Source organism: uncultured Alistipes sp., assembly GCF_910580175.1.
In the GTDB taxonomy this organism is placed as follows: Bacteria; Bacteroidota; Bacteroidia; order Bacteroidales; family Rikenellaceae; genus Alistipes.
This window is the reverse complement of sequence record NZ_CAJTXD010000002.1, coordinates 173,014-230,684: the sequence shown is the minus strand read 5'-3', so window position 1 is coordinate 230,684 and position 57,671 is coordinate 173,014. Positions and strand designations below refer to the sequence as shown.

The window sequence follows — 57,671 nt, the reverse complement described above, 5'->3', positions numbered from 1 at the left end:
TGCGATCGTCGTGGTGGAGAACCCCGTGCCGGACGAGCAGCTGGACAACCTGAAGAAGATTTTCAACAAGCCCGACATCGAAATCAAATCGGGCTATCTGAACAACTTGGAGCTGCGCTGCAACAACGAGCTGGCGCGCCACAAGCTCCTCGACCTGCTGGGCGACTTCGCCCTGCTGGGCGTGCGCATCAAGGGCCGCGTCTGGGCCACCCGCCCGGGCCACTTCGCCAACACGGAGTTCATGAAGCAGCTCAAGCGCTCGATCCGCAAGGCCGGAGAGAAGCCCCGCTACACCTACGACTGCCGCAAGCCGGCGCTCTACGATATCAACGACATCCGCAAGATGCTGCCCCACCGCCCGCCGTTCCTGCTCGTCGACCGCATCTTCCACTGCGACGCCACGTCGGTGGCCGGCATCAAGAACGTGACGATGAACGAGCCGTTCTTCGTGGGCCACTTCCCCGAAGAACCGGTCATGCCGGGCGTGCTGATCGTCGAGGCGATGGCCCAGTGCAGCGGCATCATGGTGCTGAGCGGCATCGAAGATCCGGAGAACTACTCGACCTACTTCATGAAGATCGACGGCGTGAAATTCAAGCGCAAGGTCGTACCGGGCGACACGCTGCAATTCGAAATCCACCTGCTGGAACCCATCCGCCGCGGCGTGGCGCTGGTCGAAGCCAAGGCGTTCGTGGGCGAAACGCTCGCCTGCGAGGCCGTGCTGATGGCCCAGGTCGTAAAAAACAAGCAGTAAGATGATTAGTCCCCTTGCTTATATCCACCCCGACGCCAAACTCGGCGAAGGGATTACAGTGGAACCGTTCGCCTGCATCGCCGGCGACGTCGAAATCGGCGACGGCTGCTGGATCGGCCCCGGGGCTGTGATCCACGACGGCGCCCGCATCGGCAAGCGCTGCAAGATACACACCGCGGCTTCGATCTCCTGCCTGCCGCAGGACTTGAAGTTCGACGGCGAAGTAACGACCTGCCGGATCGGCGACGACAACGACATCCGCGAATATGTCACGATCAGCCGCGGCACCAAGTCGACGGGCACGACCGTCGTCGGCGACGGCAACCTGCTGATGGCCTACGTGCATGTGGGCCACGACTGCGTGGTAGGTAGCCACTGCGTGATCGCCAACCGCGTGTCGCTTGCGGGCGAAGTGCACGTGGACGACTGGGTGGTCATCGGCGGACATGCCGCCATCCACCAGTGGACACGCATCGGCGCGCACGCCATGATCCAAGGCGGGTCGCTCCTGGGGCAAGACTTGCCGCCCTATGTGATCGTGCGCAACGACACGCTGCGGTTCGCCGGCATCAACAAGATCGGGCTTTCGCGCCGCGGCTTCACGTCCGAGCGCATCGCCGAGATCCACGATGCCTGCCGCATTCTGTTCCAGAGCGGTCTGAACTACATGAACGGCTGCGACGAGGTGGAACGCCAGGTGCCCCCGAGCGCCGAGCGCGACTATCTGGTCGAATTCATCCGTTCGTCGAAGCGCGGCATCATCAAGCCGTATGCCGGCAAAGAGTAGAAGACGCAGCGAAGAATCGGAGAGGCAGCGAAGAGACCGGAGGCGCGCAACAAAAGAAACCGGAGGCACACCGCATCTTTGAAGACAAAAAAATCCGGCAGCTGTTGGTTTGTCGGATTTTTTTCGTATATTTGTCCTGTCGAAAGACACGACGCACGATAAGGGGACGCAACGTCCCCTTATCTCATAGTTATACCTACATTTTCAAGCAAGCATGATCGACACTGAAAAAATCATAGCGATCGCCGAGCGCAAACTGGAAGGTTCGGAGATGTTCGTGGTGGGCTGCCACTGCTCGCCGGGCAACGAAATCGAACTGCTGATCGACAGCGACACATCGGTGTCGATCGACGCCTGCGTGGAGTTGAGCCGCGCCGTCGAAGCGGAGTTCGACCGCGATGCCGAGGATTTCTCGCTCACGGTGGCTTCGGCCGGCATCGGCTCGGAGCTGAAGTGCCTGCGCCAATACCGCAAGCTGCTCGGCCGGCCGGTGGAGGTGCTGTTGCAAAACGGCATCAAGATCGTCGCCCGGCTCGACGAGGCCGATGAGACGCACCTTACTCTTTCCTACGAAGAGAAGCAGACCGTCGAGGGCAAGAAACGCAAGCAACTTGTACGCGTGACGCGCACCTACCCCTTCGCCGAAATCAAATCGACGCGGGAATATCTGGATTTCAAGTAAAAAATCAATAATAAAATAATTCCATGGACAATCTGAATCTCATCAGCAACTTTGCAGAGTTCAAGGAGCTGAAGAACATCGACAAACCGACGATGATCGGCGTGCTGGAGGATGTTTTCCGCCACGCCTTGCAGAAACAGTACGAGACGGACGAGAACTTCGACGTCATCATCAACCCCGAAAAGGGCGACCTGGAGATCTGGCGGAACCGTACCGTGGTCGAGGACGGCGCCGTAGAGAACCCCAACATGCAGATCGCCGTATCGGAAGTCAAGGCCATCGACCCGACTTACGAGGTAGGCGACGAGTATGCCGACGAGTTGAAACTCGCGTCGTTCGGCCGCCGCACGGTGCTGTCGCTGCGTCAGAACCTCGCTTCGCGCATCCTCGATCTGGAAAAAGCCAACCTCTACGAGAAATACTCGGAGAAGGTCGGCGAAATCATTACCGGCGAGGTCTACCAGGTGTGGAAGAAGGAAGTGTTGATCCTCGACGACGACGAAAACGAACTGATCCTGCCCAAGAGCGAGCAGATTCCCAACGATTTCTACCGCAAGGGCGACACGATCAAAGCCATCGTCAAGTCGGTGGAGATGAACAACAACCAGCCGCGCATCATCCTTTCGCGTACGGCCAACCAGTTCCTCGAACGACTCTTCGAGCAGGAGGTGCCCGAGATTTTCGACGGTCTGATTACCATCAAGAAGATCGTCCGCATCCCGGGCGAGCGCGCCAAAGTCGCTGTGGAGTCCTACGACGACCGCATCGACCCGGTGGGCGCCTGCGTGGGCATGAAGGGTTCGCGCATCTACTCGATCGTCAAGGAGTTGCGCAACGAGAACATCGACGTAGTGAACTACACGGCCAACACGCAGCTGATGATCCAGCGTGCGCTCAACCCGGCCAAAATCTCCTCCATCACGCTTGATGAGGAGAAGCAGACCGCAGCCGTCTACCTCAAGCCCGACCAGGTGTCGCTGGCCATCGGCAAGGGCGGTCTGAACATCCGGCTTTCGAAGATGCTGACCGGCTACGACATCGATGTCTACCGCGAAGTCGAGGAAGAGGACGTGGCGCTGACCGAATTCGCCGACGAAATCGACGCCTGGATCATCGAAGCGCTCAAGAACGTAGGCTGCGACACGGCCAAGAGCGTGCTGGAACTGCCCGTCGAGGAGATCGCCGCACGTGCCGACCTCGAACTCGAGCAGGCGCAGAAGGTCGTGGAAATATTGAAGGCCGAGTTCGAATAAACCGTTTATGCTAAAAAAGGAGAACACACGATATGGGGAACGAAAGAAAATTAAGGCTCATTCAAGTGGCCAAGGAATTCAACGTGGGATTGAACACCATCACGGATTTCTTGCACAAGAAGGGCATCAAGAGCGACGGATCGCCCAATGCGCAGGTCGACGCGGAGACCTACGCCGTCCTGGAAAAAGAGTTCGGATCGAACCGCAGCGCTGCCGGCGCCCGCGATTCGATCCGCGAACGCATCGCACAGAAACAGACGACCATTACCCTCGAAGGCACCAAGAAACAGGAGCGCGAGGAGGAGAAGGAGGTCGTCATCAAGAGTAACGTCATCAACGTGCGCGACGAGATTCCGCAGCCGAAGATTCTCGGCAAAATCGACCTCTCGTCCAAACCCAAGGCGGCGCCCGCGCCTGCGCCCAAGGAGACGACGCCCGCTCCGGCACCGGCAGCCGAACCGGTCAAGGCCGAAAAGCCGGCTCCGGCTCCACAGCCCGAACCGGAAAAAGCGCCGAAGCCTGCCGCACCGGCCCCTGCTCCGCAGAGCGAGAAGCTGCCGGAACCCCCGGCTGCCGACCACCCGGCCGAAAAACCCGCGGCGCCCGAAGTGGCAGAAGTTGCAGAGTCGAAAACGGAGGCTCCGAAAGACGATATCTTCCGCCCGGCGACCGTGACCCTCCAGGGGCCGCAAGTGCTCGGCACGATGGACGTCTCGGGCTTCGTGCCCGGCGGCAAGCACAAGCGCAAGCGGCTGTCGAAAGAGAAAATCGACGTCACGAAAGCCCAGAAAGGCGCCGGACAAGGCAGCCAAGGCGGTCAGAACCGCGGCGGAGCGCAGGGCGCCGGACAGAACGGACAGGGCGGACAGAATCGCGGCGGCATGCAAGGCCCCAAAGGGATGCAGAACCAGCCCCGTCCGGGCGAAGGCCGCCGCAACAAGAACAAGAAGAACGCCCAACCTGTCATTCGCCCCGAAGTGAGCGACGAGGAGGTATCGAAGCAGATCAAGGACACCCTGGCGCGTCTGACGGCCAAGGGAGCCAAGAACACCGGTGCCAAGCACCGCCGCGACAAGCGCGAAGCGGCCGCCGAGCGCATGAACGAGGAGATGGAGCGTTCCGTCATGGAGCGTTCGACGCTCAAAGTTACCGAGTTCGTTACCGTCAGCGAATTGGCCACCATGATGAACGTCGCCCCCACCGAGGTCATCACGGCCTGCATGAACCTGGGTCTGATGGTGTCGATCAACCAGCGTCTCGACGCCGAAGCGCTGGCCGTCGTGGCTGAAGAATTCGGCTTCAAAGTCGAATTCGTATCGGTCGAAATCCAGGAAGCCATCGCCGACGACGAAGCCGACGACGAACAGAACCTGGTGCCGCGTCCGCCGATCGTCACGGTCATGGGCCACGTCGACCACGGTAAGACGTCGCTGCTGGATAACATCCGCAAAACCAACGTCATCGAGGGCGAGGCCGGCGGCATCACGCAGCACATCGGTGCTTACAGCGTGGAACTCAACGGCCAGAAAATCACATTCCTCGACACTCCGGGCCACGAAGCCTTCACGGCCATGCGTGCGCGCGGTGCGAAGATTACCGACGTGGCCATCATCATTGTGGCGGCCGACGACCACGTGATGCCCCAGACCGTCGAAGCAATCAACCATGCGCAGGCCGCCGGCGTGCCGATGGTCTTCGCCATCAACAAAATCGACAAACCCAACGCCAACCCCGACCACATCAAGGAACAGCTTTCGCAGATGAACTACCTGGTCGAGTCGTGGGGCGGCAAATATCAGGATCAGGAGATTTCGGCCAAGAAAGGTCTCAACCTGGATAAACTGCTCGAAAAGGTGCTGCTCGAAGCCGAAATGCTCGAACTGAAAGCCAACCCCGACAAGAAAGCGACGGGTACGGTAATCGAATCGACGCTCGACAAGGGCCGCGGCTATGTCTCGACGATCCTGGTACAGAGCGGCACGCTGCACATCGGCGACGTGGTGCTCTCGGGTACCTACACGGGCCGTGTGAAAGCGATGTTCAACGAGGACGGCAAGAAAGTGACCCTCGCAGGCCCCTCGACACCGGTGCAGGTGCTGGGTCTGAACGGCGCGCCGCAAGCCGGCGACACGTTCAACGTGATGGACGACGACCGCTCGGCCCGCGAAATCGCCAACAAGCGCGAACAGTTGCAACGCATGCAGGGCATCATGACCCAGAAGCACGTGACGCTCGACGAAATCGGCCGCCGCATCGCCATCGGCTCGTTCAAGGAACTGAACATCATCGTCAAGGGCGACGTCGACGGTTCGGTCGAGGCCATGTCGGGATCGCTCATCAAGCTCTCCAAGGAGACGGTGCAGGTCAACGTCATCCATGCCGCCGTGGGTCAGATTTCCGAGTCCGACGTGCTGCTGGCCGCCGCTTCGAACGCCATCATCGTCGGCTTCCAGGTGCGCCCCTCGGCCGCCGCACGCCGCGTGGCCGAGAAGGAGGAGATCGAAATCCGCCTCTACTCGATCATCTACGACGCCGTGAACGACATCAAGGATGCCATCGAGGGCATGCTTGAACCCGTGATGAAAGAAGAGATCGTCGCCTCGGTCGAGGTGCTGGAGATCTTCAAGATTTCGAAAGTCGGCACCGTGGCCGGATGTATGGTGCGCGAAGGCAAGCTCCAGCGCTCGACGCCGATCCGCGTGATCCGCGACGGCATCGTGATCTACACCGGCAAACTCGGCTCTCTGAAACGCTTCAAGGACGACGTGAAGGAAGTTACCGTAGGTCAGGACTGCGGTCTGAACATCGAGTCGTTCAACGACATCCGCGTGGGCGACATCGTGGAGGGCTACGAACAGGTCGAAGTGAAACGCAAATAGTATGAACCAACCCTTATAAAAGCATGAAGAACCCCATTCATTTTATCACGCCCGAAGAGGCGGTCAAAGTGATCAAATCGGGCGATCACGTCCATCTGAGTTCCGTGGCTTCGGCTCCGCAGTGCTTGATCAATGCCATGTGCGCGCGCGGCGAGGCCGGCGAGCTGAAGAACGTGCATGTACACCACCTCCACACCGAAGGGCCGGCACCCTATGCCGATCCCAAATTCGAGGGCATCTTCCAGCTCGACTCGTTCTTCGTGGGCGCCAACGTGCGCAAGGTAACGCAGAGCGGCGATGCCGACTACATTCCGATCTTCTTGAGCGAGACCCAGAAACTCTACCGCTGCGGTGCCGTGCCGTGCAACGTGGCGATGATCCAGGTCTGCCCGCCCGACAAACACGGCTACGTGTCGCTCGGCACCTCGGTCGACGCCACGCTCGCGGCCGTGGAATGCGCCGACCATGTGATCGCCGTAGTGAACAAGAACGTGCCCCGTGCTTTCGGCCAGGCCATGATCCCCATGTCCAAGATCGACATGTTCGTCGAGGACGACTCGCCGCTCATCGAAGCCCATTTCGCCACGCCTAACGAAGTGGAGACCGCCATCGGCAAGCACTGCGCAGCCCTGATCGAGGACGGCGCGACGCTCCAGATGGGCATCGGCGCCATCCCCAACGCCGTACTGAGCCAGCTGGGCGGCCACAAGAACCTCGGCATCCACACCGAAATGTTCGCCGACGGCGTCCTGCCGCTCGTAGAAAAGGGTGTGGTCAACGGCGAGGCCAAGAAAACCGACCCTGGCAAGATGGTTTCGACATTCCTGATGGGTTCCAAGGCCGTCTACGACTTCATCGACGACAACCCGGGCGTGCTGATGATGGATGTCGGCTACACCAACGACCCCTACATCATTTCGCAGAACGACCGCTTCGTGGCCATCAACTCGGCCTTGCAGATCGACCTCACAGGCCAAGTATGCGCCGACTCGCTGGGCACCAAATTCTGGTCGGGCGTCGGCGGTCAGATCGACTTCGTCTACGGCGCTTCGCTCTCGAAGGGCGGCAAAGCCATCATCGCCATGCCGTCGATCACGAACAAGGGCGTTTCGAAGATCTGCCCCACGCTGCTGGACGGCGCCGGCGTCGTGACGACACGCAACCACATCCACTGGTTCGTTACCGAATTCGGTGCCGTCGACCTCTACGGCAAGACCATGCAGGAGCGCGCCCGGCTGCTGATTTCAATCGCCCACCCCTCGGCGCAGGAGGAGTTGGACCGTGCGGCTTTCGAACGCTGGGGTTCGCACCACCACTACATCAAAAGCTACATGCAGAAGTAAAACATCTGCATGTCCGGCTTCGTTTCTGCCGCCTCCGGAACAATCCGGAGGCGGCTGTTTTATACCCCGCTCCAACTACTCTGTTTCGGCCCGCTCCGCCACCTGCCCCTTGACAAAAACAACATAACCCAAGCCACCTATATAAATATAAGTCCGGCGTCTCCCTGCTCGGGAAACGCCGGACTCGTATGCGTAATAAGATGCCTTATTCCTCCATCAAGATTTCCAGAATCTTGATCGCAGCTTTGGCAATCGGAGTGCCGGGGCCGAAAATGGCAGCAGCACCGTCGCGGTAGAGTTCGTCATAGTCTTGTGCCGGAATCACACCGCCCACGATGACGATGATGTCCTCGCGGCCGAGCTTCTTCAGTTCGGCGATGATCTGCGGCACGAGCGTCAGGTGACCGGCGGCCAGCGACGAGACGCCGACCACATGCACGTCGTTCTCGACTGCCTGGCGCGCAGCCTCCTCGGGAGTCTGGAACAACGGCCCCATGTCCACATCGAAACCGATGTCGGCATAACCCGTAGCTACCACCTTGGCGCCGCGGTCGTGGCCATCCTGGCCCAGTTTGGCGATCATGATGCGGGGCTGCCGGCCCTCTTTCTTGGCAAATTCGGCGCACAGCGTCTTGGCGCGCTCGAACGACTCGTCTTTTTTCACTTCCGAACTATAAACTCCTGAAATCGAACGAATAACAGCCTTATAACGACCAACGACCACCTCGCAAGCGTCGGAGATTTCGCCCAAAGTAGCACGTACCTTGGCCGCCTCGACAGCCAGCTCCAGCAGGTTGCCCTGCTTGGTCTTCACACACTCGGTAATCGCAGCCAAGGCTTTCTTCACGGCCGCCTCGTCGCGGTTGGCGCGCAACTCCTGCAAACGCTTTACCTGGCTCTCGCGCACAGCCGTGTTGTCTACGGCCAGAATGTCGATCGGCGCCTCCTTCTCCAGGCGATATTCGTTCACACCGATGATCTTCTGCTCGCCCGAGTCGATGCGGGCCTGCGTGCGGGCCGACGACTCCTCGATGCGCATCTTCGGAATGCCGGTCTCGATGGCTTTGGCCATGCCGCCCAGCTTCTCGATCTCCTGGATGTGCTCCCAGGCCTTGTGTGCGATTTCGTTGGTGAGCGTCTCCACGTAGTAGGAACCGGCCCACGGATCGACCTCACGGCAGACGGAGGTCTCCTCCTGGATGTAGATCTGCGTATTGCGGGCGATACGGGCCGAGAAGTCGGTCGGCAGAGCGATCGCCTCGTCGAGCGCATTGGTGTGGAGCGACTGGGTGTGCCCCAGCGCGGCGCCCATGGCCTCGATGGCCGTACGGGCCACGTTGTTGAACGGATCCTGCTCCGTGAGCGACCAGCCCGACGTCTGCGAGTGGGTACGCAGAGCCAGCGACTTGGGATTCTTGGGATCGAACTGCTTGACGATCTTGGCCCACAACATGCGCGCGGCACGCATCTTGGCGATCTCCATGAAGTGGTTCATGCCGATGGCCCAGAAGAACGACAGACGCGGAGCGAAAGCGTCGATCGACATGCCGGCGTTGACGCCCGCACGCAGATACTCCAGACCGTCGGCCAGCGTATAGGCCAACTCGATGTCGGCCGTAGCACCCGCCTCCTGCATGTGATAGCCCGAGATCGAAATCGAATTGAACTTGGGCATGTTCTTCGACGTATACTCGAAGATATCGGCGATGATGCGCATCGAGAACTCGGGGGGATAGATATAGGTGTTGCGCACCATGAACTCCTTGAGGATGTCGTTCTGGATCGTACCCGAGAGCTGGTCGAGCGTGCAGCCCTGCTCCAGTCCGGTCACGATGTAGAACGCCAGCACGGGCAGCACGGCGCCGTTCATGGTCATCGACACCGACATGCGGTCGAGCGGAATGCCATTGAACAACACTTTCATGTCCTCGACCGAACAGATCGACACGCCGGCCTTGCCCACGTCGCCCACCACGCGCGGATGATCGGCATCGTAGCCGCGGTGCGTGGCGAGGTCGAACGCCACCGACAGACCTTTCTGACCGGCAGCCAAATTGCGGCGATAGAACGCGTTGGACTCCTCGGCGGTCGAGAAACCGGCGTACTGACGAATCGTCCACGGACGCATCACGTACATCGTCGAATAGGGGCCGCGCAGGAACGGGGCGATGCCTGCCGCATAGTTCAGGTGCTCCATGCCCTCCAGATCGGCGGCCGTATAGCTGCCCTTGACCGGAATGCGCTCGGAAGTGATCCAGGGTTCCACCTGGCCGCATTTTTTCGAGGCGCAGCAAGAGGTCTGCGCGCCTGCGTCGTATTTCAGTTCCGAAAATTTAGCTCTCATAGTCAGATTCCCATTTCTTTAAGGTAGAACTTCAGTGTTTCGAGCACGTTGGACTTCACGTTGATGAAGTTCGTGATGCCTTGCGCTTCCAGCTCAGGCGTCGAGGCCGGGGCACCGGCCACCACCAGAATGGCCTTGCCGCCCAACAGTTCCTTGACCTTCGGTGCGACTTCGGCGTAGTCGTCGTCCGACGCGCAGACCACGACGATTTCGGCTTTCGACTCCAATGCTGCGGCCACGCCCTCCTCGATCGACTTGAAGAACGTGTTGTCCTGCACGCGGATGCCGGCGCAGGCAAAGAAGTTGCACGAGAACTGCGCGCGGGCACGGGCCATGGCCAGGTTGCCGCACGTGAGCATGAACGCCTTGGGCTGCTTGCCCGACCGGTCGACATGCAGGCGCATCTCCTCGAACGCCATGGCACCGCGATAGGGAACGAGCACATTGCCCTCGGCTTCCTTGCGGGCGACGATGTCGGCCGAGATCTCGGCCGGCGCCACCTCCGTGAAGTTGGGGAACTGATTGGCACCCAGCAGAATCTGGCGCCGCGTAGCGATGTTCTTGTCCTTGTTGGCGGCCGAAGCCTTGACCATCCCGACGATGACGCCAGCCTTGTAGGCCTCGGTGTAGCCGCCCTTCTCCTCGATCTCGAGGAAGAGCTTCCAGGCCTCGGCAGCGATCGACTGCGTGAGGTTCTCGATGTAGTACGAACCGCCCGCGGGATCGACCACCTGGTCGAAATGCGACTCGTGCTTGAGCAGCAGCTCGACGTTGCGAGCGATGCGCTTGGCAAACTCCGTGGGAGCCTCGAACGCCCGGTCGAACGGCGTGACTTCCAGCGAATGCACCCCGCCGATGGCAGCCGACATGGCCTCGGTCGTACCGCGCAGCATGTTGACATAGGGGTCGTAGACCGACTGGTTCCAGCGCGAAGTCTCAGCATGGATCATCATCTTGCCAGTGCAGTTCTTTTCAGGATTATAACCCTTGACGATGTTGGCCCACAACATGCGTGCGGCGCGCAACTTGGCGATTTCGAGGAAGTAGTTGGACGAAACGCTGAACGAGAAGCGCAGCTTGCGTGCGGCCTCGTCGATCGTCAGCCCGGCATCCATCAGACGCACGAGGTAGTCGTGCCCGGCCGAGAGAGCGAAAGCCAGCTCCTCGACGATGGTGGAACCCGAGTTGCCGAAAATCTGCGCCGAGACGCTCACAATGCGGATATGCTTGTACTCCTTGGTTTTGCGGATCAACTCGACGATGCGGGCGAAGCACTCCTTGCCGTCGGGCGAGCAGAAGTCGCCCTTGGACGAAAGGCCCTTGACCAACGGGTCGATGCAAAACATGACGTGCGCATCCTCCTTGGCCAAGCCCTCCTTTTCGATTTTCGCCAGCACGAGGTCGGCGACATGGCCCATCTTCTCGCCGCAGAACACGAGGTCGACGGCCGGCAGGTGGATGTCGCGCAACAACATGTCGAGGTCGGCAGCCGAGAACTCGGCCTTGGCCACGTGGAAGCCGAGCGAATCGACGCCCGAACCGAGCAGTTGCAGCGCCTCGGCATTGGCCGCCGCAGGATCGGCGACGGTTACCGTCTGGTGGATGCGCCAACGGTTGTGCGCATGCGTACCGCGCACGTAGGGGAATTCGCCTGCCTGCGAACCCAAAAACCGCAGCCCTTCGAGGTTTTCAGCGCGGTAGTAAGGACGGACGTTGAATCCCTCGCCCGTACGCCACACCAGCTTGCGTTCGTAGTCAGCACCTTTCAGGTCAGCCGTAATCACCTCTTCCCACTGCGCGGTAGGCACCGCAGGAAATTCGGCGAACAGCTTTTCTTGTTTGGTATTTGCCATAACTATTTATAGATTAGTAAAAGTTCCCTTCAAACAGCACGTAAAGGTATAAAATAATTGGCAAATGCGAGAATAAATTGTTAGAAAAATAACAACCGAAGAAATCGCAGGTCCGAATTATCGGACGCCGCACCCCGAAAAGATTCGACCTGCTGCCGGACGACTGTCGGGCGAAAGAAAAAGCACCCGAAAAACCAGCAAAAAAGTATGCTTGTCTGCCAAAACACACCAACCGCGAAATTCCCCGGTATGTCGCGGTTTTTCGAGCCGTGCAAGCCACGCCCCGACGGAGACCGCAAGTGCAACCCGCAGGCAGCGCAGCCGAACAAAAAGAGGGAGATTACTGCGGATAAGCATAAAAAAAGACTCCGGAAACCGGAGTCTCAAAAAGTAAAGCAACCGTGAAAATCGGAGCGGAAAACGATATCCAAAAGCAGCAGATCGCGAACTTCCGTTAAAAGTATTTTCCGCGCAGATCCTTGATCTGGGCCATATCCTGGATCACGGGGAGTACGAACTGTTGTGCCATGCTCTCGGCCATAGCCTGCGCCCGCACCTTCTCGGCTTCGGGCGTCTGTGCGTCGCCATGCTGAACCTCGTCGACCTGGAAGACATAGACTCCGGTCAAGCCCTTGACGGGAGCCGAAACGCAGCCCGGCTGCCCGCAAGCAGCGATCGCACCGATCAAACGCGGCTCCATGCCCACACCGTCGATATAATAGGAATTGAATCCGACCTTCTCGAAATCAGCGACTTCCGTGCCGAGACTCGCGGCCTGCTCGTCGAGCGAGGCGCCGGAAAGCTCCTTGGCAATGAAGTCGAACTTCTTGTCGCGGAGCAACTGCGCACGGATGCGGGTGGCCACCTCCTGAACGGGGGTATATTCTTCGTTGTCGATCTTGGTCAAGACGGCGACTACATAATCCTTACCCACGGTAAAAATCTCGGAAACATCGCCCGGCTTGGCTCCATAAGCCCAACGGGCGACATCGCGCGAATCCTCCAAACCGCCGATCGTACGCTCGCCCTGGGTCAGAACGGCGACACGCGGCGTCAACGCAGCGGCCGAAGCGGCATCGTTGAAAGCCTGGATCGAAGACTTGGCATTGACCGAGAACGAAAGGGCCTGGTTATGCAGATCGCGAACCGTAGCGGCCGAAGCCTCGACGGGATAAGTGATCGACGCGATCTGCACATGCTTGACGGGCCGGCCGGCACGGTAAACCTGCAAAAGCTGAACGGCATCGCCGGACAAGACCTTTACCACATCGCCCTGCTTGGCCTTGGCGAGCGCCTCGGCGAACTCGCCGGTAAAGGCGGAGAAAGGCAGCACGCCGACCTCGCCGCCGTTGGCGGCCGTCTGGTCATGAAGCGAATATCGGGCGGCGAGTTTGGAGAAGTCGGCGCCCTGGCGGATAACGCCCAACAAGCTGTCGGCCAACTCCTCCTGGGTATAAGGCAAGACGATATGGCGGATGCCGAGCGAATCGGGCGCCATCTTGGAATCGAGCACGCGGGCCATCGTCCACTCGTTGTTCTTCAACACGGGGCCGTAGGTTTTGCCAGCCATCAGAGCAACGGCCTCCTCGTCGGTAAGCTGGGCGGCCGAAACATAATTCTCGGCAATATGACCGCGACGGTCGGCACGCACGAAAGTCCGCAACGGTTCGGCCACGGCGAACTTGGCTCCCACCTCCTCGACGTTCTTCTCCAAAGCCAACAGATCGTCGTCGGTAGGCTCGACCTCGAAGACAACATAGGACAACGACCGCGAAGGAGACTGCCGGTAGGCATTCTTATGGCTCTTATAATAAGCCTTGATCTCGCTGCCGGAAACCTTGACGAGCGAATCGGGCACCTGCGCATACTTCTTGCCGATCCATTTGCCGGAGAAGGTGTCGTTGGCAGCCTTCGTACCGAGGGCCACCTCCAGCGAATTGACATAGACGCCGCCGCGCACGAGACCGAGGTACTTCTGAAGCGCACGTTCCAAGCGCGCCTGGTCGTTCAGCTCCTCCCACACGGCAGCGGCCTGCGGATCACTCTCGGCCCGGGCCAGGAATTCGCTCACGGCCTCCACACTATACAAACCGGTACGGGGATCGGCGAACGCATTGTAGAAGACAGGCGACATCGCCTCGCCGCGGATCATGGCCTGACGCTCGGCATCGGAGACCTGCAAACCGGTTTTGGCGAAACCGGGCCGGAGCACATGATCGGCCACGAGCGACTGCCATGCCGCGTTGGCGAGCATGGCGGCCTGCTGCTCGTCGCTCTCCTGAGCGCCCGACTGCGCCTTGACCTGCTCGTAACGGTCGTAATATTCGGAATAGTTGATCTTCGTGCCGTCGATGACGCCGACTTTCGGGTCGTTGCCCGAGAAGCCCATTTCAGTCTTCAACGAGAGGATGAATGCCAAGAGGGCGAGGGCAATGATGATCGAAAGCACGATGCCGAACTTGGTACGTAAGGTGTTTAAACTTGCCATATGGAATGTAAAATTATTGTTGTTTGCAGAAAAATGAAGTCCCAAAAACACTGCACGCCGGACGCGGCACCGGAGAATCCCCGATCTGGCCGGAATGTTCCTACAAAGATAATGAATTTATTCTGAAAAGCGCTGTCCCTCTACAATTTTTTAACCCTTGCCAACTCGATCCTCGACCGTGTGGTGCGGAGCATGCGCAGCTGCAAGTCGCCGATGACGATCGTCTCGCCGGCAGTGGGAATGCCCTCGTAATGGAAGATGATGAACCCGGCCAGGGTGTCGTACTCCTTGCTCTCCTCGATGCCGAGGGCATATTTTTCGTTAAGATACTTGACTTCGAGCCGGCACGAAAGGACATATTCGCCGGGGCCGACCTGCTTCTCGGTCAGATCGGGAACGTCGTGCTCGTCCTCGATCTCGCCGAAAATCTGCTCCAACACGTCTTCGAGCGAAATGACGCCCGCCGTGCCGCCGAACTCGTCGATGACGACAGCGATGTTCGACCGATGCTTGATGAAATTCTGCAACAGCAGCTGCAAAGGCATGGTCTCGGGGACGAAATTGACCTGCATGATAACCTGCCCGATATGCTCGGGCCGCGTAAAGAGACTCTTAGAATTGACGTATCCGACGATATTGTCGATGTTGCCGCGCCAGACGAAAATCCGTGAATATTTCGTATCGGCGAAACGGGCCGTGAGCTGCTCGATGGAGGTGTCGTCGGCATCGACCGCCTCGATATCGACTCGCGGCACCATGCAGTCGCGCACGCGCAAGTCGGCGAAATCCAACGCATTCTGGAAAAGTTTCAGCTCGTGGTCGGGATCCGGCCCCTGCTCGGAAGAACCGGTGTCGAGCAACGCGGCCAGGTCGTCGCGGCTGAACGAAGGCTGCACGCTCTGTTCTACGACGGATTTGCCGAACAGCCGCAAAATACCGTGGGAAACGAGCGTCGTCAACCGGGCAACGGGATACAGCAAAAGGTAGAACACGTAAATCACGGGCGCAAAAGCGCGGTAGTAAAAATTGGGGTTGTTGCGGAAAACGGATTTGGGCAAGAACTCGGCGACGAAGATGATGATGAGCGTGGAAACGCCGGTCTCGATGGCCACCGACCCTTGACGGGCGACATGCTCCCACCCCAAGGCGAAGAAGAGCGTCCGCAGCAACACGGACATGTAAAGCGAATAGATGACCAACGCGATGTTGTTGCCGACAAGGATCGTCGTGATGTACTGTCCGGGATGCCGGGCGAAAATCTCGGCGATGCGATCGAACAGCCGGCTCTGCTTGCGGTCGATCTCCAGCTTGAGCCGGTTCTTGCTGGTAAAGGCGATCTCCATGCCCGAAAAGAAAGCGGACAGCAACAACATGGAGAGGATCAATACGATAGAAGTGAACATGGCTGAAAACTATACGCAATTCAAGAGATCGTATTATTCGAGCAGTGTCGTTCCGGCATGCTGCCCCTCGGAAGACTCCCGGTCGATATGCCCCTCGGGAATCCGCTCCTGGGAAAGGCCGGCAGCCGGAATGGGCAGCAACTTTTCGACCTTTTCAACGGGCCGCAGCCGGGCATCGAGAGAAACGGAAGAGGTCTCACGAGGGGCCTGCGACGCCCCTCCAGCGCTCCCGGACAAAGCTCCGGGCGCCGGCCCTTTGCGTGCGGCAGCCGTCTTGCCTGCCGGAGCGTCGACATCGACAACATGAGATGGCGCGAGACGACCGGGCGAACCAACAACGCCGGAATTCCCGACCCCGGATGCAGCGGCAGAAGCCGCAGACTGCGGAGCGGCGGGCCGACCATCCGAACGGCTGTCCGGCGCCCCCGACGAAACAGAATCCGACGGTGCGACGTCCACCTCCATACGCCCCTTCATGCGACGGAAACGCCAATCCTTGAACTCCTCGTCGGACTCGAAACCCTCGCCGATGAAGACGTCGTTGCCGCCGCTCTGGACGATCTTGGAGTCGACGTTGGAATAGATCTTTTTCGTACGCTCATTCCAGAACAACTGCTGGGTATACAACTTTTTACCATCGGACTTTTCGACGACGACATCCCCTTTGGCCTCCCACAACCGGCGTTTCTCGTAGTAGATGGCATAGTTGGCGGTCAGCACGCCGTCGACCGACGACAACGAATCGTCTTGGTAGGTCGTGATCTTGACCCCCTTGCGGAACTCGCGGTAAGGCTCGCGGGCCTGGGAATAGCCCTCCATCAAGGGAGTGACAAAGTGATACGAACGCCGCCCGTTCTGCGAATTGACGATCGAAAGGTTCTCGCTGTACTCGGTCATGAGCGTCTCCTCGGCCGCAGCAGCGTCCTTATCGGCATCCCCGCAGGAAAACAGCAAGATAGCACTCCCCAAAACGGGAAGTGCTACCGAAAGGTATCTGGTCGTGCGGACGAACATCTCCTGCAAGCGGCCGAAGCGATTAACGGAACCGCACGGTGGTGGCTACGCCGGCAGCCGTACCGCAGGAAACCGTATAACGTGCGCCCTCCTGCAACTCGTTGAAGAAGCACTCCTCGGAAGTCGGGAAGCGGTTGCGGAACGACGAAAGCGACGTCTTGGCGGGGGCTATATACTCGGAGTCGGAGGGAAGCAGCTCGATAGCCCGGGCCATCGTGTCGTAAGCTGCCCAGAAAGCGGCCTGCCCGGCGAATCCGCCGCACTGGCCGGCCGAGACGCCATAGCACTGCGCCAACACGAAATAAGGCACGCCGTCTTCAGGATTGAGGTCGCGAGCCGAACGGGCAGCCGCAGCGGCACCCGGAATGTGGTTGGCGACCAACTCGACCAAGGCGATGCGGACATAGAGCTTCTGCTGCTCGACGGGATCGGTCTCGGTGGCCAGCGCCTCATTGAGGTACTTGGTAGCCTTGGCGTAATCGCCCTTGTTCTGGAACGCCTGCGCCAGGAACATGGCGGTCTCGGAAGAGGGCTTGACCTCGTAATATTTCTCGGCGATGGCAAAATAGAAATCGCCGTCGCACTTGGCACGCGACATCAAGGCCACGGCCTGGGCGAGCAAAGCCTCGTCGTCGGGCGCATTCTCCAACTTGGTGCGGAACAACTTTTCGAGGTTCGCGCAGCTTGCGGCGCCCGAGAGACCGAACGCAGCATCGAACTGCGACTTGTACTCGCCGGCATTCTCGCCGAAGAGGGGCGAGAGCCGGTCGTACTCGGCGATGATCTCGTCGGGCATTACCTCGTCGGTATTCTTGTAGTCCTCGCAGAGGTTGCTGAAGTAAACGGTTACCGTCTCGGGATCGGTGTCGGCACCTCCGGCAGCGATGGCATCGCGGAAAGCGCTGCGGATGCCGGCACGGTCGTTGGGCAGGTAAGTGAGATACTCGCGGGCCTTGCGATCGAGGATATAGGCGGTGCCGCGCTTGGGGTGGCTGCCGAAATACTGGTTGCGCAAATCATACATCCACAACAACGAATCGACGTAGGCTTTCTTCTCGGCCAGACTCTTGGCGCGGTTGATCTTGTTCTTGTAGACGACGGCGCCGCGGACGTAGATGTTCTCCGAAGCATCGGGGCATGCCTCGATCAACTCGCGGAGATGCTGGGCAGCGGCGTTGTAATCCTTGTTGTCGCAAGCTTCCTTGAGGAAGTTGCTGTTGAGGATGTTCTTCTCGCGTGCTTCGGGCGTATCGCCCCATTTGGCATACTGCGGACCGCTGAAGTCTTGCTGGGCCGATACGGAAACGGCGCAGAACGCAGCAGCGGCAACGAGGATGAATCTAACGTTTTTCATTGTTCAGAAAATTTATATGTCGTAAAATTTATCGGTTAATCATACTTGGGCCGGACGAACCAATATTCTCCGTTCTCCGAACCGGCGAACAGCGCGAAGCCCACGGCGAACTTGAAATACTGCTGCCGCACCAGTCCGACCCGCTCGGCGACGTTGAACCCGCGGTTGCCGTACTCGAAACCGACGTCGACCGAAGAAGCGCCGAGAAAACGCACCGGGATGCCGAAGCCCACGGTAACGGCATACTGGTGGAGCCGGCGGCCGCCGAACGTCTGGCTGTAATCGCCGTAGCGGAAGCCGGCGCGATAAGACCAGCGCTTCATGAAACGCCGCACATCGTAACGGTTGGGCACGAACTCTACGCCGACCTTGAACGTGCTGGTGTTGGCATAGGCGACGTCGAAGCGTCCGCCTCCGGCGCCGGCACCGGTCGAGACCGCGTCCTGATTGGCTCCGCCCCAATTCTGATAGACATAATCGAAGCCGAACGTCCATTTGGGCGTCTGGTAGTAAACGCCGGCGACGAGCTGCCGGGGCAGCACCAGCTTGAGATCGGCTTCCTCATCGATGACGGTCGTGCCGGAAAGATCCGAAGTGTAGACCTGCGTGCGATGGCGGGGCCGCAGATCGCCGCCCACATCGAACGTGGCGCCGAACGTGAGGACACGGCGGGAATTCATGATGGCGTCCCACTGCACGCCGACCTGTCCCTTGAAACTGGAAATGCTGTATTCGCTCTGCCCGACGATGGAATTGAACGCACCCTCGCCGGTAATCGACGAGAACGTCGCTGTATAGGAACGGTCGATCTTACCCCAATAATACTGCGCGGCCAGACCGATGGAAAAGTGCTTGGCGACCTCCCACCCGACGCCGAGCTTGACCTCGGTAACGTCGCCCTCGCCCTGATAGGTATACTGCACAGGGCCGACATTGCCCCAAACGGGATCGCCGGGATCGAACTCCCTGAAGAACTTGGTGCGGTAACCGACGGAACTATAAGGAGCGAGACTCACGCCCAGCCCCAACTTGCGGGCCAGAGGAAACTGCACGGCAATGTCGTGGAAATTGAACGTATTGTAAGCCGACTTCTTGGCCACGCCGTTGTCCGACTGGGAATTGTAGTAATTTTGTCCTTCCAGGCCGAAACTGAACAAGAAACTTTTCTGCGGCACGGCACTGTAAGCGGCGGGGTTGAGCGTGTTGACCATGCCGGGATTGCGCATGGCGACACCCACGCCGCCCATCGAACGCATGGGCAGCGTACCGGGCGTGTTGACCTCGCCGATGCCGTACATGGTGTAGGGCGAAAAGGCGTTGATGCTGCTGGTCTGCGCTGCAAGGCCGGCGGGCAGAAGAAGCGACAACGCTGCGACGACCGCTTTATGGAAGGTGTTCTTCAATGACATTGAACTCTAAAATTCGATCCAGTCCGCAAAAGACGGGATTCCGATTTGCAAATATCGTATTTTTAATTCTTTTCGCAAAGTATTTCGCATCCCCGCCGGTAAAAATTACGCACGGATCGTCGATTTTCTGCCGCATGCGCGCGATGTACCCCTCGATCTCGAAGACGATCGACTGCACGACGCCGGACTGGATGGCCCGGACGGTGGTGCGTCCGAACAGCTCCGGCTCCGCCCCGGGCGCCTCGCACAAGGGCAAGGCCGCCGTATGCTCGTGCAAGGCCCGGAAACGGGAGCGCAGTCCGGGCGAGATGCACCCGCCGCAGAAATGCCCGTCGGCAGAGACGAAATCGACCGTCACGGCCGTACCGAAGTCGACGATCAGCACGTTGCGGCCGGGCAGAATCGCCGCAGCACCCACGGCAGCGGCGAGCCGGTCGCGCCCCAGGGTATCGGGCGTGAGGTAATCGTTGACCAGAGGCACGGGCGTCCGGGGCGTGAACTCCAGGCAACGGCCGATCCGCCGCCGAAGCGCAGCGACGACCCCGGCGACCTCTCCGCGGGTGGACGAGACGATGGACTTCGAAATCGGATAGGCCCGGCACAGCTCATCGACGATCGTTACGGAAAACGTTTCGCCGCACCGCTCGGCGACGCATTCGCCTTCAGCCATAACGGCGCACTTGACCAACGTATTGCCTATGTCGACGATCAGATTCACAACTCGCGCAAAGTTTTGTAGGCCGCTTCCACATCTTTGATGTTTCTAACGGTCATGGCCAGGCGATTATTGTGCTGCTTGAGCACGAAACGCTCGGGATGCTGCGTAACGGACTTGAGCAGCTCCATGAACGTGTCGCTTTTGTAATAGGGCGAGTTCTCCTCGCCGACGAAATGGACGATCATCAACCCGTTCTTGACCTTGACGCGCTCCATGCCCAGACGGATGGCCTCCCAACGCAGCCGCACCACGTCGAGCAGCTCGCAGGCAGCACGCGGCAGGGGGCCGAAGCGATCGACGAGCCGGTCGGCGAACGCCTGCAATGCCTCCTCGTCCTGGGTGGAGTCCAGCTCGCGGTAGAGTTTGAGCCGCTCGGCCTGCTGGGCCACGTAAGTGTCGGGCAGGGCAGCCTCGACCTCGATGTCGATATGCGCATCGTCGATGAAACGCATCCGTCCGACCACCTCCTGCTCCGGGGCGGAAAGTCCGGCAACCTGCAACCCCTCGGCCCGCAGCTCGGCGATGGCCTCCTGCATGATCTTCTGGTAGGTCTCGAAGCCGATGTCGGCGATGAATCCGCTCTGCTCGGCGCCCAACAGGTTGCCGGCGCCGCGGATGTCGAGGTCTTGCATGGCGATGTTGAAACCCGACCCCAGATCGGAGAACTCCTCGATGGCCCTCAACCGCCGCCGGGCGTCGGACGAGAGCAGCTCCTCGGGCGGCGAGAGGAGGTAGCAGAACGCCTTGCGGTCGGAGCGTCCGACCCGGCCGCGAAGCTGGTGGAGGTCGCTCAACCCGAAATTCTGGGCGTTGTCGATGATGATGGTATTGGCATTGGGGATGTCGATGCCGTTCTCGACGATGGTAGTCGAAAGCAAGATGTCGAACTCGCCGTAGATGAAGTCCATGATAAGTTTTTCGAGCTGCTCGGCGGGCATCTTGCCGTGGCCGACGCCGACGCGGGCCTTGGGGCAGACGCGGGCGATCAGCCCCTGGATCGAGAGCAGGTCTTCGACACGGTTGTGGACGAAATAGACCTGCCCGCCGCGCGCCAGCTCGGCCTGGATGGCGTCACGGACGATCTCCTCGGAGAAGACGTGCGACTCGGTAACGATAGGCTGCCGGTTGGGCGGCGGCGTGGAGATGACCGACAAGTCGCGCGACCCCATCAGAGAAAACTGGAGCGTACGCGGAATAGGTGTGGCAGTGAGGGTAAGCGTGTCGACCGAGACGCTCATCTGCGTGAGCTTCTCCTTGGCGGCGACGCCGAACTTCTGCTCCTCGTCGATGATGAGCAGCCCCAGGTCGCGGAAGACAATCTGCTTGCCCAACATCTTGTGCGTGCCGATAAGGATGTCGATGCGCCCGGCGGCCAGCTCCTCGCGGATGCGGGCGACTTCGCGGGCCGTCTTGGTGCGGTTGAGATACTCGACCCGCACAGGGAAGTCGCGCAACCGTTCGGAAAACGACCGGTAATGCTGCAAGGCGAGGATCGTCGTCGGAACGAGCACGGCGACCTGCTTGCCGTCGGATGCCGCTTTGAACGCGGCACGGATGGCGACCTCGGTCTTGCCGAAACCCACGTCGCCGCAGACGAGCCGATCCATAGGCTGGTCGGACTCCATGTCTTTCTTGACGGCCGCGATGGCGGAGTGCTGGTCGGGCGTATCCTCCCAACGGAACGAGGCCTCCAACTCGTGCTGCAAATAGCTGTCGGGCGAGAAAGCGAAGCCCTTGGACGCCTTACGCTTGGCATAGAGGGCGATCAGCTCGCGCGAAATATCCTTGACAGCCTTTTTGGCGGCGTTCTTGAGTTTCTGCCAAGCACCGTTGCCGAGCTTGTAGATCTTGGGCGGTTCGCCGTCGCCGGCCTTGTAACGCGAAATGCGGTGAAGCGAATGGACGTTGACGAAAAGCACGTCGCCATCCTTATAAACCAATTTGATGGCCTCATGCTGCTTGCCGCCCTCGTCGACCTTGACCAGTCCGTCGAACCGCCCGACGCCATGGTCGATATGGACAACGTAGTCGCCGGGCCGCAGGCTGTTCAGCTCGGCGACGGTCATCTGCTCGTCGCGCTTGATCTCGCCGTTGATGCGGTAGCGCTGGTAGCGGTCGAAAATCTGGTGGTCGGTATAGAGGCAGAGCTTCAGCTCGTTGTCGACGAATCCCTCGTGCAACGTAATGGCCAGAGAACGTACGACGGCCTGTCCGCGTCCGATCTGGTGGAAGATGTTTTCGAGCCGCTCGACCTGAATGCGGTTCTCGGAGAGAATATAGGTTTCGTATCCCCGCAGGGCGTTGCGGATCATGTCGTCGGCGAGCAACTCGAAATTCTTGTTGAACTTGGGCTGGGGCGACGTGGAGAAACGCACCTCGGCGGAAGCGGGACGCTCGGGCAGGCTGTTGCGCAGAAAGAGCAGCCGGCTCTGCACCAGGTCGCCCAGCAACCCGTTGCGGCTGGTCAGCAGGCGGTCGATCTCCTCGGGATGCTCCATGTCGCCGAGCGCCTTGCGGCGCACGTCGTTGACCTTGCGCAGCACGAAATCGGGATCGAAAAACCAGAAAGACGCCTCGCTGCCGACGAACCCGGCCAACGAAACCCGCGACTGTCCGGCCTCGGCGCCGTGGAGATCGGGAACGATGGCCACATGGGACAACTTCTCGGACGAGAGCTGGCTGGAGATCTCGAAACGCCGGATGGAGTCCACTTCGTCGCCGAAGAAATCGATGCGGAACGGCTTGCATTCAGAGAAAGAAAAGACATCGACGATACCGCCGCGCAGAGAATACTGCCCCGGCTCGAAGACGAAATCGACACGCTCGAACCCGGCATCGACCAACGCCTGCTGCAACACCTCGATGGAAATCTTGTCGCCGACACGCACGTCGATGGTATCTTGCTGCAAGGTCTGCCCATCGGCGACCCGCTCGGCGAGCGCCTCAGGATAGGTGCAGACAACCAAATAATCCTGCCCGTCGAAACTGCGCAAGGCATTCAAAGCCGCCGTGCGCAGCACGACGCCCTGGGCATCCTCCGAACCGTAGGCAACCGACCTTTTCCAAGAGGAGGGGAAGAAGAAGACGCGCCGCTCGTCGAGCAAGGCATAAAAATCGTTCAACAGATAAGCCGCAGCATCCCGATCCTCGGCCACGAAGACATGCACACCGCCGACCCGGGCGACAGCCGCAGCGGCATAGAACGGAAGCGCCCCGCCGACCAACTCCTGGAGATGGACGGCGGCGCCCCGGTCGCTCAACCGCCGACACAGCGTCCCGAGCGCCTGCGACCCTGCGGCGAACTGCGCTATTTGCTCGCGGGAAGAGACCATGAATGAAAAATGGAGAGCGGAAGACCGGCATCACGACTCCGACACCCTGCCTTACCGCTCTTGATTGGGAAACTATTTCTTTATCAAATCGTTGTCCTTCTTGTCGTGGTAATGCACCTCGACGATGCCGATGCTCTGATCCTCGGCGATATCGATCTGCACCTTGTATTTCCACTGCCACTGCCGGCGCAGCGACCAGAACCCTTTCTTGAGGAAAGCAGCAACGTAGGGACTGACGACCAACTTGATGTATTTCTGCCCCCGATCCTCCGTCAAGAACGAAATCTGGTTCTCGATCTTCTTGTCCAACACGACCGTAGGCTCGATCTTGCCCGAACCGTTGCAGGTGGGGCAGACGTCGGAGACGCTCTCGACGGCTACGGGCCGCACCCGCTGGCGCGTGATCTGCATCAACCCGAACTTGGTAAGCGGCAGCACCGTATGCTTGGCCTTGTCGGTAGACATGAGCTTGACCATTTCGTCGAAAAGCAGCTGGCGGTTCTGGGCCTTGTGCAGGTCGATGAAGTCGATGATGACGATGCCGCCCAAGTCGCGCAGGCGCAGCTGCCGGGCGATCTCCTTGGCCGCGGCAAGATTGACATCCAAGGCGGTCTGCTCCTGGTTGTCCTCGGCCTTGGTGCGGTTGCCGGAGTTGACGTCGATGACGTTCATGGCCTCGGTGCGCTCGATGATGAGGTAAGCGCCCCGCTTGAGCGACACATACTTGGCGAAAAGCGACTTGATCTGCTTCGAGATGTCGAAGTTGTCGAAGATGGGCACGTTGCCGCGGTAAAACTTGACGATCTTCTCCTTCTCGGGATCGATCTGCCGGATGTAGTTGCGGATGTCGTTGAACATGGCCTGGTCGTCGACGGCGATCTGCGAGAACGATCCGTTGAGCGAATCGCGGATAATGGTGTTGGCCCGGCTCATCTCGCTCATGAGCTGCGCGGGCGCGGTATGCTTGCGGATGGCCGCAACGGTCTTGCGCCACCGCTCGATCTGGGTGCGGATGTCCTGCTCGATGTCCTCGTCCTTGGCCTCCACGGCTGCCGTGCGGATAATGACGCCGAAATTATTGGGCAACACGGCGGTAGCGATCCGCTTCAAACGCTTCTTCTCCTCGGCCGAACGGATCTTCTGCGAAAGGAACACCTTCGAGGAAAAAGGCACCAGCACGACGTTGCGCCCGGCCAGGGAGATGTCGGAAGTCAGACGCGGCCCCTTGGTGGAGATGGCCTCCTTGGCGACCTGCACCATGATCTGCTGTCCGACCTGGAGATAGTCGCCGATCTTGCCGGACTTCTCCACAGATGGCTCCAGCTTCATGCTTTCGAGCCGCAGCCCCCGCTTGCCGGGAACGCACGAAGCGGTCAGTTTCTGCAACGAGGGGAAGTGCGTCCCGAGGTCGAGGTAATGGATGAAGGCGTCTTTCTCATGCCCGATGTTGACGAATGCGGCGTTAAGCCCCGGCATGATCTTGCGCACCTTGCCTAAATAGATGTCGCCGACCGCGAAGCCGGTCTGACACTGTTCCTTGGACAACTCGACCAACACCTTATCCTCGCACAGCGCAATGGAAATCTCGGTCGGGTTGACGTTGACGATCAACTCTCTGTTCATTTATCTTGTGCGCGTCCCGCAGGACGCGATATGCTGAAATTAGTAATGATATTCCGCGCTTTACGAATCTGGAGCGGCGGAACGCTCCAATGGCGAAGACCCCTTCCGCGACGCTCCCGGGCCGGGGTCGGAGGCGGCATCGACACCGCCGATTTTTAAATAGGTAAAGCTAAAAGAACCCGAGGCCCCTTTAGCTTTATCTATCCCAATAGATGCACACCCTACTTTTTCTTGTGGCGGTTCTTGCGCAGACGCTTTTTACGCTTGTGGGTAGCCATCTTGTGACGCTTATGCTTCTTTCCGTTTGGCATAGTCCTAAAATTTTAGAGGTTCTTGATTTATCGTAACTATTTCACTTTCGCTGCGAAGCTCTTGGCCGGCTTGAAAGCGGGAATGTTGTGCGCAGGGATGGTAATGGTGGTGTTCTTCGAGATGTTGCGGGCCACCTTCTTGGCGCGCTTCTTCACGATGAAGCTGCCGAAACCGCGAAGATACACGTTGTTGTGGCCGGTCAGCGACGACTTGATGCTCTCCATGAAAGCCTCGACGATGGCCTGCACCTGGACTTTCTCGACTCCGGTGCTTTTAGCGATTTCGCTTACGATATCTGCTTTAGTCATATCTATATAACATTAAAAATTAAGTTCTTTTGAAAAAATCGAGTTTGCAAATATACGCTTTATTTGCATAACCGCCAACAAACCGCAAAAAATTTTCTCGATTTTCCGCCGCAGCCCTTACCGGCCACTGTCACAATACGATAAACAAATATCGGGCAAAAGTTGAAAAACCGCGGATAATTTATGAAAAACCATCATTTTTTCCGCCGTTCGCCCCGCGAGCCAAGTTCCGGCGGGGAGCGACAGCCCGCTCATCTGACACGCATCGCCTCCAGCGCCTGGCCGACACGCCGCACGGTGGGGAAGGCGCTGCGGAGGTTGTCGGCAAATGTTTCAGCATCGCACCAGACGACGCGCTCGATCCCCTCCTCGGTCTGGGGCGCAAGGGTGTCGCAGCCGGATGACCGGAGCAAAAACCAATGCGTCCGCTTCAGCTCCCAGCGCTGCGTCTTCGGGAACCAATAGGCATGCCAGGTCGCACACAGCGGAGCCACGACCTCGGCCGCGACGCCGGTCTCTTCGGCGATTTCACGCGCGGCGCAGCATGCGATGCTCTCGCCCGGCTCGACATGCCCCTTGGGCAAATCCCAACGTCCGTTGCGGCGAATCATGAGCCGCCGCCCCTGCGGATCGGCGACCACGCCGCCGGCAGCCTGCACCACCGCGAAATCCTGAGCGAAACGGGCGAACGCAGCATCAGGATCGGGCACGACGACCGCAACAGAATTGCGGGTTTCGAGAAAATTCACTATCTTGTCACGACTTATGTCCCCGCAATCAACGGGCGCGAAACAAAACGCCTCCCCGCAGGGAGTCTCCCGAACGAAGACGACCGACTTATCGGCGAACCAGACAACGATACGATGTTCCATAACGAAAAAACCTGCGCCCGGAACATAATGGCAGCCCGGGCATACGACATGCAAAAATAGACAATAAATCAATAAATAGGAAACCTCAACCGGAATGAAAAAAATCATCCTCCTTATGGCTCTGACAGTTGCAGGACTGAACGGGTGCACGGAACGCCCCGCCCCCTTGACGATCGACAACTCCCTTACGGAAACGGAAATCGCCGCCGGGCGTCTGACCCCCGAAGTGATGTGGAAGATGCGGCGCGCCGGCTCGTCGTCGCTCTCGCCCGACGGCACGCGGCTGCTCTATGCCGTGACTGAATACAACATGGCCGAGAACCGCGGCATCACGACGCTGTGGATCGAAGATATGACCACTGGCGAATGCCGGGCGCTGACCGACTACGCATCCAACAACGCCGCACCCCAATGGTCGGCCGACGGCGCGAGCGTGTGGTTCCTCTCCGACCGCAGCGGCTCGATGCAGGTGTGGCGCATGAAGGCCGACGGCTCGCAGCCCGAGCAGATTACCGGCAGCGGCAACGGCGAAGGCATCCCCGAGGTCGAAGGCTTCGGCGTGAGCCCCGACGGCAAACATATCTGGTGGGTGCAGACCGTCCGCGTGGCGGCACGCAAATCGTCGGACGTCCATGCCGACCTGCCCCGTTCGAAAGCCCGCATCTACGACGATCTGATGGCCCGCCACTGGGACTACTGGGACGAAGGCGACCACCGCCACATCTTCGTCGCCGAGCTGGGCGACGGTCTCGTGACGGGCGGCACCGACATCATCGGCGCCGATGCGGCGTGGGACGCTCCGCTGGCCCCCTACTTCGACATGGCCGAGATAGCGTGGAACCACGCCGGCACGATGCTGGCCTACACCTGCAAGCCGCTCACGGGAACGGCCTACGCCGTGTCGACCGATTCGGACATCTTCGTCTACGACCTCGCCACGGGCAAAACCGTCAACATCTGCAAACCGCTCACGGGGCGCAAATCGGAATGCGCGGGCGAGGTGCGCGAACTGCCGGACGAGATGCCCGGCTACGACAAATATCCGGTCTGGTCGCCCGACGACCTGCACATCGCTTTCCGTTCGATGCGCCGCGCGGGCAACGAGTCGGATAAGGAACGCCTCTTCGTCTACGACTGCCGCACGGCCGAAATGCACGACCTCACAGCTTCGTTCGACTACAACGCCGCCAACGTGGTGTGGGAGGACAACCGCACGCTCCGCTTCATCGCGCCGATCGAAGCGACGCATCAGATCTGCCGCGTGCAGCTGCCCGAGGCGGGCGCCGCGTGCGGTACGTCCGAGGTCGAAGTGCTGACGCGCGGCGACCACGACATCAACGCCTTTACCATGGCCGGCGGCCGCACCGTGGCCGAAGTCTGCACCATCTCGATGGCCACCGAGTTCTTCGACGTGGCCGCCGACGGTACGCTGAACCGCATTTCGGAGATCAACAAGCCCGTCTACGACGCCGTGAAGATGGGCGAGGTGCAGAAACGCTGGGTGCGCACCACCGACGGCAAGCGCATGCTTACGTGGGTGATCCTGCCGCCCGACTTCGACCCGACGCAGAAGTACCCCGTGCTGCTCTACTGCCAGGGCGGCCCGCAGAGCGTGGTGTCGCAGTTCTGGAGCTACCGCTGGAACTTCCAGCTCATGGCGGCGCAGGGCTACATCGTCGTGGCGCCCAACCGCCGCGGTCTCCCCTCGTTCGGGCAGGAGTGGCTCGACCAGATTTCGGGCGACTACTCGGGCCAGAACATCCGCGACTACCTCGCTGCCATCGACGACGTGGCGCGCGAACCGTGGGCCGACCGGACGCGCATGGGCTGCGTGGGCGCCTCGTACGGCGGCTACTCGGTCTACTTCCTGGCCGGATGCCACGAAAAACGCTTCAAAGCCTTCATCTCCCACTGCGGGATCTTCGACTTCGACTCGATGTACGGCCAGACCGAAGAGCTGTGGTTCGTCAACAACGACTACGGAGGCCCCTACTGGGATGCGCACAACGCCGTGGCGCAGCGCTCCTACGCCAACTCGCCCCACAAATTCGCAGCGAAGTGGGACACCCCGATGCTCATCATCACGGGCGAAAAGGACTTCCGCATCCCCTACACCCAGTCGCTCGAAGCCTTCACGGCGGCCCGCGTGCGCGGCATTCCGGCGCGGCTCGTTGAGTTCGAGGACGAGGCGCATCAGGTGTTCAAACCGCAGAACTCGCTGGTGTGGAACCGCGAATTCTTCGGCTGGCTGGACAAGTATGTGAAACAAGAAAAATAATCCCTGCAAAAGGTTCATATCCAGCATCGGCCCGACAGCCAGGGCGCTCCGCAGCGTATCCGCTCCGGCGACAGAACACTCGGATGGCTCCGGAAACGCCGGATTCGTGATGAAAAACCCGGCGTTCGTTGAATTTATTTTCGTTCAGGGAAATTGTTGCGTACTTTTACAGCGATTTCGAACAACACTGACGATGATACGAATCAAACGGTTGTCCATATTGTCCATGTTCGCGGCGCTGGCCGCGACGGGTGCGGCATGCCATAAGGAAGCGGCCCGACCGACGGACGGCACCGACACGCGCCGCCGAATGGAAGTGAGGATCGATGCGCCGGCGACGCGCACGGCACTGGGCGACGACGGTGCCGCCTGCTGGGTCAAGGGCGACCGGCTGGCGCTGTGGGCCTACGGCGCCGATGCACCGGCATTCGAACAGGTGCCGTTCCGGTTCTGGTATCGCAAGGAATCGCCCGACAAAGGCATGTTCGTCGGCATGGTCGATCCGATGGCCGCAGGCACCTATACATATTATGGCGCCTACCCGCTGCCCGAAACGGCCGCCGGCACGAAAGTGACCTACACGATCCCGTCCGTGCAGAACGGCGCGTGGAACGGTCAGCTCGACATCATGCTGGCCGCAACGCAAGGGGCCGAACTCCAGGAGGAGATACTCAACGAAGTAACGTTGCGCTTCCACCACAAGGTGCATGTGCTGAAAATTACCGTTCCGCAGGGCCGCAACCGGCTGGGCAGCCCCATCGAACGGCTGCACATCGAATTCCCGCATCCTGTAACGGGACGCATGACCTGGGACTTGACCGCTCCGGAAGCCGCGCCCGAAATGGCGGCGACCTCCGACGCGGTAACGCTGGAGTTCGCCGAACCGATCGACGAGGGCGACACGTTCTGGGTCTACCTCGCCCCGGCCGATCTGCGGGGGGGAGAAGTGCGCTTCACAGCGACCGACGGCACGGAATTCTCGTGGCCGCTGACGACCGCCGGCTTCGACGACTGCCGGGCCGGCGTCATCACGCCCGTGAACCTGACTATCGCCGAAGCGCGTCCGCAAGCAGACTTCCGCATCACGATCGACCCCTCGCACCTGGGCGAGACGGTAACGCAGATCGACTCGCTGACGATGCCGGCCGGCTACGAATTCCCGGCTCTGGGGAGGTGCCGCACACTGAAAACATTCGTCAAGAACAGCGACGGAACATTCACGGCCCGCATCTTCAACGACCAAACTTTCGCCAACGGCATGCAAGTGGGTCTCGGCACCGCTTCGGAAAACACCGAAGGGGTCTACGGCAAACGCTGCGACGTGCGCGACGTCACGGCAGCCGGCTGCACGATCGCAGCGCCCTACCTGTTCTTCGAAGATTTCAGCGAAACGATTCCAGTAAGCAATTACGCCGACGAGAACGGAGGCTCTGCCCAGGAGATGACCGACGCCGGCCTGCCGGGCTGGACCGGCAGCCGCTGGAAAACCGACCAGCAGTCGCTGGAATTCAGAACCTACATCGGGTCGAGCACCATAGTAGGACGCCAAGACAACAAATACGGTCGCGTCGATACGCCGCCGCTGCCATTGCGAAGCGGCAGAACCGTCACACTCTCCGTATCCTACGACATCGGCTCGACGAACAACTCGAAATGCACGTTCGGGTGGACAACGCAGAGCGGCCCGATAGCAGGCGGACGCGGATACGACAACCGCACTCCGCCGGAAAACGAAGTGGAATCCTTTGCTCCGGATGCATCGGGCTCGCCGACGAACATGCCCACGCACAAAGACTACACGATACGGAACTGCGTATCGGGAATCCGTTTGAGCTGGTTCGGAACCTACAACTCGGGGCTGGTAACCGCAAAAACATTCTATTTCTACATGGACAACGTCCGCGTAACGATCGTACAATAAACGACAGGCAACCCATGAAAAGATTCGCAATACTGGCCCTGACGGCCCTGACGGTCGGCGCCTGCTCGAAAAAAGCGGAGTACGACGCTCCGGCCGCAGGTTACGGCACGCTGGCGCTGACGGCCGAGTGTTCGACCACGGTCGAGACCACCGCTCGCGCCCGCACCTCGTCGGGCGCAGATCATACGGGACAGGTACCCCTGCCCGAAGGAGCTTACACGATCCCCAAGGCCAAAGAGCTGGGACTGCGGATCGAAAGCGCCGACCCGACCTACGATTTCTTGCAGAGCTGGGCCGCAGCCGCTCTCTACGACCCGCACAACGACTGGCTGTGGGCCACAGACTATATAGTAACGCTCTTCTCGGGCGACGAATATGTCGGCATCGACGCGATACCCGAGGGGATCGACCTCCCCTACTTCGAAGGCTCCGCACGCCTGCGCGTACTGGCGGGCATCGAGCCTACGAACGTGAGAATCAAGGCCCGGGTCATGAACACGATCGTGCGGATTGCATTTACCGACCGGTTCAAGGGGTATTTCGCCAACGGCGCGACTTTCAAACTGACGACCGCCGCAGGCAACGAATTTACGGTCGGCTACACGGCCGAAGACCCTGCGACATCCGAAATCTACCACTACATCCGCCCGGCGGCTTTCACGATCTCGGGCGAGGCGACCAAGCAACGTCCCTCGGCCTCGATGGAGGCGCAGACCGTGAAGTTCGCCGACACGATAAACGCCGCACCGGAAGCCTCCACGCTCTATACCTACACATTCGATCTCTCGGACGCGGGCAGCACCGACGCAGTGGTCATCACGCTGAACGATGTCCCGATCCGCACGGAAACCATCGACGAAGAACTCAACGACGACGCCAAACCCGATCCCATATCGCAACGGCTCCGCTAACAACACCCGATCATGAAAACAAACCTGCAAAGATACTTCCCGGTACTTCTCGGCATGGCCTTGCTGCTCCATGCCTGCGTGAATGAGACCTCGGGATTCGAAGGAGGAAACGGCGGCAACGTCGACCTGCGCAATGTGGGCTATCTCTCCCTGGCAAACCTGGAGGCGACGATCGAACAACGCGTGGAAGAGATCGGCCCCGTGAAAACCCGCGGGGCGAATACCGACCTCGGGACTTACCGCGTCCGGATTCTGGATGCGCAAGGCAACCCCGTGGAAGTGCTCGATCGCAACGGCGCGGCAACGACCGACTTCGCCTATGCCGACCGGGCGGAGACGATCGAACTGCCGGTGGGCAGCTACACGCTCTCGGTACGCTCCGGCGATACGCCCGACGTGGCATGGGAGGGCGACCCGAATACGCCGACCTATGGCGCCGACCAGGATTTCGCCATTCTGAAAGGCCTGCCGACCGAACTTCATGACATGGTTTGCCGCCAGCTTTCGATCCGTGCGACGGTCTCCTACAAGGACACGCTGCTGGCGACCATGAGCGACGACACATCGTCCGAGCTGATGCTGGACGACGACCGGTCGCTGCTCTTCGAAGGCAAATATCCGGAACGCGCAGGCTACCTGAAACCGAAGGAAGGGAAGAACAACACCCTGACGCTCTATCTGACGACCGTCTTCGACGGCAAGCAGATTACCCGCCAGCCGATCCATGTGGCCACGAACGCCAAGGCGGGCGAGTGGCGCAACATCGAAGTGAACCTCCAGCACGCCGAGGACGGCACGATCATCATCAGCGCCGAAGTGGAAACATGGATTTTCGGCAAGCCGGTCGAAATCGACGTGGTTACCCTGGCGACGATCTGCGAGGAGAAGATTCCGGACGAAAACGACCCCGACGCGCCGAAACTGGTGTGGCCGGCACACTCGTTCGATGTGCCTTTTATGCTGAATGCCGACAAGTTCGACGCCAACGGCTACTTCAACGAGCCGTGCGACTTTACCGTGACGACGCCTACGCCCATGACCTCGTTCGTCGTCGAAACGGCGACCGACAACACGGCATTCCAGAACCTGCTCAACGCAGCGGAGCTTACCGAACCCAAAGACATGTTTACCGTCGAGGGCGTGGCCCGCACAGCGCTGCGTTCGTGGGGATTTCCGGCCATCAATCTGAACGTAACGGAGCGCACGTTCCCGCTCAAGGAGCTGATGAAGGTACTCTTCGACTACGAGGGCGCCCACACGTTCACGATGACCATCGCCAACGAAGCCGGACTCAAAAGCACGTTCGCTCTGACCATCATCGTCGACCGTTCGGCCGGAGCCGATCCGCGGATCAAATGGGAAGGCAAAGACAAAGACGGCAATAACTACGACATCAAGCAGCGCTACGACACGTTCGAGGGAATGGAAGTCAACATCAAGGCGACGGCGACGCAAGGCGTGAAATCGCTCATCGTAAGCATCGAAGGAGTCCTGGCCGAAGAGCTGGGCGACCTGATGCCCACCCGCTTCGACCTGGCGGATCCCGAAGCCTCGAAAGCAGGACTCACGGCCACGCTCGAAGGTTTCGGCTTCCCGACGGGCGCCGACGTGACGGGCAAGACCGAGCTGCAATTCTCGATCTCGAAATTCATCCCGATGCTCGACTCGTTCAAGGGCGACACGGACTTCCGCCTGACGGTCATCGACGAGCAGGGACACGAGACTACGGAAACGATCATGCTGCATGTGAACTGACACGATCCGCACGATGAAGATGAAACAGAGAACCGCACATATTCTGCTCTGGGGCTGCCTTATGCTCGGAAGTCTCGCCTGCACGAAAGACAAGTCCCTGCCGGACACGGCGAATCCGAACGAGGGGTGCGCCACGTTCGCCATCGGCACGCCGCAGACCCGCGCGCAGTACGACGACACACAATATCCGTGGAACCGCTGCGCCATCCGTATCTACAAGCACACGCTGAACGCCGAGGGCGAACCGGCCAAAGAATTGATCCGCCGTTACAACGCCCGTTCGGAAATGCCCGCATCGCTGTGGCTGCTGGCGGGCGACTACTCGATCGCCGTGGAAGCCGGCAGCCAGGCCGAAGCCTCGTTCGACGAGGCGACCTACAAAGGCGAGCAGGAGTTCCGCATCGAAGCTGGGAAACCGACGTCGGTAAAGGTGGAGTGCCGCATCGTCAACACGATCGTGAAAGTGATCTACGATCCGACGATCGCAGCGACGTTCAAGGAGACCTACCGCACGACGGTAGCGTTCGACGAAGCGACGGCGGCGAATCCCGCGACGGGCAAGGGGCCGTACCTGCAATTCGAAAAGACGAAAACGGGCTACTTCATCCTGCCGGAAACGGCGACGACGCTCTACTGGAACTTCTACGGCAAGGGCGAAAAGAACGGCGAGCCGCTGGAAGTGACGAAAGGGAGTTCGAAAGCCATATCTACGGAACCGGGATGCTGCTACGAACTGCGGCTGAAGTACTCGAAAGACCTGGGCGGCCAGCTGGATTTCAGCTTGACACTGGATCAGACGCTGGACGAGATAGACGACCCGATCACTTTCATCCCCAATCCGCAGATCGCAGGCCAGGGCTTCGACATGGCCGAATTGCAGCGTTTCAGCACGGAACCGATCGTCTTTGCGATCAGTTCGATCGGCGACATGGCGCTGGTACGGATCGAAACCGGCGGCACCACCTACGAAATTCCGGCCGAAACGGCGCCGGAGAACAACGACGGCATCGCCGTGGAGGTGGCGGATCCGACGAACATGACCGTGGCGCTCGGCGGGAAGTTCTTCGCCCGGTTCGGCGGCGGAAATCATGTGCTGACCATCACGGCGATCGACGAGGACGGCGGCGAAGGCACCAAGACGATGACCGTACGTACGCAAGGAGCTTTGGCGCCAGCGGCCGATCCGTGGTTCGACGACCGGAAGTGGCGCGCCTATGTGCTGCGCCCGGCAACGGACGTAAAGATGGAATACCGCCGGCAAGGCGACACATCATGGGAAGCGATCGCCATGGAACAGACCGAAGATGCCGACACCTACTCGACCCCGACGCCTGCGGCCTTGGATGCGACTTACGAATACCGGCTCGTGCTCGACGGAACAGCGATCGGAAACATGCGGACGGCAGCCTATCCGTCAGGCCCGCAGATCTACAACGCCGGATTCGAAACATGGTCGGGAAGCAAACCCATACTGCCCTACCTGACGGACAACGACCGCAACGACCAATGGTGGGACACGGGCAACCACGGCTCATCGAAAGCAAATATCGATGTCACGACCCAACAGAACGACCCGCGCCCGGGTTCCTCGGGCAGCAGTTCGGCGAGACTCAAGTCGCAGAAAGCCTCGCTCTTCGGCATCGGCCGATTCGCGGCAGGCAACATCTTCGTGGGCAAATACCTGGACACCGACGGCATGGACGGCGTGATCGGATTCGGCAAGCCGTTCGACTTTACCTACCGGCCCAAGCAGCTGACGTTCTGGTACAAGGGTACGATCGGCACGATCGACCAACGCGGCGACAACGCACCGGCCCATATACAAAAAGGCCAGTCGGACGTGAGCCAGGTCTACATCTGTCTGTGCAAGATGGGCGGGCCGCACGTCGTTGCGACCAAAAGGCCGGAAACGTTCCTCGACTTCGCCGCCAATTCGAAGACGATGAGCTACTGCACAGCGCTCAACGGCACGAAGAGCGATAACGACCGCACCGACGGCCATATCATCGCATGGGCTTCGTGGGAACCGGACAACACGACCGCCTGCCCCGACTGGACGAAAATCACGCTGAACCTGACATACAACGAAGAATACGAGGGCGAAAAGCCCGACTACCTGATGCTGACCGCCTCGGCCAGCAAATACGGCGACTACTTTACCGGCTCGACGTCGAGCGAAATGTATCTCGACGACATCGAACTGGTCTACTAAACCGCAAACGCACAACATGGGACTTTTCCGCAACGCCATATTGACCTTAGCCCTGGCAGGCATGTGTCCCCACGCGCATGCCCGAACGGAGACCGCAGCCCCGCGGATGCAGGGAACGCCCCGTCAAACAGAACAAGCCCTGGCAACCGGGAACTCCGCACGAACGGATCGCGTTCCGACAGCAGGAGCAGTTCCGGAACCCCTCCCACCAGGCGGCGATGCGGCAAACGCTGCGGACAAACAGCAAGAATCCGAGGATACGGCAGATTCGCCGACGATCAACGAATTGCGTGAGCGCCGCGGTCTGGTCGACGTAAAACATGTGTTCGTCCCCGCAGGACAATGGATTTTCGGCGGCACGGCCTCCTATTCGACACACGTGAACAGCAGCTATACGTTCCTGATCATCGAAGGAATCGATTCGGACGGCTACACTTTCAAGATCAGCCCGCTGATCGGCTATGCCCCGCGCGACAACATGGCGTTCGGCATGCGCTTCATCTACTCGCGCACCCTGCTGCGGGTAAACGGCGGCGCCCTGAACCTCGGCGACGAAGAGTCGGGCACCAACATCACGGCAGAATATTACTATTCGCTCAAGCACTCCTACTCCGTGGCGGCGATCTGGCGCCAATACATCCCTCTGGGGCGCAACAAACGCTTCGCGCTGTTCAACGAAATGTCGCTCACGGCAGGCGGACACCAGACCAAGTTCGCAGCCGACTCGCCGGTCAGAGGCACCTATGAAACCGGCACGTCGATCGCGCTGGGCGTCTCGCCAGGACTGATCGCCTTCGCGACCAACTTCGTGGCCATCGAAGTGAACATCGGCGTGATGGGTATCAGCTACACACACAGCCACCAGGTAAAAAATCAGGTACAAACCGCCGACCTGCGCACCAGCAACATGAATTTCCGGATCAACCCGCTTTCGATCGGGTTGGGCGTATCGTTCCACTTGTGAGACACCCGCACCCGATGAAGACCAATTTGCTACATACGTCCCTGCTGACCTTGCTTCTGATCGCCGCCCCAACGACGCAGGCCCAGGAAGCAACCACGGAGGGAAACACTCCGACGCAAGCAATCAGTCCGGCGACGGAAATCGCGCCGGAGGAAACCCCTGCGGATGCCGCCGATCCGCTCCCTGCCTTGCACACGGCCGCACCGGCTGCCGACGCGAAAGCGCGCCGCAAAACGTCGCGAAAGACGGCGCCGGCAGTAGAATATTCGCCCGGCGGCATGCGCATCAAACGCCGCTTCCTGCCGACGCGCCACCGCATCGACCGCGAGATCAACAAAAACCGCTTCGTCTACAAAGGCGAGACGATGTGCGGTCTGACCGTCTCCTACGGAACGCTCTCGACCGAAGACGCCGACATGTTCCCGATATTCGAGAACATCGACCTGAGCGGCAACATTACCACCGTAAACCCGTTCGTAGGCTACTTCTACCGCGACAACCGCTGCATCGGCGTGCGGTTCGGCTACACCCACATTTCGGGCAAACTCAATTCGCTGGGCATCAACCTGGGAGAGCAGAACGACCTGGACATCGAGATTCCCTGGCTGGATCTGACCAACGACCGCTTTTCGTTCGGTCTGTTCCACCGCTCGTACGTCCCGCTCGACGAAAAAGGCCGCTTCGCGGTATTCGGCGAAATCGAACTGTCGCTCAGCACAGGCGAGAACGTCTTCGCCTATCAGTCGGGCGACAGCCGCAAACACACCTCCTCGGACAACACGACGATCAAGGTCTGGCTCAACCCGGGCGTGGCGGTCTATGCGTTTCCGAACGTCTGCGCTGCGATTTCGTTCGGTCTGGGAGGCTTCCGTTATACGCACATCAACCAATACGACCAACAAGGCGCAAAGACGGGCACCCGCGAATATTCGAAAATGAATTTCCGGCTCAACATAGCCGACATCCGCATAGGTCTGACCATCCATCTGTGGAACAAGAAGAAAGGAGACCGCCAATGAAACGATTGGGTTGCTACATACTGGCACTGGCATTGGCCGGCTGCATCGTGAACGACATCCCCTACCCGCTGGTGGTGTGCCGCATCGAGAGCATCGCGGCCGAGGGATTGTCGGGCGAGCCGACCATCGACGAGAAAGAGCTGCGCGTGATCCTGCCGCTGGAGGAGACGACCGACATCCAGGCGGTGGAAATTACCGCCTGCACGGTAACGGAAAACGCCACCCTCTCGACGCCGATCGTAGGGCGTCACAACATGCGCACGCCGCTCTATGTGAACCTCTCGATCTATCAGGATTATCCCTGGACGATCGAGGCCCGGCAGACGATCGAGCGGAAGTTCGCAGTCGAGGGGCAGATCGGCACGACGGAGTGGGACACCACGGCCCGCACGGCCAAGGCCTATGTGGGTTTCGAAGACCTCTCGCAAGTGACGGTCACGGCGCTGAAGCTCGGGCCGCGCGACATTTCGACCATGTCGTGCACCGATGTGCTGGAACTCGACGACACGAACCTCGATCGGCTGCACGACTTTTCGAAAGGCGCCCGCCGCGTGGATGTGACCTATCATGGCCACACGAAAGACTGGTATCTGACGGTGGAGTACACCGAAGTGAAAGTGAGGTTCTCCCGCATCGCCCCCTGGACGCACTCGGCATGGCTCCACGCCGAGGGATTGAGCGGCACGAAACTGGGTTTCCGCTACCGGGCCGCAGGCACCGAAGAATGGACGGAAGTGGCGCAAGAGACGCTGACCGTCAACGGCGGCTTGTTCTCGGCACAGGTGCGTGGATTGCTGCCGGAGACCGGCTACGAAGCGGTGGCCTACTCCGGCGACGATGAATCGGAGATCGAAAAATTCACGACCGAAGCGGCCCTGCCTCTGCCCAACGCCGGATTCGAAGAATGGAGCAAACCGGGCAAGATCATATATCCTTATCTATCTGAAGACCAAGCATTCTGGGACAGCGGCAACAAAGGTTCCATATCGGCGGGCGAGACGATCTGCGAAGGCAGTCCCGACGTCCGGCCCGGCTCGGCAGGTGCTGCCTCGGCCTGCCTGAGTTCGCGATTCGCTTCGCTCATGGGCATCGGCAAATTCGCGGCGGGCAACATCTTCATAGGCACCTATGCGGAGACGGTAGGCACCAACGGCAAGGTCAACTTCGGCCGTCCGTTCGCCACCCATCCCATCGCCCTGCGCGGCTGGGTAAAATATACCCAGGGGCAGATCGACATCGACATGAAGCAGGTAACCACGATGCCCCCGGGCCAGACCCTGACCAACGACGACATGGACGAGGGGTCGATCTACATCGCCCTGGGCACGTGGACACCGGAAGAGTACGGCGGCACGGCGGAATCGCCCGTGCAAGTCTACACGAAAACTCCGCCGATCGTCTTCAATCCGAACGGCAAGGATGTCTTGGGCTACGGCGAACTGATCTTCAAGAAAAGCACGGACGGATGGATACCGTTCAACATCGAAATCGACTGGCGCAACACCGACATCCAACCCACGCACATGATGATCGTCTGCTCGGGATCGCGCTGGGGCGACTACTTCGTCGGCTCGACCCAAAGCCGCATGTGGGTGGACGACTTCGAACTGCTCTACGACTACGCGGACTTGTGAACATAAAAACAGTTCTTTCTACCCGGAATGGCAGAGGTCACGGCTTCCGCCAGCGCGGTACGTAGATTCAGCAATCCACTGGTAATATAAGGCGCAAAAAAGAAGTTGATACAAAAGTTCAGCACAGAAATTCGGTGCGGACGGTTCATTCGGTATCGACGATTCGGTGCAAGAACGTTTCATGCGCAAATAATTCAACGCTGAAACCTTAATGCAAAGATTCCGTGCAAAAACTTTTGCTTCTTGTTTTGCGGTGTTGCCAGTTGTCCATCCCAGTTTGCCGCGGCGTTGCTCTCGATGACCCCGCTGCGGCATTCATTCCAGCGATTGCTTCTTTTACCAGCCGCGGGCTACCGCACCCGAGAGTCGGGAGACTTGACAGCTGTCGGCGTCGAGGGCAATTATTGGTCGTCGTCGTCCTGCTTCGCAGGCAGTGTCTACGCCGGCATGGTCGTCTTCGATTCGGGCACCGTGGCCCCGCTGGGCAGCAGCCTCCGTGCGTACGCCTCCTCCGTGCGCTGCGTCCAAGCATCTACACAAAGAACTGTTTTTATTTTCCTTTCCGCACAACCATCCGATAACAAGGGCTGCCCCGCAACGGAGCAGCCCTAAAACAAGAGTCGGCGAGGAATCCGGGCCGGCAGCATACGCCCCTTCGGTCTTTTTCGGGTCATCGCCCGACCATGCTGCAATATTTCTTGTAGTGCCCCAGCACATCGTCGACATAGGCCGCAGTCTGGCGGCTGCCGGCGAACCGGCCGCATTCGACGACCTCGTGCGTATAATATTCGGGCAGCGACTTGAGCTTCAGATAACGCTTGACAACCTCCCACGAATCGGGATTCTCCCCATAGAAGCGCGCCAGACGCCGGGCATCGCACACATGCCCCAGCCCCCCGTTGTAGGAAGCCAGAACGATGCTCATACGATCCTCGTCCGGAGTGCCTGCGGCAATGCGGAGCGCTTCCATGATCCGCGACAGCAACTTATTGGCCAGCCACACGTTAGCAACGGGGTCGGCCGCTTCAGCGACGGGTATGCCGAACTGCCGGGCCACCGACGGCATGATCTGCATCAGCCCCCGAGCGCCCCGCCGCGAGACCAGGTGCGAACGGAAACGCGACTCATGGTAGGCGATGGCCGAGAGCAGGCGCCAGTCGTGCCCCTCCTGCTCGCTGATGTCGCGGATCAACTCGTCGTAAGCGGAAATAACATATTCGCCCTCCAGCAACAACGAATAGGCGTTGCCGACGCGCTCGGACTGCTCCGCAGAGCGGAAAGCTCCCGGATCGGAACAACGGAAAGCAGTAGAAATCGTCAGGAAAGCAAAAGCCAAAGCTGTTTTTTTCAGCATAGAAAATCGGTTTGCGGGCTGCTCAAGCCGTGCAGAACAATACGCTAATCATAGAATCCCCACGAAATACCGATCTTGAACATACCGGGGTTGAGCGGATAGCCGGCCAACGCAAAGTATTCGCCGTTGCCGAACAACCCTTTGTTCAGATGCTGGTACTTCAAGAATATACGCATTCTTTTCCACTTTCCCATGACGAAAGCATCGACATAGGGATAGTTCCCGACATCGACTTCGCGCTGGTTGTAGAACGCCGACAAGGCAGGGTTGTAACTCGGGGCATGGTACTTGGTGTGATAATGCCCATCCAACCCGATTTGCAGACGCAAAACATTGCGCACGACCCAGAATTCGTAATAATACGACAGGTAGGCGCTCAAAAGCGGAACGGGGACGACCTCCTGATCCGTACTCCACTGCAACAATACCCTGTTGTCCAGATGAAGTCCGCCCAAGCGGAAATCCTTACGCACATACGCACTCGTGAGGCCGACGCTTCCGCCATGCTGGGCGATGCGGCTGTCGGATCCGTAGTAGACCTTGTCGCCGACGATGCCCTGCCAGACTCCGGCTTCGAACGCGAAGTCGGGCACCGTAAACTTGACCTCGAAACGAGTCTCATTCTCCTTGTTCAAAGGAGCGGACCACATGAAGTGGTTCGAGAAAAGATTCTCCTGCCAATAGGACGGCGTGCGGCGCTCCATGGAGAAACGCCCTTCGAGAATCAGGGGGTGACGGCGGATATACCCCGTCAGCGCCAGGCGGGCGCCGATTTCGAGGTCTCCGCCCCGGTATCCCGACGGGTAGAACCGGATGTTGGCGTCCCAGTCGACATACTTCTTGATCTTTCCGCCGACCGATCCGTAGGCGAAATAGCTTGTTTTCTTGACCTTGCGGTAACCGCCGGACAGATAGTCGCCCGCACCGAACTGCGAATAGAGATGCAAGTCCACACCCACGCCCGCATCGATCGTGCCGACGACTCCGTTGCGATCCCACGGCTGGGCCTGCACGAAAATCCGGTTGGAGATGACCCGCTCGTAAAGCGAATCGCGCGACTGCGCGGGGTCGATGTACCAATTGTCGTAATAATTGCCTGTGGCGGGAACGAACGCACCGTTTTCGTCCCGATGGTCGCGCTCGTCGACATAGGGCCGGTTGCGATCCGTATAGACCTTGCTCCACGAACTGTACTGGAACGAATGGCCGATATAGACGGCCGAAAGGTCGGCCAGCGAAAAGTCGCTCTCGGTCATACGCTGCAAGGGAATGCCGTAAGACTGCGTGACAAAGAACGCATTATTGCGGTAGATATTCCTGGCCTGGGCGTCGGCGAGCTTCATGGGCACGCCCGAAGGGTGCTGGAACGTGGTGTCGGCGATGGCCCAGACGCCCACGACACCGCCGTTCTCCTGCTGCTCGATGTGGTTGTTGTAGTAAGCGGCATGGACAGAGTAGCGCTTGCCGGTGTGGCTGAAAGCGACGGCCACGTTGTGGTTCTTCGTGCGCGACCACGCATACAATCCCCGAGTGCTGTGGGAACGGTAATCGACGTTGAACCCCGTGGTGGGCGATATGTTCTGCGCGACCATGATGTTGAAGTTCTCCTCGCGGTAGCGCTTCTGCCCCGACTCGATGTAGCCCATGCGGATGAGCGGCCGCTTGGTGTTGTAGAAAGGCACGTTCTCCATGTTGTAGGTGTAGGCGTAGTAGGGGTCGGCGAACGCGAAGTCGGACGACTGCGGCCGCCGGAAATAGTTCAGCGGCAGGGAAGTCTGTCCCAGCGCACCCTGGGCCATGTCGCCCACGTCGTGGAGGTAGAACGGATAGTCGATCCTGAAATCGGTCAGCGTAGTATCGAGCGGCCCGATGGCCACGCGGTTGTAGTCGCGGCTGATGTGCCACTTGAAGTTGTTGAGCGCCCGCACCGAGTCGCTGAAAAAGTAGGATTCGAGCGGTTTGCGTATCTTGCGCTCCTTGCGGGCGGTGTCCTGGGCAATGGTCGCCTCGTCGTCGCTCTCATAAGGATTCGAGCCGTAGAGATCGGTCTGCTGGCCCTGCTGCTGGGCACGGAGGATCGACCGGGCGTCGAGCTGGGCCGACGCACCCAACGGAAGCGCGGCAAACGCTCCGAGCAACCCGATACGGACGACCCGTTTCAACGCACCCATCATCATAAGCTATTTATCGGTTTGCCGATGATTTTCCGGACGGCAGGCGATCCACATCGCGGTCGAAACGACAACATACAGCGCCACGATCAAAGGGACGGCCCACCAGCGCAAGGCGACGAGCAGGCCGGCGCCGAGCACAAGGAACGAATAGCGCACCTCGTTGCCCTTCCAGCCGTAACCGTGAAATTTGAGGGCGAACATCCGCACGGGCGAGACCATCAACACGCCGACGGCCAGAGCGATGAGCAGCACGGCCTCGCGCGGCAACACCAGCCCGCACCGCTCGGACAACAAACCCAGGGACGCGCAAAAAAGAGCCGCGGCAGGCGACGGCAAACCGCAGAACTCGGCATGCTGCGAATCGTCGACATTGAACTTGGCCAGACGCAGCGCGGCAAAAGCGGCGAAAAGCAGCACCGCGACACCGGCGCTTTCAGGCAGCCAAGTGCCGGGCATACGTCCGAAAAGCACGAAGAGAACGGCCGCAGGAAGGAATCCGAACGAAATATCATCGGCCAACGAATCGAGCTGAACGCCCAACGTGCCATCCTGGCCCAGAAGCCGGGCGACCAGCCCGTCGAAGAAATCGAACCCCGCAGCGGCGATCATCAAGACGAAAGCGAGCGTCAGATCGCCCCACTGCAAGGCCGCCACGGCACCCGTAGCCCCGCACAAAAGGTTGGCGAGGGTCAACAGGTTGGGTATGGTAAAGAGCTTTGCTTTCATAGGGGATGTGAAAAAATTCATTCCACGCAGGCGGCAAAGTTACGAAAATATTTTTATCTTTGTAAACACAAACTCGAAACGCCCGGCCGGCAAAGCGGAACACCGGGCGGCAACCTGCAACAACAGCAATCCGAAACAAATCAATAAAGCCCTATGGCGAGCAACAAATATTGCGTAATCATGGCCGGAGGAATCGGTTCCCGGTTCTGGCCCAAGAGCCGGCAGTCGATGCCCAAACAGTTCCTGGACATCCTGGGCACCGGCAAATCGTTCATCCGCCACACTTTCGAGCGCTTCGAAAAGATCGTGCCGGCGGAAAATTTCCTCGTAGTGACGAACCGCAAGTACAAAGACCTGGTGCTGGAGCATCTTCCCGAGTTGGCTCCGGAGCAGGTGCTGTGCGAACCCGTGGGCCGCAACACGGCGCCCTGCATCGCCTATGCGGCCTACTCGCTGCTCAAGCGCGACCCCGAAGCCGAAATGATCGTCACGCCGTCGGATCATCTGATCCTCGACGAAGACGACTTCCGCGCCGTCATCAGCGAATGTCTGGAATTCGCAACGCAGAACGACGCCCTGATGACCGTAGGCATCAAGCCCACGCGTCCCGACACGGGCTACGGCTACATCCAGGTGTCGGACGCGCAGCCCATCAGCAAGGTAAAATGTTTTACCGAGAAACCCGACCTCCAGCTGGCGCAGACTTTCCTGCAATGCGGCGAGTTCTACTGGAACTCGGGCATCTTCGTATGGAAAGCCCGCACCATCGCGGAGGCTTTCGAAAAATACCTGCCCGACCATCACTTGCTTTTCAGCGGTCTGATGAACGCCCTGGGCACCGACGCCGAACAGAACATCGTGGAGATGGTCTTCGCCGAATGCCGCGCGATCTCGATCGACTACGGCATCATGGAGAAGGCGGACAATGTATACGTCCGCTGCGGCCATTTCGGCTGGAGCGACCTGGGGACGTGGGGTTCGGTCTACCAGCATTCGCGTAAGGACCGTTATGCCAACGCCATTCCTGAGGAGGGATGTTATCTCTACGACACGCGCTCGTCGATCGTCTCGCTGCCCAAAGGCAAAATCGCCGTCATCAGCGGGCTGAAAGAATACATCGTGGTCGACACGGACGACGTGCTGATGATCTGCCCCCGGGCCGAAGAGCAAAGCATCAAAAAGTTCATCGACGAAGTAAAATATAACAACGGCGACAAACACATATAGATCAACCGCTCCGAACGGGCGCCGGCCGGACTTTTTCCCAAAAGTTGCGGGCCGGTGCCGGTATCGTTTCCGGTTTTACGCTATTTTCCGCCCTCGCATCATGACTTGTCCGATCCACACGCTCTACGATCTTTTCTGCGCCCATCCCCGCATCTCGACCGACACGCGGCGGATCGTGCCCGACTCGCTTTTCTTCGCCCTGCGGGGCGCGACGTTCGACGGCAACCGCTTCGCAGCCGACGCGCTGGCGGCCGGGGCGGCCTATGCTGTGGCGGACGACCCGGCAGCCGTTACCGACGAACGCATCATCCTGGTCGACGACACGCTGCGGGCGCTTCAGGAACTGGCGCGCGAACATCGCCGCACCCTGGGCATCCCGATCCTTGCCGTGGCGGGCAGCAACGGCAAGACGACGACCAAGGAGCTGGCAAGCCGCGTGCTGGCCGAGCGTTTCGACGTGCACGCCACGCAGGGCAACCTGAACAATCACATCGGCGTGCCCCTGACGCTGCTCGCAATGACGCGCGACACGCAGTTCGGCGTGGTGGAGATGGGCGCGAGCGCCTGCGGCGAAATCGCCCGGCTGGCCGAAATCGCAGAACCCAACTACGGCATACTGACCAACATAGGCCGCTCGCACCTGGAGGGATTCGGCGGCCCGGAGGGCATCCGCCGCGGCAAAGGCGAGCTGTACGACTTCCTGGCGGCCCATGGCGGCAGGATATTCGTACGCGAAGAAGACCCCGTGCTGATGGAGATGGCGGCAGAACGTCCCGGCTTGGCTTGGGAGGGATATTCCGAACGGCTGGCCGACGGGGTAGAGAACCGTCTGGCGGGCGGCTACAACCGCTACAACATAGCGGCGGCGGTAGCCATCGGCCGCTACTTCGACGTCGACGAAGAACGCATACGCCATGCGATCGCCGACTATACGCCGGAAAACAACCGTTCGCAGCGGCTCGAAACCCAGCGCAACACGCTGATCGTGGACTGCTACAACGCCAACCCGTCGAGCATGCGGGCCGCGATCGGCGACTTCGCAACCGAACGTCCGACCAACGGGCGCAGCCGGCGCGTCATGATCTTGGGCGACATGCTGGAACTGGGCGCATGGTCGGCAGAAGAACATGCGGCGATCCTGCGGCTGGCGATGCAAGACCCTGCGGCGGAAATCTACTTGGTAGGCAGCGAATTCGGAAAAGCAGGGAAAACGCTCGAAAGCTCGACGGAACCGAATATTCATGCCAATTTGCGTCTCACAAAATATTACTCCTCGCGCGAAGAACTGGAGACCGACTTGAAAGCGCACCCGCTGACCGGTGCGACCGTGTTGCTGAAAGGCTCGCATGGCATCGGTCTGGAAAAACTGATCGGGCTGTTCTGACGCGACACCCGCCGACATGCTGCGGCGCACCGGAATCCGGTGCGCCGCTTCCATATGCGGCACCCCGGCCTGACTTTCCGCCATCTTTACGCGCCGCATGCTCCGGATTTCGGAAATTATTGCGTATTTTTGTCGGCACAACCCCCAAAAACCAAAAGTTATGACTCTCAACGAATACCAACAACATGCACTCGAAACGGCCATTTATCCCGAAACCAGCCGCATCGTCTACCCTACTTTAGGACTGACGGGCGAGGCGGGCGAAGTGGCCGACAAAGTCAAGAAAGTGATCCGCGACGGGCAGGGCGCCTTCACGCCGGAGAAGAAACTCGAAATCGTGAAAGAGATCGGCGACGTGCTGTGGTACTGCGCGACGCTCGCGCGCGACCTGGGTTACGAGCTGGACGACGTGGCGCAGATGAACGTAGAGAAACTCCGCTCGCGCATGCAGCGCAACCTCATCTCGGGCAGCGGCGACAACCGATAAAAACAAGCAGGCACGTCTCTCCGCGCACAGCCCCTCGCTTCAGCATCCGGAACAACTTTTCGTCCACACGGCTCCTGGCAAGGACAAAGTTGCAGCCCGCAAACCAAAATTCAAGGCAAAGCCGCACGGAAACCGGGACGATTCTATATACAAATAGTAAAAATGATGAATATGAAACAAGAAAACCCCATTGTTTCGTTGCCCGAAAACGCCTATCGGGAACTCAAGCCGGGCGAAGCCTACACGCCCTTGATGCCGGCATCGACAACGCCGCGCGAAGCCACGCCTTACGCCATAGCGATGGGTGTGGCCATGGCAGTGATCTTCTCGGCCGCGGCAGCCTTCCTGGGACTGAAGGTGGGCCAGGTGTTCGAAGCGGCGATTCCGATCGCCATCATCGCCGTAGGCGCAGGCAACCTATTGGGCAAGAAGAACATGCTCGGACAGAACGTCATCATCCAGTCGATCGGCGCTTCGTCGGGCGTGATCGTCGCCGGGGCGATCTTCACACTGCCGGCGCTCTACATCCTGGGATTGGACGCGGCGTTCTGGCAGGTCTTCCTTTCGTCGCTCTTCGGCGGCGTACTGGGCATCGTGCTGCTGATCCCGTTCCGTAAGTATTTCGTCAAAGAGATGCACGGCAAATATCCTTTCCCGGAAGCTACCGCGACCACCGAAGTGCTGGTCTCGGGCGAAAAAGGCGGCGCGCAGGCCAAACTGCTCGCCGTAGCGGGTCTGATCGGGGGTCTGTACGACTTCGCGGTAGGCACGTTCGGATTATGGACGGAGTCGGTGTCCACACGCATCTGCACGTGGGGCGCCATGGCCGCGGAAAAGTTCAAGGTGGTCTTCAGCATCAACACCTCGGCCGCCCTGCTGGGTCTGGGCTACATCATCGGATTGAAATATGCGACGATCATCACAGCCGGTTCGGCTCTGGTGTGGTTCATCATCGTGCCCGTGGTCGGATCGCTGGCCGAAGCGCTCGACCCGGCGGCGATGGCGACCCTGCTGGGCGTGACGCGCGACGATCTGCTGGCCGATCCGCAAAAGCTGCTGTCGGCCGAAAACCTTTTCCAGTTCATCGGCAAGCCCTTGGGCATCGGCGGCATCGCCATGGCCGGCATCATCGGCATCGTGAAACAGTCGCGCATCATCCGCCAAGCCGTGGGACTGGCAGTCTCGGAACTGGGCGGCAGCAAACGGCAGCCCATCGCTGCGGAACGCACGGATCGCGATCTGACGATGAAACGCATCCTGACACTCCTCGTGGCGACACTGCTGTCGATCTTCGTATTCTTCCACTTCGGCCTGCTCGACGGGTGGGTGCAGTCGCTGACGGCCATCGCGGTGGTGTTCGTCGTCGCGTTCCTCTTTACTACGGTGGCAGCCAACGCGATAGCCATCGTAGGCACCAACCCTGTGTCGGGCATGACGCTGATGACGCTGATCCTCTCGTCGCTGATCCTCGTGAGCGTAGGACTCAGCGGCACGACGGGCATGACGGCAGCGCTCATCATCGGCGGCGTGGTCTGCACGGCCCTCTCGATGGCCGGCGGCTTCATTACCGACCTGAAAATCGGCTATTGGCTCGGCACCACGCCCCGCAAACAGGAGACCTGGAAATTTCTCGGCACACTGGTTGCCGCAGCCACCGTGGCCGGCGTGATGATCGTGCTGAACAAATCCTACGGCTTCGTGGGCGAAGGCGCCCTGGTGGCGCCCCAGGCCAATGCGATGGCGGCTGTGATCCAGCCCCTGATGACGGGCGGACATACGCCGTGGATGCTCTACTTCTGCGGCGCGATGCTGGCCCTGCTGCTCACGGCGATCGGCGTACCGGCCCTGGCTTTCGCCCTGGGCATGTTCATCCCCATGGAGCTGAACGCCCCGCTGGTAGCAGGCGGTCTGGTAGCATGGTTCGTGTCGACCCGTTCGCAGGACGCAGCCCTGAACAAGGCGCGTTTCGACCGCGGCACGCTCATCGCCTCGGGCTTCATCGCCGGCGGCGCCCTGATGGGCGTGGTTAGCGCGATCTTGAAGTTCGCCGAGGTGGACTGGTTCTTGAGCCGCTGGGCTTCGTCGAACGCGGCCGAATGGGTCGGTCTGGCAATGTATCTGCTGTTGGCCGGCTACTTCGCAGGACACACGATGAAAGCAAAGAAATAAAGACGCATGATTCCGGAGCCGGGCCTACGGAAGCCCGGCCCTACCCTTTTCGTTTTACCTTTCACTTCGATAAGCATGGACTTGAAAGACCGTTTCCTCAAATACGTCTCCTACGACACCCAGTCGTCGGAGGAGAGTGCGACCTACCCCTCGACCGAGAAGCAGAAGACCCTGCTGGCCGATCTGCGCGACGAAATGACGGCACTCGGCATGACCGACGTAACGATGGATCGCTACGGCTATACGATGGGCACGATTCCGGCGACGCCCGGCTGCGAGAACGCCCCGGCCATCGGCTTCATCGCCCACGTCGACACCTCGCCCGACATGAGCGGCAAGGAGGTCAAACCCCGCATCATCGACGAATACGACGGCGGCGACATCGTGCTGAACGGCCACCTGGTCATGCGGGTCGCCGACTTCCCGGAACTCGCCTTTTTCAAGGGCCACACCCTGATCCACACCGACGGCACGACCCTGCTGGGCGCCGACGATAAGGCGGGCATCGCCGAAATCATGACAGCGGCGGAATACCTGCTCGCCCACCCCGAGTTGAAGCACGGCAAGATCCGCATCGGCTTCACACCCGACGAGGAAGTGGGCCGCGGCGTGGACTTCTTCGACGTGGCGGCCTTCGGCGCCGACTTCGCCTACACGGTCGACGGCGGCATGGAGGGCGAGTTGGAGTACGAGAACTTCAACGCCGCGGGCGCCAAGATCGAAATCCAGGGCCGCAACGTCCATCCAGGCTATGCCAAGGGCAAGATGATCAACGCCATCGAAGTGGCATGCGACCTGCAAAACCTGCTTCCCGCAGCGGAAAAACCGGAGTTCACGGAAGGTTACGAAGGATTCTTCCACTGCGTGGGCTTCAACGGCACGGTCGAGAAGGCCGCCGTGAGCTACATCATCCGCGACCACGACACAGAGAAGTTCGAGCAGAAGAAAGTCTTCATGTGGGCGGCGGTCGATCTGCTGAAAAAGAAATACGGCGACGACGTGCTGACGCTGACGATCCGCGACCAATATTTCAACATGCGCAAGATGGTGGAACCCCATCCGCAAGTAATCGGCAAGGCTCTGAAAGCCATGGAGATGGCCGGTGTAAAACCGCTCGTGCGGCCGATCCGCGGCGGCACGGACGGCGCGCGTCTCTCATTCATGGGGCTGCCGTGCCCCAACCTCTTCACGGGAGGCATGAACTTCCACGGCAAGTTCGAATACTGCTCGCTGACCACGATGCGGAAAGCCCAGCAGGTCATTCTGAACTTGGCGCAGCTGTGGGCCGAATAATCAATAATGTATGATGATATGCACCGTTGTTCGGTCTAATCGATCATTCATTATATATCGCTTCGATTTATGGATAATTTCGGGTTTCTCAAGGTAGCGGCGGCAGTGCCCCGGGTGCGGGTCGCCGACTGCGAATACAATGCGGAGCGCATCATCGCCCTGGCCGAGCAGGCCGCACAACGGGGCGTGGAGATCGTGGCGTTTCCCGAATTGGCCGTGACAGGCTACACGTGCGGCGACCTGCTGCTGCAAACCCCGCTGCTCGACGCGGCGGACGAAGCGCTGGCCGAAATCGTGCGGGCCACGCGCAAGCTGCCGCTGACGATCCTCGCGGGCGTTCCGCTGCGGCACGGCTCGACGCTCTACAACTGTGCGGCGGTATTTACCCAAGGCCGCATCTTGGGCGCAGTGCCCAAAATCCACATCCCCGACTACGGGGAGTTCTACGAAAACCGCTGGTTCGCCTCGGGCGCAGGCATCGCCGAGGAGAAAATCACGGCCGGCGGACAGGAAACCGACTTCGGCGCCGACCTGACGTTCGAAGTCAACGGCGTGGAATTCGGCGTCGAAATATGCGAAGACCTTTGGACGGCAATCCCGCCCTCGTCGCACCTGGCGCTCAACGGCGCCAAAGCGATCTTCAACCTCTCGGCGTCGCCCGAAGCGGTGGGCAAGCACGCCTACCTGCGCCAGCTGGTGGCCCAGCAGTCGGCCCGCACGATAGCGGCCTACGTCTACTGCTCGGCCGGGCCGGGCGAGTCGTCGACCGACCTGGTGTTCGCAGGCAAGGCCCTAATCGCCGAAAACGGTACGATCCTGCGCGAAGCGCCCCGCTTCACAGGCGAAGAACAGCTCGTCGTGGCCGACGTGGACATCCGACGGTTGGAATTCGAACGCCGCCGCAACACCTCGTTCCGCCAGCACGAAGCCCAGACGGAGAACACCGTGATCGAAATGGAGATTCCCGAGAGCCTGCGGGCCGCGGCGCTCGACCGCGACGTCGATCCGCTGCCGTTCGTTCCCCGCAACGAGGCCGACCGCAACGAACGGTGCGAAGAAATCTTCAACATGCAGGCCCACGGGCTGGCGCAACGACTGGCGCACACAGGCTGCAAATGCGCCGTAGTAGGGATTTCGGGCGGACTCGATTCAACGCTGGCGCTGCTGGCGACGGTGCGGGCCTTCGACTTCCTGAAGCTCGACCGCACGGGCATCGTGGGCATTACCATGCCGGGATTCGGCACCACGGATCGCACGTACAACAACGCACTGGAGCTGATGCGCCGTTTAGGCGTAACGCTGCGCGAAATCCCGATCCGCGACGCCTGCACGCAACACATGCAGGACATAGGACTCGACCCAGCCGACCGCTCGGCAGCCTACGAGAACGCACAAGCCCGCGAACGGACGCAAATCCTCATGGACGTGGCCAACATGGAAGGAGGATTGGTAATCGGCACGGGCGACCTGAGCGAACTGGCCTTGGGCTGGGCGACCTACAACGGCGATCAGATGTCGATGTACGGAATCAACGCCTCGGTGCCCAAAACTTTGGTGCGCCATCTGGTAAAACGAGCCGCAGAGATCGAACCCGACCCGGCGACGCGTGCGACGCTGCTGGATGTGATCGACACGCCGGTAAGCCCGGAACTGCTGCCTGCGGACGAGCAAGGAGAGATCGCCCAGAAGACCGAAGACCTGGTAGGGCCTTACGAACTGCACGACTTCTTCCTCTACCACCTGTTGCGTTCAGGATACGGCCCGGCAAAAATTCTCTTCCTGGCCGAAACGGCATTCCAGGGAAGCTACGATCGGGCGACGATCCACAAATGGCTGGGCGTCTTCCTGCACCGTTTTTTCGCCCAGCAGTTCAAACGCTCGGCCATGCCCGACGGCCCGAAAGTGGGATCGGTATCCCTTTCGCCGCGGGGCGATTGGCGCATGCCCTCGGATGCCTCGGCGGCCGTATGGCTGAGCGAACTGGAAAACTCGTAGCCCCCTTGCACCATGAAGAAACTTTTATTGCTGTCCTCCGTGCTGTGGCTGTCGGCAGAAACCGCTGCGGCGCAAAATTGGTCGGATCTGCTGACCAAAATCGGCACGGCCCTCGCCGACAAGGCTACCGAAGGCGAACTGACCCGTCTGGCCATCGTCGGCGACTGGAACTACACTGCACCCGGCGTCCGCTTCGAGAGCGAAGACCTCGCCGCCTCGCTGGGCGGCACCGCACTCGAATCGGCCGTCTCGGCCAAACTCGAAACGGCCTACAAGCTCGTCGGCATCCGGCCCGGCGCCTGCGCATTCGTTTTCGGCAAGGACAATGCTTTTACCGCGACCGTCGGTTCGCACACATTGAGCGGCACCTACGAATTCGACCCCGAGACCCACGCCATGACGCTGCACTTCGCCAAAGGCCAATACAACCTCGGCACGCTCTGCGGCCATGCGTTCGTCAGCGGTTCCGAGTTGCAGCTGGTTTTTCCCGTCACGACGCTCGTTCGCTTCATCACGGCGCTCGGCGACAAAATTCCGTCGCTCGCTTCCGTGACCGCGCTTTTAGCCAAATACGAAAACGTCTACCTCGGATTCCAATTCGCAAGGTAGACACCCGTCTGCAAAACAATCATTCCCCGGTTGCCTATGAGGCTTGCCGGGGAATTTTTTCATGCGAACAGCAACGACAGCACCGCGACCGCGAATCCCCCGCAAAAGCCTGCGGCAACCTGCAACCCGTTGTGACACCCCAGATACAGCCGGGCGGAAGCCAACGCACCGGCACCCAGCACGGCCGCGAGCAAGGGAACGACGGCGCACCCGGGATCGACGAAATTCAACACCGCCATCAAGGCGACGGCAGCTCCCATGGCTGTGAGATGCAGGCTGATCTTCCAATAAAACGAAACGAAAAGACACATCGCCTCGCAACATGCAGCGGCGACCATGAATTTGCGCAAGAACGCGGCTGACGGAAACTTGGCCAGCGTCACGGCGCACAACAGATAGCAGACCGCACCGACGACCAACGGCCACATCCGCTCGCGCCGCCGGTCGACCCGCCAGTCGGAGACGCGCCCCCAAGCATGCAATAGTCCCAGGCATAAAGCCGGCAAAAACATGCCGTAGAGCAGGATGACCCACACCAGATAGAACTTCATGTTGCCAGGATAAGAAGCATAGGGCGTGTAGGTCAACAAGACGACGACCAGATAGAGCGGCAACAAGAACGGATGCAGCGCCCAGGAAAGGGCATCGGCGGCTCGGCGCAACATGGCTGCACTAACGGTTCATCGCCTGGGCGATGCCCTCGGCTATGCGGTCGACGGCATCCTGCAACTTGGAGCCGACCATCATCTTCATCATCATGTTCAACTCGACATGCAAGACAAGGCGCAGACGCGTATCAACGTCCGAAACCTTGTGCAGTTGAATCCAGAACGCAAAATCGACCGGCACGCCGCCTTGGTCGCCGACGATCTTGACGTGTTTGGGTTCGACACGCTCGTCCATGCGGAGCCTGACGGCAAACCCCTTGGCTTTGAACGAACAATGTTCTTCGTCGGCCTGCCACTCCTCGACACGGTCGGCCACGGCGGGCGTGAGGTTGTCGAAACGGCTGATGACGGCGAAAATCTGCTCCGCAGGACGGAGAATCTGCTGCTGCTTGGAAATGTATTCTTGCATACGAATCAGGGTTATGCTTCATCTATTCGATTTCGAACGTCCGCGCAGTCTCGGAATCGACCGCGATACGCACCTCGATCGCATTGTCGGGCAACAACGGCTCGATCTTCTCGGGCCACTCGACCAGACAGACGTCGCCGGAGTAGAAATACTCCTCGTAACCGAAATCGTAAGCCTCGCGGATGTCGTCGATGCGATAAAAGTCGAAATGGCAGATGCGCCGCCCCCCGTCGCCCTTGTACTGGTTGACGATGGCGAACGTGGGACTCGTCACGGTGTCCTCGGCACCGAGCAGAGCGACGATCTCGCGAATGAGGGTGGTTTTGCCTGCGCCCATGGCGCCGCGGAACGCCACGACGGTACGGCGGCCCAACAACTCGACGACGGCCCGGGCGACCTGGGGCAATTCCTCGCGGGAAGTTATGTGGATGGTCTTCATAGATGCAAAGTTCGGATCACGAAACGGCTCCCGAAACCGACGGCTCGCAAAGGCAGGAGCACGTCCGTTCCGGGGAAGTTTCTTTATTTTTTTGGCTTCAACACTAAATAGGGCACGATCATCTCCTCCATCGAAATGCCGCCATGCTGGAACGTATTGCGATAGTAGCGGATATGGCGGTTGGCGTCGTTGTTATAGACAAGAAAATCGGTATTATAAGCGAAAATGAAACTCGACGTGAGGTTGCTCGACGGCAGCTGGATGTCCTCGGGCCGCTGCACCTCGTAGACCTCGCGGGCGTTGTAGGCGAGGTTGCGGCCGGTCTTGTAGCGCAGGTTGGCCGAAGTCTCGCGGTCGCCGGTAACCTTCACAGGGTTGTCGACACGGATGGTGCCGTGGTCGGATGTGATGACGACGGTATGCCCCCGCTCGGAAAGAAGCCGCAGGATGGTGTAGAGGTCGGAATGCTCGAACCACGAACGCGTGAGCGAACGGAACGCAGACTCGTCCTCGGTCAATTCGCGGATGATGTCGGTCTCGGTGCGGGCATGGGAGAGGATATCGAGGAAGTTGTAAATAATGACCGAAAAATCGGCATCATAGACCTTCTGAATGTTATCGACCAACCGCCGCCCCTGCTCGGGCCGCACGAGCTTGTCGAACGAAAATTTCCACTGCTTGCCGCTCTGGGCCATCAGGCGCCGGAGAAACTCCTCCTCATATTGGTTTTTGCCGCCCTCCTCGTTGTCGTTGAGCCACTTGTCGGGCATCAGGCGGTCGATGGCCAGAGGCATCAAGCCGGCGAAGATGGCGTTGCGGGCATATTGGGTGGCGGTGGGCAGGATGGCGCAATAGAAATCCTCGGCCGCGACGTCGTAATACCCCCTCAACAACGACGAAATGGCCCTCCATTGGTCGTAGCGGAAGTTGTCGATCAACAACAAGGTGGTTTTCGGATTCTCGTCGGCGACGGGAAAAATCCGGGAACGCATCAAGGTATGCGACATCACGGGCGTGTCGTCCGCACGCTTGTTGATCCAATCGTAATAATTGTGCCGCACGAACTTCGAGAACTCCTGGTTGGCCTCGCCTTTCTGGTAGGCGAGCACCTCCTTGATGCTGCGGTCGGTGGAATCCTCCAACTCGATCTCCCAGGAAGTGAGCCGCCGGTAAAGCGAACACCAATCCTGGAACGTATCGGCCATCTGCAACGACTGCGAAATGCGCCCGAACTCCGACTGGTAATCAGCCGTGGTCTGCTCGGTGACCAACTGCTGCGAATGGACGATCCGCTTGATCGAAAGCAGCACCTGGTTGGGATTCACGGGCTTGATGAGGTAATCGGCGATCTTCGACCCGACGGCCTTGTCCATGATGTTCTCCTCCTCGCTCTTGGTAACCATGATGACAGGCGTCGTGGGCCGCACCTCCTTGATCTTGGGCAAGGTTTCGAGACCGGTCATGCCGGGCATCATCTCGTCGAGGATGATCAGGTCGAAAGCCCCCTCGGCAGCCATGTCGATGGCATCGTAACCGTTGTTGCAGGTCTCCACATCGTATCCCTTCCCGCGCAGGAAGAGCACGTGGGGCTTGAGCAGCTCCACCTCGTCGTCGACCCAAAGAATCTTAACCATAGCGATGCTTTTTGAAATACAAAAATAATGCTTTTACGCCAACCAACGCAAAAACCGGCCGCTTTATTGGCCGGAATCCGAAAAAAGAAAGAAAAACCGGAAATCGAGACAAGACATCGACTGCCAACCCCCGGAAACTCAGCGGCGAAAGGATGAACGGAGAGAGGACAGCGCTTTCCGACGGGAAAACCTCGCGAGAGGGGCCGAGTGTCCCGACGGCAAAACAGGACAGCAGAATGTTCTAATGACAGAACCGCAAAATATTCCGAGCAAGAAAATAGCGAACTATCCCGGTATCGGGATTTCAAGGCTTCGAAGCGTCTTTGTATCCGGGGAGGGGCCGATCCTCGAAAATTCGAACCATCTTTACGTCGGGACTTCGGAAGGAGCCTCCCTCGGAATGTCTTCAAGGCGTCTTGGGATCGAAACCTCGAAGGAGAAGTGTTAAAACGTTTTAAATCTGCTTGCGCAGCCGGGCCACGGGGATGCCCAGCATCTCGCGGTACTTGGCTACCGTGCGCCGGGCGATGCGGTAGCCCTTGGAGTTGAGAATATCCATAAGGGTCTCGTCGGTCAGCGGCCGGCGCTTGTTCTCCTGGTCGATGCACTCCTGGAGGATGTTCTTGATCTCGTAGCTGGAGACCTCCTCGCCCGACTCGGTTTGCATGGCCTCGGAAAAGAGCGACTTCAGCAGGATGATGCCGAACTGGGTCTGCACATATTTGCTGTTGACCACGCGCGAAATGGTCGAGACGTCCAGCCCCGTGCGGTCAGCGATGTCCTTGAGGATCATGGGCCGCAGCTTCGACTGGTCGCCGTCCTTGAAATACTCCTGCTGGTAGTCGAGGATGGTCTGCATGGTGCGCATCAAGGTGTCGTGGCGCTGCTTAATGGCCGAAATGAACCACTTGGCCGAATCGATCTTGCTTTTGACGAACTGGATCGCTTCCTTGTCCTTCTCCTTGACGCTGCCGTCGGAGGCCACCATGTCGCGGATCATCTCGACATAGCGCCGGTTGACCCGAACTTCGGGCACGTTGTAGGAGTTGAGCGACAACTGGAAACGCCCGTCCTGGCAATCGAGGATGAAGTCGGGAATGATGTAGGGCGTCGTGTCGGTGCCTCCCTCGGCATAGAGGTTGCCAGGCTTGGGCGAGAGCCGCCGGATTTCGGCGATGGCCTCGCGGAAATCGTCCTCCGAAATCTGCAAGCGGGCGATCAGCTTCTCGTAGTGCTTCTTGACGAATTCGTCGAAGTAGGAAGTCAGAATCTTGCGGGCCAAGCGCCGCGCCCGCGAATCGACGGGCATCTGGTTCATCTGCAACAGCAGGCATTCGCGCAGGTTGCGCGCCCCGACGCCGGCCGGCTCCAGCTCGTGGAGGATACCCAGCAGCCGCTCCAGCTCCCCGGCCGTGGTTTCGATGCCGACCGAAAAGGCGATATCGTCGGCAATGGATTCGAGGTCGCGACGCAGATAGCCGTCCTCGTCGATGCTGCCGATCAGATAGACGGCCAACCGCATGTCGCGCTCCGAAAGGCTGCGGAAACGGAGCTGCTCGACCAGATACTCCTGCAACGACCGGCCCCCGGTAAGGAACACGGGACGCTGCTTGTCGTCCTTGGAGTAGTTGTTGATGCGGCTCTTATATGCCGGGGTATCGTCCTCGCGCAAATACTCTTC

42 protein-coding genes (2 of these 42 only partly in view) are annotated in these 57,671 nt (G+C 59.7%); 21 read left to right on the top strand and 21 right to left on the bottom strand.

Annotation, left to right across the window (positions count from 1 at the left end; genetic code table 11):
* The 6 genes from QZ298_RS03310 to QZ298_RS03285 form a co-directional block, all read left to right on the top strand.
* Positions 1-754: the 3' portion of a bifunctional UDP-3-O-[3-hydroxymyristoyl] N-acetylglucosamine deacetylase/3-hydroxyacyl-ACP dehydratase gene (locus QZ298_RS03310; protein WP_296005310.1), read on the top strand. Its footprint begins 638 nt before the window's first position; the window shows 754 of its 1,392 coding nt (coding positions 639-1,392); its start codon lies beyond the left edge, outside the window; it ends in the stop codon at positions 752-754.
* Between the two features lies 1 nt (position 755).
* Complete coding sequence (lpxA, locus tag QZ298_RS03305; RefSeq protein WP_296005309.1) at positions 756-1,541, top strand: acyl-ACP--UDP-N-acetylglucosamine O-acyltransferase; 786 nt, start codon at positions 756-758, stop codon at positions 1,539-1,541.
* A gap of 214 nt (positions 1,542-1,755) precedes the next feature.
* Positions 1,756-2,223 carry a ribosome assembly cofactor RimP gene (gene rimP / locus QZ298_RS03300; protein ID WP_296005308.1) on the top strand — a complete coding sequence of 156 codons (468 nt, stop codon included), beginning with the start codon at positions 1,756-1,758 and terminating at the stop codon, positions 2,221-2,223.
* A 23-nt stretch (positions 2,224-2,246) separates the two neighbouring features.
* A complete protein-coding gene (nusA, locus tag QZ298_RS03295) occupies positions 2,247-3,476 on the top strand; it encodes a transcription termination factor NusA (RefSeq protein ID WP_296005307.1) in 1,230 nt (409 codons plus the stop codon).
* A gap of 32 nt (positions 3,477-3,508) precedes the next feature.
* Positions 3,509-6,355, top strand: coding sequence for a translation initiation factor IF-2 (infB, locus tag QZ298_RS03290; protein ID WP_296005306.1), 2,847 nt, complete (start codon positions 3,509-3,511; stop codon positions 6,353-6,355).
* Between the two features lie 23 nt (positions 6,356-6,378).
* Entirely contained in the window at positions 6,379-7,698 is a 1,320-nt protein-coding gene (locus QZ298_RS03285; RefSeq protein WP_296005305.1) for an acetyl-CoA hydrolase/transferase C-terminal domain-containing protein, read from the top strand.
* A gap of 205 nt (positions 7,699-7,903) precedes the next feature.
* Here the strand turns inward: QZ298_RS03285 and scpA are convergent, their stop codons facing one another.
* The 12 genes from scpA to QZ298_RS03225 form a co-directional block, all read right to left on the bottom strand.
* Entirely contained in the window at positions 7,904-10,042 is a 2,139-nt protein-coding gene (gene scpA / locus QZ298_RS03280; RefSeq protein ID WP_296005304.1) for a methylmalonyl-CoA mutase, read from the bottom strand.
* Between the two features lie 2 nt (positions 10,043-10,044).
* Complete coding sequence (locus QZ298_RS03275) at positions 10,045-11,895, bottom strand: methylmalonyl-CoA mutase family protein (protein ID WP_296005303.1); 1,851 nt, start codon at positions 11,893-11,895, stop codon at positions 10,045-10,047.
* A 454-nt stretch (positions 11,896-12,349) separates the two neighbouring features.
* Positions 12,350-14,383: a peptidylprolyl isomerase gene (locus QZ298_RS03270; protein ID WP_296005302.1), complete on the bottom strand. Its 2,034-nt coding sequence runs from the start codon at positions 14,381-14,383 to the stop codon at positions 12,350-12,352.
* Positions 14,384-14,523: 140 nt separating this feature from the next.
* The gene (locus QZ298_RS03265) at positions 14,524-15,786 is read right to left on the bottom strand and encodes a hemolysin family protein (protein ID WP_296005301.1); all 1,263 of its coding nucleotides are present in this window, start codon (positions 15,784-15,786) and stop codon (positions 14,524-14,526) included.
* 33 nt (positions 15,787-15,819) lie between these two features.
* Entirely contained in the window at positions 15,820-16,800 is a 981-nt protein-coding gene (gene lptC, locus QZ298_RS03260) for an LPS export ABC transporter periplasmic protein LptC (RefSeq protein WP_296005750.1), read from the bottom strand.
* A 22-nt stretch (positions 16,801-16,822) separates the two neighbouring features.
* Positions 16,823-18,154, bottom strand: coding sequence for an enzyme of heme biosynthesis (locus QZ298_RS03255; RefSeq protein ID WP_296005300.1), 1,332 nt, complete (start codon positions 18,152-18,154; stop codon positions 16,823-16,825).
* A gap of 35 nt (positions 18,155-18,189) precedes the next feature.
* Positions 18,190-19,563 (bottom strand): hypothetical protein, encoded by a 1,374-nt coding sequence (locus QZ298_RS03250; RefSeq protein WP_296005299.1) that lies wholly within the window; start codon positions 19,561-19,563, stop codon positions 18,190-18,192.
* Entirely contained in the window at positions 19,538-20,281 is a 744-nt protein-coding gene (locus QZ298_RS03245; RefSeq protein WP_296005298.1) for a type III pantothenate kinase, read from the bottom strand. Before QZ298_RS03245 ends, QZ298_RS03250 begins: the two co-directional genes overlap by 26 nt.
* Positions 20,278-23,613 carry a transcription-repair coupling factor gene (mfd, locus tag QZ298_RS03240; protein ID WP_296005297.1) on the bottom strand — a complete coding sequence of 1,112 codons (3,336 nt, stop codon included), beginning with the start codon at positions 23,611-23,613 and terminating at the stop codon, positions 20,278-20,280. Before mfd ends, QZ298_RS03245 begins: the two co-directional genes overlap by 4 nt.
* Before the next feature lie 72 nt (positions 23,614-23,685).
* On the bottom strand, positions 23,686-25,236 hold the full coding sequence (locus QZ298_RS03235; protein WP_296005296.1) for an Rne/Rng family ribonuclease: 1,551 nt from the start codon (positions 25,234-25,236) through the stop codon (positions 23,686-23,688).
* Positions 25,237-25,583: 347 nt separating this feature from the next.
* Entirely contained in the window at positions 25,584-25,856 is a 273-nt protein-coding gene (locus QZ298_RS03230) for an HU family DNA-binding protein (RefSeq protein ID WP_296005295.1), read from the bottom strand.
* Between the two features lie 251 nt (positions 25,857-26,107).
* Positions 26,108-26,605, bottom strand: coding sequence for an NUDIX domain-containing protein (locus QZ298_RS03225; protein WP_296005294.1), 498 nt, complete (start codon positions 26,603-26,605; stop codon positions 26,108-26,110).
* 238 nt (positions 26,606-26,843) lie between these two features.
* Between QZ298_RS03225 and QZ298_RS03220 the strand changes: the two genes are divergently transcribed.
* The 8 genes from QZ298_RS03220 to QZ298_RS03185 all read left to right on the top strand — a co-directional run bounded on the left by QZ298_RS03220 (position 26,844) and on the right by QZ298_RS03185 (position 39,422).
* Positions 26,844-29,006: a S9 family peptidase gene (locus tag QZ298_RS03220; RefSeq protein ID WP_296005293.1), complete on the top strand. Its 2,163-nt coding sequence runs from the start codon at positions 26,844-26,846 to the stop codon at positions 29,004-29,006.
* Positions 29,007-29,199: 193 nt separating this feature from the next.
* Positions 29,200-30,927, top strand: coding sequence for a fimbrillin family protein (locus QZ298_RS03215; RefSeq protein ID WP_296005292.1), 1,728 nt, complete (start codon positions 29,200-29,202; stop codon positions 30,925-30,927).
* Between the two features lie 14 nt (positions 30,928-30,941).
* Positions 30,942-31,838, top strand: a complete 897-nt coding sequence (locus QZ298_RS03210; RefSeq protein ID WP_296005291.1) for a DUF4493 domain-containing protein — start codon at positions 30,942-30,944, stop codon at positions 31,836-31,838.
* Between the two features lie 12 nt (positions 31,839-31,850).
* Entirely contained in the window at positions 31,851-33,593 is a 1,743-nt protein-coding gene (locus tag QZ298_RS03205) for a DUF4493 domain-containing protein (protein ID WP_296005290.1), read from the top strand.
* 19 nt (positions 33,594-33,612) lie between these two features.
* On the top strand, positions 33,613-35,805 hold the full coding sequence (locus tag QZ298_RS03200; protein WP_296005289.1) for a PCMD domain-containing protein: 2,193 nt from the start codon (positions 33,613-33,615) through the stop codon (positions 35,803-35,805).
* A gap of 16 nt (positions 35,806-35,821) precedes the next feature.
* Positions 35,822-36,769: a hypothetical protein gene (locus QZ298_RS03195; RefSeq protein ID WP_363323908.1), complete on the top strand. Its 948-nt coding sequence runs from the start codon at positions 35,822-35,824 to the stop codon at positions 36,767-36,769.
* 14 nt (positions 36,770-36,783) lie between these two features.
* Positions 36,784-37,788, top strand: coding sequence for a hypothetical protein (locus QZ298_RS03190; RefSeq protein WP_296005288.1), 1,005 nt, complete (start codon positions 36,784-36,786; stop codon positions 37,786-37,788).
* Positions 37,785-39,422 (top strand): PCMD domain-containing protein, encoded by a 1,638-nt coding sequence (locus tag QZ298_RS03185; protein WP_296005287.1) that lies wholly within the window; start codon positions 37,785-37,787, stop codon positions 39,420-39,422. The genes QZ298_RS03190 and QZ298_RS03185 overlap by 4 nt, the downstream gene beginning before the upstream one ends.
* 336 nt (positions 39,423-39,758) lie before the next feature.
* Here QZ298_RS03185 and QZ298_RS03180 read toward each other — a convergent pair whose 3' ends face one another.
* From QZ298_RS03180 to QZ298_RS03165, 4 genes are all read right to left on the bottom strand, one after another.
* On the bottom strand, positions 39,759-39,962 hold the full coding sequence (locus tag QZ298_RS03180; protein ID WP_296005286.1) for a hypothetical protein: 204 nt from the start codon (positions 39,960-39,962) through the stop codon (positions 39,759-39,761).
* 130 nt (positions 39,963-40,092) lie between these two features.
* The gene (locus QZ298_RS03175; RefSeq protein ID WP_296005285.1) at positions 40,093-40,776 is read right to left on the bottom strand and encodes a transglycosylase SLT domain-containing protein; all 684 of its coding nucleotides are present in this window, start codon (positions 40,774-40,776) and stop codon (positions 40,093-40,095) included.
* A 44-nt stretch (positions 40,777-40,820) separates the two neighbouring features.
* Positions 40,821-42,953: a putative porin gene (locus QZ298_RS03170; RefSeq protein WP_304421524.1), complete on the bottom strand. Its 2,133-nt coding sequence runs from the start codon at positions 42,951-42,953 to the stop codon at positions 40,821-40,823.
* Between the two features lie 3 nt (positions 42,954-42,956).
* Positions 42,957-43,676 carry a CDP-alcohol phosphatidyltransferase family protein gene (locus QZ298_RS03165; RefSeq protein WP_296005284.1) on the bottom strand — a complete coding sequence of 240 codons (720 nt, stop codon included), beginning with the start codon at positions 43,674-43,676 and terminating at the stop codon, positions 42,957-42,959.
* Between the two features lie 153 nt (positions 43,677-43,829).
* On the opposite strand from QZ298_RS03165, the gene QZ298_RS03160 reads away from it, so the two are divergent.
* The 7 genes from QZ298_RS03160 to QZ298_RS03130 all read left to right on the top strand — a co-directional run bounded on the left by QZ298_RS03160 (position 43,830) and on the right by QZ298_RS03130 (position 52,840).
* A complete protein-coding gene (locus QZ298_RS03160; RefSeq protein ID WP_296005283.1) occupies positions 43,830-44,903 on the top strand; it encodes a mannose-1-phosphate guanylyltransferase in 1,074 nt (357 codons plus the stop codon).
* Between the two features lie 112 nt (positions 44,904-45,015).
* Positions 45,016-46,287 carry a UDP-N-acetylmuramoyl-tripeptide--D-alanyl-D-alanine ligase gene (gene murF, locus QZ298_RS03155; protein WP_296005742.1) on the top strand — a complete coding sequence of 424 codons (1,272 nt, stop codon included), beginning with the start codon at positions 45,016-45,018 and terminating at the stop codon, positions 46,285-46,287.
* Between the two features lie 160 nt (positions 46,288-46,447).
* Positions 46,448-46,774: a nucleoside triphosphate pyrophosphohydrolase family protein gene (locus QZ298_RS03150; protein ID WP_296005282.1), complete on the top strand. Its 327-nt coding sequence runs from the start codon at positions 46,448-46,450 to the stop codon at positions 46,772-46,774.
* 171 nt (positions 46,775-46,945) lie between these two features.
* Entirely contained in the window at positions 46,946-48,943 is a 1,998-nt protein-coding gene (locus tag QZ298_RS03145) for an OPT family oligopeptide transporter (RefSeq protein WP_296005281.1), read from the top strand.
* A 75-nt stretch (positions 48,944-49,018) separates the two neighbouring features.
* Complete coding sequence (pepT, locus tag QZ298_RS03140) at positions 49,019-50,236, top strand: peptidase T (protein WP_296005280.1); 1,218 nt, start codon at positions 49,019-49,021, stop codon at positions 50,234-50,236.
* Positions 50,237-50,305: 69 nt separating this feature from the next.
* The gene (locus QZ298_RS03135; protein WP_296005279.1) at positions 50,306-52,231 is read left to right on the top strand and encodes an NAD(+) synthase; all 1,926 of its coding nucleotides are present in this window, start codon (positions 50,306-50,308) and stop codon (positions 52,229-52,231) included.
* A 12-nt stretch (positions 52,232-52,243) separates the two neighbouring features.
* A complete protein-coding gene (locus tag QZ298_RS03130; RefSeq protein WP_296005278.1) occupies positions 52,244-52,840 on the top strand; it encodes a DUF4923 family protein in 597 nt (198 codons plus the stop codon).
* Between the two features lie 59 nt (positions 52,841-52,899).
* Here QZ298_RS03130 and QZ298_RS03125 read toward each other — a convergent pair whose 3' ends face one another.
* The 5 genes from QZ298_RS03125 to rpoN all read right to left on the bottom strand — a co-directional run.
* The gene (locus QZ298_RS03125; protein ID WP_296005277.1) at positions 52,900-53,505 is read right to left on the bottom strand and encodes a hypothetical protein; all 606 of its coding nucleotides are present in this window, start codon (positions 53,503-53,505) and stop codon (positions 52,900-52,902) included.
* 7 nt (positions 53,506-53,512) lie between these two features.
* Entirely contained in the window at positions 53,513-53,917 is a 405-nt protein-coding gene (locus QZ298_RS03120; protein WP_296005276.1) for an SRPBCC domain-containing protein, read from the bottom strand.
* A 22-nt stretch (positions 53,918-53,939) separates the two neighbouring features.
* A complete protein-coding gene (gene tsaE / locus QZ298_RS03115; protein WP_296005275.1) occupies positions 53,940-54,356 on the bottom strand; it encodes a tRNA (adenosine(37)-N6)-threonylcarbamoyltransferase complex ATPase subunit type 1 TsaE in 417 nt (138 codons plus the stop codon).
* 83 nt (positions 54,357-54,439) lie between these two features.
* A complete protein-coding gene (locus tag QZ298_RS03110) occupies positions 54,440-55,990 on the bottom strand; it encodes a response regulator (RefSeq protein WP_296005274.1) in 1,551 nt (516 codons plus the stop codon).
* Between the two features lie 454 nt (positions 55,991-56,444).
* On the bottom strand, positions 56,445-57,671 hold the 3' portion of the coding sequence (gene rpoN, locus QZ298_RS03105) for an RNA polymerase factor sigma-54 (protein WP_296005273.1). The gene runs 195 nt beyond the window's last position; 1,227 of the gene's 1,422 nt are visible here — the last part of the coding sequence; its start codon lies beyond the right edge, outside the window — the gene reads right to left on this strand; it ends in the stop codon at positions 56,445-56,447.

What these genes read in the sequence shown, in the direction of transcription:
- QZ298_RS03185 (WP_296005287.1), top strand. Translation starts at nt 37,785, where the DNA reads ATGAAACGATTGGGTTGCTACATACTGGCACTGGCATTGGCCGGCTGC.
- QZ298_RS03130 (WP_296005278.1), top strand. Translation starts at nt 52,244, where the DNA reads ATGAAGAAACTTTTATTGCTGTCCTCCGTGCTGTGGCTGTCGGCAGAA.
- QZ298_RS03120 (WP_296005276.1), bottom strand. Translation starts at nt 53,917, where the DNA reads ATGCAAGAATACATTTCCAAGCAGCAGCAGATTCTCCGTCCTGCGGAG.
- QZ298_RS03220 (WP_296005293.1), top strand. Translation starts at nt 26,844, where the DNA reads ATGGCTCTGACAGTTGCAGGACTGAACGGGTGCACGGAACGCCCCGCC.
- QZ298_RS03205 (WP_296005290.1), top strand. Translation starts at nt 31,851, where the DNA reads ATGAAAACAAACCTGCAAAGATACTTCCCGGTACTTCTCGGCATGGCC.
- QZ298_RS03285 (WP_296005305.1), top strand. Translation starts at nt 6,379, where the DNA reads ATGAAGAACCCCATTCATTTTATCACGCCCGAAGAGGCGGTCAAAGTG.
- QZ298_RS03275 (WP_296005303.1), bottom strand. Translation starts at nt 11,895, where the DNA reads ATGGCAAATACCAAACAAGAAAAGCTGTTCGCCGAATTTCCTGCGGTG.
- QZ298_RS03265 (WP_296005301.1), bottom strand. Translation starts at nt 15,786, where the DNA reads ATGTTCACTTCTATCGTATTGATCCTCTCCATGTTGTTGCTGTCCGCT.
- QZ298_RS03165 (WP_296005284.1), bottom strand. Translation starts at nt 43,676, where the DNA reads ATGAAAGCAAAGCTCTTTACCATACCCAACCTGTTGACCCTCGCCAAC.
- QZ298_RS03255 (WP_296005300.1), bottom strand. Translation starts at nt 18,154, where the DNA reads ATGAAAAACGTTAGATTCATCCTCGTTGCCGCTGCTGCGTTCTGCGCC.
- QZ298_RS03160 (WP_296005283.1), top strand. Translation starts at nt 43,830, where the DNA reads ATGGCGAGCAACAAATATTGCGTAATCATGGCCGGAGGAATCGGTTCC.
- QZ298_RS03210 (WP_296005291.1), top strand. Translation starts at nt 30,942, where the DNA reads ATGAAAAGATTCGCAATACTGGCCCTGACGGCCCTGACGGTCGGCGCC.
- QZ298_RS03190 (WP_296005288.1), top strand. Translation starts at nt 36,784, where the DNA reads ATGAAGACCAATTTGCTACATACGTCCCTGCTGACCTTGCTTCTGATC.
- infB (WP_296005306.1), top strand. Translation starts at nt 3,509, where the DNA reads ATGGGGAACGAAAGAAAATTAAGGCTCATTCAAGTGGCCAAGGAATTC.
- QZ298_RS03195 (WP_363323908.1), top strand. Translation starts at nt 35,822, where the DNA reads ATGGGACTTTTCCGCAACGCCATATTGACCTTAGCCCTGGCAGGCATG.
- QZ298_RS03270 (WP_296005302.1), bottom strand. Translation starts at nt 14,383, where the DNA reads ATGGCAAGTTTAAACACCTTACGTACCAAGTTCGGCATCGTGCTTTCG.
- rimP (WP_296005308.1), top strand. Translation starts at nt 1,756, where the DNA reads ATGATCGACACTGAAAAAATCATAGCGATCGCCGAGCGCAAACTGGAA.
- QZ298_RS03125 (WP_296005277.1), bottom strand. Translation starts at nt 53,505, where the DNA reads ATGTTGCGCCGAGCCGCCGATGCCCTTTCCTGGGCGCTGCATCCGTTC.
- QZ298_RS03135 (WP_296005279.1), top strand. Translation starts at nt 50,306, where the DNA reads ATGGATAATTTCGGGTTTCTCAAGGTAGCGGCGGCAGTGCCCCGGGTG.
- nusA (WP_296005307.1), top strand. Translation starts at nt 2,247, where the DNA reads ATGGACAATCTGAATCTCATCAGCAACTTTGCAGAGTTCAAGGAGCTG.
- QZ298_RS03200 (WP_296005289.1), top strand. Translation starts at nt 33,613, where the DNA reads ATGAAACAGAGAACCGCACATATTCTGCTCTGGGGCTGCCTTATGCTC.
- lpxA (WP_296005309.1), top strand. Translation starts at nt 756, where the DNA reads ATGATTAGTCCCCTTGCTTATATCCACCCCGACGCCAAACTCGGCGAA.
- QZ298_RS03250 (WP_296005299.1), bottom strand. Translation starts at nt 19,563, where the DNA reads ATGTCATTGAAGAACACCTTCCATAAAGCGGTCGTCGCAGCGTTGTCG.
- QZ298_RS03150 (WP_296005282.1), top strand. Translation starts at nt 46,448, where the DNA reads ATGACTCTCAACGAATACCAACAACATGCACTCGAAACGGCCATTTAT.
- pepT (WP_296005280.1), top strand. Translation starts at nt 49,019, where the DNA reads ATGGACTTGAAAGACCGTTTCCTCAAATACGTCTCCTACGACACCCAG.
- QZ298_RS03175 (WP_296005285.1), bottom strand. Translation starts at nt 40,776, where the DNA reads ATGCTGAAAAAAACAGCTTTGGCTTTTGCTTTCCTGACGATTTCTACT.
- QZ298_RS03235 (WP_296005296.1), bottom strand. Translation starts at nt 25,236, where the DNA reads ATGAACAGAGAGTTGATCGTCAACGTCAACCCGACCGAGATTTCCATT.
- mfd (WP_296005297.1), bottom strand. Translation starts at nt 23,613, where the DNA reads ATGGTCTCTTCCCGCGAGCAAATAGCGCAGTTCGCCGCAGGGTCGCAG.
- QZ298_RS03215 (WP_296005292.1), top strand. Translation starts at nt 29,200, where the DNA reads ATGATACGAATCAAACGGTTGTCCATATTGTCCATGTTCGCGGCGCTG.
- tsaE (WP_296005275.1), bottom strand. Translation starts at nt 54,356, where the DNA reads ATGAAGACCATCCACATAACTTCCCGCGAGGAATTGCCCCAGGTCGCC.
- QZ298_RS03145 (WP_296005281.1), top strand. Translation starts at nt 46,946, where the DNA reads ATGAAACAAGAAAACCCCATTGTTTCGTTGCCCGAAAACGCCTATCGG.
- lptC (WP_296005750.1), bottom strand. Translation starts at nt 16,800, where the DNA reads ATGTTCGTCCGCACGACCAGATACCTTTCGGTAGCACTTCCCGTTTTG.
- scpA (WP_296005304.1), bottom strand. Translation starts at nt 10,042, where the DNA reads ATGAGAGCTAAATTTTCGGAACTGAAATACGACGCAGGCGCGCAGACC.
- QZ298_RS03110 (WP_296005274.1), bottom strand. Translation starts at nt 55,990, where the DNA reads ATGGTTAAGATTCTTTGGGTCGACGACGAGGTGGAGCTGCTCAAGCCC.
- QZ298_RS03230 (WP_296005295.1), bottom strand. Translation starts at nt 25,856, where the DNA reads ATGACTAAAGCAGATATCGTAAGCGAAATCGCTAAAAGCACCGGAGTC.
- QZ298_RS03170 (WP_304421524.1), bottom strand. Translation starts at nt 42,953, where the DNA reads ATGATGATGGGTGCGTTGAAACGGGTCGTCCGTATCGGGTTGCTCGGA.